This is a genomic window from Streptomyces sp. NPDC086777 (assembly GCF_040702065.1).
GTDB lineage: Bacteria > Actinomycetota > Actinomycetes > Streptomycetales > Streptomycetaceae > Streptomyces.
Map to the genome: position 1 here is coordinate 1 of NZ_JBFBJI010000052.1, position 57671 is coordinate 57671.

The 57671-nt window shown below is 71.8% G+C and carries 50 protein-coding genes and 1 pseudogene (1 of these 51 running past the window's edge); 30 read left to right on the forward strand and 21 right to left on the reverse strand.

Annotation, left to right across the window (positions count from 1 at the left end):
* The first annotated feature begins 232 nt into the window (after positions 1-232).
* From AB0472_RS41215 to AB0472_RS41230, 4 genes are all read left to right on the forward strand, one after another.
* Complete coding sequence (locus AB0472_RS41215; protein ID WP_366364498.1) at positions 233-1378, forward strand: trypsin-like peptidase domain-containing protein; 1146 nt, start codon at positions 233-235, stop codon at positions 1376-1378.
* 30 nt (positions 1379-1408) lie between these two features.
* Positions 1409-1681, forward strand: a complete 273-nt coding sequence (locus tag AB0472_RS41220) for a hypothetical protein (protein WP_366364499.1) — start codon at positions 1409-1411, stop codon at positions 1679-1681.
* A gap of 103 nt (positions 1682-1784) precedes the next feature.
* Complete coding sequence (locus AB0472_RS41225) at positions 1785-2519, forward strand: response regulator transcription factor (RefSeq protein ID WP_366364500.1); 735 nt, start codon at positions 1785-1787, stop codon at positions 2517-2519.
* Entirely contained in the window at positions 2516-3979 is a 1464-nt protein-coding gene (locus tag AB0472_RS41230) for a HAMP domain-containing sensor histidine kinase (RefSeq protein WP_366364501.1), read from the forward strand. The genes AB0472_RS41225 and AB0472_RS41230 overlap by 4 nt, the downstream gene beginning before the upstream one ends.
* Positions 3980-4295: 316 nt before the next feature.
* Here the strand turns inward: AB0472_RS41230 and AB0472_RS41235 are convergent.
* Positions 4296-4433, reverse strand: a pseudogene (locus AB0472_RS41235) (DUF397 domain-containing protein); the annotation flags it as partial.
* A gap of 318 nt (positions 4434-4751) precedes the next feature.
* Between AB0472_RS41235 and AB0472_RS41240 the strand changes: the two are divergent.
* Together AB0472_RS41240 and AB0472_RS41245 are read left to right on the forward strand one after the other, a co-directional pair.
* Positions 4752-5495 carry a PH domain-containing protein gene (locus AB0472_RS41240; protein ID WP_366364502.1) on the forward strand — a complete coding sequence of 248 codons (744 nt, stop codon included), beginning with the start codon at positions 4752-4754 and terminating at the stop codon, positions 5493-5495.
* 55 nt (positions 5496-5550) lie between these two features.
* Positions 5551-6297 (forward strand): response regulator transcription factor, encoded by a 747-nt coding sequence (locus tag AB0472_RS41245; RefSeq protein ID WP_366364503.1) that lies wholly within the window; start codon positions 5551-5553, stop codon positions 6295-6297.
* Here AB0472_RS41245 and AB0472_RS41250 read toward each other — a convergent pair.
* Positions 6287-8077 (reverse strand): ABC transporter ATP-binding protein, encoded by a 1791-nt coding sequence (locus AB0472_RS41250; protein ID WP_366364504.1) that lies wholly within the window; start codon positions 8075-8077, stop codon positions 6287-6289. The genes AB0472_RS41245 and AB0472_RS41250 overlap by 11 nt on opposite strands.
* 825 nt (positions 8078-8902) lie before the next feature.
* Positions 8903-10708 carry a bifunctional metallophosphatase/5'-nucleotidase gene (locus AB0472_RS41255; protein WP_366364505.1) on the reverse strand — a complete coding sequence of 602 codons (1806 nt, stop codon included), beginning with the start codon at positions 10706-10708 and terminating at the stop codon, positions 8903-8905.
* A gap of 169 nt (positions 10709-10877) precedes the next feature.
* Here AB0472_RS41255 and mshD point away from each other — a divergent pair, with 169 nt between their 5' ends.
* Positions 10878-11807 (forward strand): mycothiol synthase, encoded by a 930-nt coding sequence (mshD, locus tag AB0472_RS41260; protein ID WP_366364506.1) that lies wholly within the window; start codon positions 10878-10880, stop codon positions 11805-11807.
* An 18-nt stretch (positions 11808-11825) separates the two neighbouring features.
* On the opposite strand, the gene AB0472_RS41265 is transcribed toward mshD, so the two are convergent.
* The 5 genes from AB0472_RS41265 to AB0472_RS41285 form a co-directional block, all read right to left on the reverse strand.
* Entirely contained in the window at positions 11826-12041 is a 216-nt protein-coding gene (locus AB0472_RS41265) for a hypothetical protein (protein WP_366364507.1), read from the reverse strand.
* 105 nt (positions 12042-12146) lie between these two features.
* Positions 12147-13694 (reverse strand): ABC transporter permease, encoded by a 1548-nt coding sequence (locus tag AB0472_RS41270; RefSeq protein ID WP_366364508.1) that lies wholly within the window; start codon positions 13692-13694, stop codon positions 12147-12149.
* On the reverse strand, positions 13691-14551 hold the full coding sequence (locus AB0472_RS41275; RefSeq protein ID WP_366364509.1) for an ABC transporter ATP-binding protein: 861 nt from the start codon (positions 14549-14551) through the stop codon (positions 13691-13693). Before AB0472_RS41275 ends, AB0472_RS41270 begins: the two co-directional genes overlap by 4 nt.
* A gap of 16 nt (positions 14552-14567) precedes the next feature.
* Positions 14568-15377, reverse strand: coding sequence for a zf-HC2 domain-containing protein (locus AB0472_RS41280; RefSeq protein ID WP_366364510.1), 810 nt, complete (start codon positions 15375-15377; stop codon positions 14568-14570).
* Complete coding sequence (locus AB0472_RS41285; RefSeq protein ID WP_366364511.1) at positions 15374-15934, reverse strand: RNA polymerase sigma factor; 561 nt, start codon at positions 15932-15934, stop codon at positions 15374-15376. The genes AB0472_RS41280 and AB0472_RS41285 overlap by 4 nt, the downstream gene beginning before the upstream one ends.
* A gap of 111 nt (positions 15935-16045) precedes the next feature.
* Between AB0472_RS41285 and AB0472_RS41290 the strand changes: the two genes are divergently transcribed.
* From AB0472_RS41290 to AB0472_RS41325, 8 genes are all read left to right on the forward strand, one after another.
* A complete protein-coding gene (locus AB0472_RS41290; protein ID WP_366364512.1) occupies positions 16046-16447 on the forward strand; it encodes a GntR family transcriptional regulator in 402 nt (133 codons plus the stop codon).
* Positions 16444-17322, forward strand: coding sequence for an ABC transporter ATP-binding protein (locus AB0472_RS41295; RefSeq protein WP_366364513.1), 879 nt, complete (start codon positions 16444-16446; stop codon positions 17320-17322). The genes AB0472_RS41290 and AB0472_RS41295 overlap by 4 nt, the downstream gene beginning before the upstream one ends.
* Positions 17319-18224: an ABC transporter permease gene (locus AB0472_RS41300; protein WP_366364514.1), complete on the forward strand. Its 906-nt coding sequence runs from the start codon at positions 17319-17321 to the stop codon at positions 18222-18224. The genes AB0472_RS41295 and AB0472_RS41300 overlap by 4 nt, the downstream gene beginning before the upstream one ends.
* Positions 18221-19030: a hypothetical protein gene (locus AB0472_RS41305; RefSeq protein WP_366364515.1), complete on the forward strand. Its 810-nt coding sequence runs from the start codon at positions 18221-18223 to the stop codon at positions 19028-19030. The genes AB0472_RS41300 and AB0472_RS41305 overlap by 4 nt, the downstream gene beginning before the upstream one ends.
* Positions 19031-19239: 209 nt before the next feature.
* Positions 19240-21651 (forward strand): RNA degradosome polyphosphate kinase, encoded by a 2412-nt coding sequence (locus AB0472_RS41310; RefSeq protein ID WP_366364516.1) that lies wholly within the window; start codon positions 19240-19242, stop codon positions 21649-21651.
* The gene (locus tag AB0472_RS41315; RefSeq protein ID WP_366364517.1) at positions 21632-22654 is read left to right on the forward strand and encodes a CHAD domain-containing protein; all 1023 of its coding nucleotides are present in this window, start codon (positions 21632-21634) and stop codon (positions 22652-22654) included. Before AB0472_RS41310 ends, AB0472_RS41315 begins: the two co-directional genes overlap by 20 nt.
* The gene (locus tag AB0472_RS41320) at positions 22651-23067 is read left to right on the forward strand and encodes an NUDIX hydrolase (RefSeq protein ID WP_366364518.1); all 417 of its coding nucleotides are present in this window, start codon (positions 22651-22653) and stop codon (positions 23065-23067) included. Before AB0472_RS41315 ends, AB0472_RS41320 begins: the two co-directional genes overlap by 4 nt.
* A 75-nt stretch (positions 23068-23142) precedes the next feature.
* Positions 23143-26043 carry a LuxR family transcriptional regulator gene (locus AB0472_RS41325; protein WP_366364519.1) on the forward strand — a complete coding sequence of 967 codons (2901 nt, stop codon included), beginning with the start codon at positions 23143-23145 and terminating at the stop codon, positions 26041-26043.
* A 6-nt stretch (positions 26044-26049) separates the two neighbouring features.
* On the opposite strand, the gene AB0472_RS41330 is transcribed toward AB0472_RS41325, so the two are convergent.
* Positions 26050-26508 (reverse strand): cupin domain-containing protein, encoded by a 459-nt coding sequence (locus tag AB0472_RS41330; protein WP_366364520.1) that lies wholly within the window; start codon positions 26506-26508, stop codon positions 26050-26052.
* Positions 26505-27509 carry an alpha/beta hydrolase gene (locus tag AB0472_RS41335; RefSeq protein ID WP_366364521.1) on the reverse strand — a complete coding sequence of 335 codons (1005 nt, stop codon included), beginning with the start codon at positions 27507-27509 and terminating at the stop codon, positions 26505-26507. Before AB0472_RS41335 ends, AB0472_RS41330 begins: the two co-directional genes overlap by 4 nt.
* 334 nt (positions 27510-27843) lie before the next feature.
* On the opposite strand from AB0472_RS41335, the gene AB0472_RS41340 reads away from it, so the two are divergent.
* From AB0472_RS41340 to AB0472_RS41350, 3 genes are all read left to right on the forward strand, one after another.
* Positions 27844-30654 (forward strand): AAA family ATPase, encoded by a 2811-nt coding sequence (locus AB0472_RS41340; RefSeq protein ID WP_366364522.1) that lies wholly within the window; start codon positions 27844-27846, stop codon positions 30652-30654.
* Between the two features lie 381 nt (positions 30655-31035).
* Positions 31036-31890 (forward strand): hypothetical protein, encoded by an 855-nt coding sequence (locus tag AB0472_RS41345; protein ID WP_366364523.1) that lies wholly within the window; start codon positions 31036-31038, stop codon positions 31888-31890.
* A gap of 104 nt (positions 31891-31994) precedes the next feature.
* A complete protein-coding gene (locus AB0472_RS41350) occupies positions 31995-32162 on the forward strand; it encodes a hypothetical protein (protein ID WP_366364524.1) in 168 nt (55 codons plus the stop codon).
* 36 nt (positions 32163-32198) lie between these two features.
* On the opposite strand, the gene AB0472_RS41355 is transcribed toward AB0472_RS41350, so the two are convergent.
* A complete protein-coding gene (locus AB0472_RS41355; protein WP_366364525.1) occupies positions 32199-32537 on the reverse strand; it encodes a metal-sensitive transcriptional regulator in 339 nt (112 codons plus the stop codon).
* 197 nt (positions 32538-32734) lie between these two features.
* On the opposite strand from AB0472_RS41355, the gene AB0472_RS41360 reads away from it, so the two are divergent.
* Together AB0472_RS41360 and AB0472_RS41365 are read left to right on the forward strand one after the other, a co-directional pair.
* Positions 32735-33355, forward strand: a complete 621-nt coding sequence (locus tag AB0472_RS41360) for a DUF47 family protein (protein WP_366364526.1) — start codon at positions 32735-32737, stop codon at positions 33353-33355.
* A 7-nt stretch (positions 33356-33362) separates the two neighbouring features.
* Entirely contained in the window at positions 33363-34361 is a 999-nt protein-coding gene (locus AB0472_RS41365) for an inorganic phosphate transporter (protein ID WP_366364527.1), read from the forward strand.
* 445 nt (positions 34362-34806) lie between these two features.
* Here the strand turns inward: AB0472_RS41365 and pstB are convergent, their stop codons facing one another.
* The 4 genes from pstB to pstS all read right to left on the reverse strand — a co-directional run bounded on the left by pstB (position 34807) and on the right by pstS (position 38968).
* Positions 34807-35583 (reverse strand): phosphate ABC transporter ATP-binding protein PstB, encoded by a 777-nt coding sequence (gene pstB / locus AB0472_RS41370; RefSeq protein ID WP_366364528.1) that lies wholly within the window; start codon positions 35581-35583, stop codon positions 34807-34809.
* A 41-nt stretch (positions 35584-35624) separates the two neighbouring features.
* Positions 35625-36683 (reverse strand): phosphate ABC transporter permease PstA, encoded by a 1059-nt coding sequence (pstA, locus tag AB0472_RS41375; RefSeq protein ID WP_366364529.1) that lies wholly within the window; start codon positions 36681-36683, stop codon positions 35625-35627.
* Positions 36680-37690 carry a phosphate ABC transporter permease subunit PstC gene (pstC, locus tag AB0472_RS41380; RefSeq protein ID WP_366364530.1) on the reverse strand — a complete coding sequence of 337 codons (1011 nt, stop codon included), beginning with the start codon at positions 37688-37690 and terminating at the stop codon, positions 36680-36682. Before pstC ends, pstA begins: the two co-directional genes overlap by 4 nt.
* A 144-nt stretch (positions 37691-37834) precedes the next feature.
* Positions 37835-38968 (reverse strand): phosphate ABC transporter substrate-binding protein PstS, encoded by a 1134-nt coding sequence (gene pstS, locus AB0472_RS41385; protein WP_366364531.1) that lies wholly within the window; start codon positions 38966-38968, stop codon positions 37835-37837.
* A 365-nt stretch (positions 38969-39333) separates the two neighbouring features.
* Here pstS and AB0472_RS41390 point away from each other — a divergent pair, with 365 nt between their 5' ends.
* Entirely contained in the window at positions 39334-40896 is a 1563-nt protein-coding gene (locus tag AB0472_RS41390) for an FAD-binding oxidoreductase (protein WP_366364532.1), read from the forward strand.
* 345 nt (positions 40897-41241) lie between these two features.
* Here the strand turns inward: AB0472_RS41390 and AB0472_RS41395 are convergent, their stop codons facing one another.
* The 5 genes from AB0472_RS41395 to AB0472_RS41415 form a co-directional block, all read right to left on the reverse strand.
* A complete protein-coding gene (locus AB0472_RS41395) occupies positions 41242-41934 on the reverse strand; it encodes a phosphatase PAP2 family protein (protein ID WP_366364533.1) in 693 nt (230 codons plus the stop codon).
* 193 nt (positions 41935-42127) lie between these two features.
* A complete protein-coding gene (locus AB0472_RS41400; protein ID WP_366364547.1) occupies positions 42128-43147 on the reverse strand; it encodes a bifunctional lytic transglycosylase/C40 family peptidase in 1020 nt (339 codons plus the stop codon).
* Between the two features lie 86 nt (positions 43148-43233).
* Positions 43234-44007, reverse strand: coding sequence for a trypsin-like peptidase domain-containing protein (locus AB0472_RS41405; protein WP_366364534.1), 774 nt, complete (start codon positions 44005-44007; stop codon positions 43234-43236).
* 100 nt (positions 44008-44107) lie between these two features.
* Positions 44108-44875, reverse strand: coding sequence for an SDR family oxidoreductase (locus AB0472_RS41410; RefSeq protein ID WP_366364535.1), 768 nt, complete (start codon positions 44873-44875; stop codon positions 44108-44110).
* Positions 44876-44998: 123 nt separating this feature from the next.
* Complete coding sequence (locus AB0472_RS41415) at positions 44999-45907, reverse strand: oxidoreductase (protein ID WP_366364536.1); 909 nt, start codon at positions 45905-45907, stop codon at positions 44999-45001.
* A gap of 126 nt (positions 45908-46033) precedes the next feature.
* Here AB0472_RS41415 and AB0472_RS41420 point away from each other — a divergent pair, with 126 nt between their 5' ends.
* From AB0472_RS41420 to AB0472_RS41460, 9 genes are all read left to right on the forward strand, one after another.
* Positions 46034-46636: a TetR/AcrR family transcriptional regulator gene (locus AB0472_RS41420; RefSeq protein WP_366364537.1), complete on the forward strand. Its 603-nt coding sequence runs from the start codon at positions 46034-46036 to the stop codon at positions 46634-46636.
* Between the two features lie 296 nt (positions 46637-46932).
* Positions 46933-48294, forward strand: a complete 1362-nt coding sequence (locus AB0472_RS41425) for a S53 family peptidase (protein WP_366364538.1) — start codon at positions 46933-46935, stop codon at positions 48292-48294.
* A 426-nt stretch (positions 48295-48720) separates the two neighbouring features.
* Entirely contained in the window at positions 48721-50028 is a 1308-nt protein-coding gene (locus AB0472_RS41430) for a S53 family peptidase (protein WP_366364539.1), read from the forward strand.
* A 364-nt stretch (positions 50029-50392) separates the two neighbouring features.
* Positions 50393-50701, forward strand: a complete 309-nt coding sequence (locus AB0472_RS41435) for a hypothetical protein (RefSeq protein ID WP_089101683.1) — start codon at positions 50393-50395, stop codon at positions 50699-50701.
* A gap of 140 nt (positions 50702-50841) precedes the next feature.
* The gene (locus AB0472_RS41440) at positions 50842-51675 is read left to right on the forward strand and encodes a hypothetical protein (RefSeq protein ID WP_366364540.1); all 834 of its coding nucleotides are present in this window, start codon (positions 50842-50844) and stop codon (positions 51673-51675) included.
* The gene (locus tag AB0472_RS41445; RefSeq protein WP_366364541.1) at positions 51665-53005 is read left to right on the forward strand and encodes a hypothetical protein; all 1341 of its coding nucleotides are present in this window, start codon (positions 51665-51667) and stop codon (positions 53003-53005) included. The genes AB0472_RS41440 and AB0472_RS41445 overlap by 11 nt, the downstream gene beginning before the upstream one ends.
* Complete coding sequence (locus tag AB0472_RS41450; RefSeq protein WP_366364542.1) at positions 53002-54561, forward strand: SCO6880 family protein; 1560 nt, start codon at positions 53002-53004, stop codon at positions 54559-54561. The genes AB0472_RS41445 and AB0472_RS41450 overlap by 4 nt, the downstream gene beginning before the upstream one ends.
* A 14-nt stretch (positions 54562-54575) precedes the next feature.
* Positions 54576-55994 (forward strand): ATP-binding protein, encoded by a 1419-nt coding sequence (locus AB0472_RS41455; protein WP_366364543.1) that lies wholly within the window; start codon positions 54576-54578, stop codon positions 55992-55994.
* Between the two features lie 11 nt (positions 55995-56005).
* Positions 56006-57508 carry a type VI secretion protein gene (locus AB0472_RS41460; protein WP_366364544.1) on the forward strand — a complete coding sequence of 501 codons (1503 nt, stop codon included), beginning with the start codon at positions 56006-56008 and terminating at the stop codon, positions 57506-57508.
* Here AB0472_RS41460 and AB0472_RS41465 read toward each other — a convergent pair.
* A protein-coding gene (locus AB0472_RS41465; RefSeq protein ID WP_366364545.1) for a GNAT family N-acetyltransferase crosses the window boundary here: on the reverse strand, positions 57505-57671 show its end. Its footprint extends 400 nt past the window's final position; the window shows 167 of its 567 coding nt (coding positions 401-567); its start codon lies beyond the right edge, outside the window; the stop codon is at positions 57505-57507. The genes AB0472_RS41460 and AB0472_RS41465 overlap by 4 nt on opposite strands.

A 57671-nucleotide genomic window follows, 5' to 3' on the forward strand; every position in this document is an offset into this window, starting at 1 on the left:
CGTGTCCGCTCGCGCTGTCCCCCGCGCCCCTGAAGGGGCGCGGGCGCGGGGAACTGCGCGACCAGCCCCCACCGGCCCGCACCCGGAAATCCACCGCAACAACTTCATGAACGGCGTCTGAGAGCCCCGGCCGACCTGCGAGAAGGTTCCTTATATCGGGCAAACGAGCTTCTCGCGGCGTTCTCAGCGGGCACTCAGGAGGCTCTCATGGTCGCGGGACAAGCTACTTGTCATGACCGAGAGCCTCCGCCGCAGCGGCGAGTACGAGAACCCGCAGGGTCCCCAGGGTGACGCCTACCAGGGCGCGTACCCCCAGCAGCAGCACGCCTCCTCCCCCGTCAACCCGGAGTGGCCGCCCCCGCCCACCCACCAGCCGACGGTCGACGGCGGCCAGGGCGGCTACGGCGGCGGTACGGCCGTACTCCCCACCGTCGGCCCGGACGCGGAGCACTCGGCGGGGCACCCGGCGGAGCACGGCACGCACTCGGCACCCAGGAAGCGGCCCCGGGGTCCGATAGCCCTCCTCGCGGCGGTCGCGATCGTCGCGGCGGCCGTGGGCGGCGGCACGGCGTACGCCTTCCAGGAGCTCACCGGCAAGAGCGACGTCGTCTCCAGCAGCACCACCACCAGCGTGGTGCCCTCCAGCAAGAAGGGCGACGTCGCCACGATCGCCGCCAGGGTCAGCCCGAGCGTCGTCGAGGTCAACGCGACCCTCAGCAACGGCACCTCCACCGGCTCCGGCGTCGTCATCACCAGCAACGGCGAGATCATCACCAACAACCACGTGATCTCCGGCGCCCAGTCCGTCAAGGTCTCCACCAGCAACGGCAAGTCGTACACCGCCGAGGTCGTCGGCACCGACAGCTCCAAGGACCTCGCCCTCCTCAAGCTCCAGGGCGCCTCCGGTCTCAGCCCCGCCGTCCTCGGCAACTCCGACGGAGTCCAGGTCGGCGACACGGTCGTGGCGATCGGCTCGCCCGAGGGCCTGACCGGCACCGTCACCAGCGGCATCGTCTCCGCGCTCGACCGGGACGTCACCGTCTCCACCGACGAAGGCCAGCAGCAGGAGCAGCAGGGCGGCGGCAGCGGCCAGTGGCCGTTCTCCTTCGGCGGCCAGCAGTTCAACGGCGACACCGGGTCGTCCACCACGACCTACAAGGCGATCCAGACCGACGCGTCCCTGAACCCGGGCAACTCCGGCGGCGCGCTGATCGACGCCAGCGGCGACATCGTCGGCATCAACTCCGCGATGTACTCCGCGAGTTCCGACTCCTCGTCGTCCTCCTCCAGCGCGGGCAGTGTCGGCCTCGGCTTCGCCATCCCGATCAACACCGTCAAGTCCGACCTGGCCAAGCTGCGGTCGGGCTCCACCAGCTGAACCACCGTCACCAGAGCAAGGGAGCACGTCATGATCGAGCAGGTTTCGCACACGATGTCCGCCGACAGCCCGGCCGGTGTCAGCCTCGCCCTTGCCGTGGCGTACGAGCTCCACGCACCGACGGAGGCCGTGGTGGCCCCGACCCCGGCCCCCCGCTCCCCGGAGGGCGTGCTGGCGCCGACCCCGACCCCGCGCGCCCCGGAGGTCGTGCCCGCCCCGCAGCTGATGGGCCTGCGGACCTCGGCGGCCCGGCCGCACCAGCGCAAGGTGCCGCTGAGCCGCATGACCCTGGTACGCGGCTAGGGGCGTACCACCCCACCAGCGTGCATACCCGACAGCCGAGAAACATGCGAGGCTGAGAGGCGTCCCGGACCACGACCCACCGCACCCCGAGGAAACGCGAGCGATGAGCCCCGCCGATGGCGACCGTGAACCCCAGCGCATCCTGATCGTCGACGACGAGCCGGCCGTACGCGAAGCCCTCCAGCGCAGCCTCGCCTTCGAGGGGTACGAGACCGAGGTCGCGGTCGACGGCGCGGACGCGCTGGAGAAGGCGACCGCCTACCAGCCGGACCTGATCGTCCTCGACATCCAGATGCCGCGCATGGACGGCATGACGGCCGCCCGCCGCATCCGCGGGGCCGGCGACACCACCCCGATCCTGATGCTGACGGCCCGCGACACGGTCGGCGACCGCGTCACCGGCCTCGACGCCGGGGCCGACGACTACCTGGTCAAGCCGTTCGAGCTCGACGAACTCTTCGCCCGCATCCGTGCGCTGCTGCGCCGCAGCTCCTACGCGGCCTCGCTCTCCGAAGGCGTCCAGGAGGACGAGGCGCTCACCTTCGGCGACCTGCGCATGGACCTCGCGACCCGCGAGGTCACCCGGTCCGGCCGCCAGGTCGAGCTGACCCGCACGGAGTTCACGCTCCTGGAGATGTTCATGGCCCACCCGCGCCAGGTCCTCACCCGCGAGCAGATCCTCAAGGCCGTCTGGGGCTTCGACTTCGAGCCCTCGTCCAACTCCCTCGACGTCTACGTCATGTACCTGCGCCGCAAGACCGAGGCCGGCGGCGAGCCCCGCCTCGTCCACACCGTGCGCGGCGTCGGGTACGTCCTGCGCCAGGGCGGCGCCGAGTGAAGAGGCTCACCGCCCGCTTCCGCACCCTCCCGATCCGCGCCCGGCTGTCGATGCTGGTCGCGGCAGCGGTGGCGTTCGCGGTGGCGGCGGTCTCGGTGACGTGCTGGTTCATCGTGCAGAGGCAGCTGTACAACCAGGTGGACAACGACCTCCAGAAGGTTTCGGGCATGCGAGGTCCGCAGCTCGGTGACATCGCGGACGCCCTCAAGAACTGCCGGCAGACCACGCAGGGCACGCAGGGCACGCTCACCGGGCTCCGGAACACCTACTCCCAAGCGATCAAGGCCGACGGCACCCCCTGCGTCACGCAGAACTCCGCGGGCACCGTCAAGGTGACCCAGGCCGACAAGGACGTCATCGAGAAGGCCGGCAGCGGCAAGGGCCTTCTGCGCAACGGTGTCGACACGAAGGGCAACGCCGTGCGGGTGCTGACCCTCCCGGCGCCGTTCGTGGTCACGGACACGAACACCGGAGCAAGCTCCGGAACCGCCCTGATGGTGGCCGTCCCGCTGAAAGGCACCCAGGACACCCTCAAGGACCTCGCCCTGATCCTCCTCCTGGTCTCCGGCATCGGAGTCGTCGGCGCCGGCGCCGCGGGCCTCGCGGTCGCCCGGGCCGGGCTGCGTCCCGTCGACAAGCTGACGGAGGCCGTCGAGCACGTGGCCCGTACCGAGGACCTGAGCGTCCGCATCCCCGTCGAGGAAGAGTCGGACGACGAGATCGCGCGCCTGTCCCGCTCCTTCAACAGCATGACCAGCTCCCTGGCCAGCTCCCGCGAACTGCAGCAGCAGCTCATCGCGGACGCCGGCCACGAACTCCGCACCCCCCTCACCTCGCTCCGCACGAACATCGAGCTCCTCACCCGCAGCGAGGAGACCGGCCGCCCGATCCCCCCGGCGGACCGCAAGGCGCTGCTCTCCTCGGTGAAGGCGCAGATGACGGAGCTGGCGTCACTGATCGGCGACCTCCAGGAGCTGTCCCGCTCGGAGGGGCAGCGCGGTGAGCGCGTGCAGATCGTGGCCCTTCAGGACACGGTCGAGGCGGCCCTGCGCCGCGCCCGCCTGCGCGGTCCGGAGCTGACGATCTCGGCGGACGTCCAGCCGTGGTTCGTCCGCGCGGAGCCCTCCGCGCTGGAGCGGGCGATCGTCAACATCCTCGACAACGCGGTGAAGTTCAGCCCCGAAGGCGGCAAGATCGACGTCGCCCTGGACCGCGGCGTGCTCACCGTCCGCGACCACGGCCCCGGCATCCCCGAGGAAGAACTCCCCCACGTCTTCGACCGGTTCTGGCGTTCGCCGAGCGCGCGGGCCCTGCCGGGCTCCGGTCTCGGCCTCTCCATCGTGGCCCGCACGGTCCAGCAGGCCGGCGGCGACGTCACCCTGGCCCGCGCCAACGGCGGCGGCACGGTGGCGACGGTACGCCTGCCGGGCGCGCCTACGGCTCCGCCTGAGACGCCGTAGACCGCTCGGCTCCCACCCAGAAGACCAGTTCCACCATGATCTGCGGGTCTGCCGCGCGCGGTACGAAGGTGTAGGTCAGCCAACCGTTTCCATCATCGAAGTAGATGATGCGGGGGCCTTTGGGGTGGCTGGACCGTGCTGGTTCGACCCACATGCCGTCGGGCAGTGCGGCGGCGCCGCGGACATCAGCCCCTCGGGCATATGCCAACCGAAGGTGCGCCGACCGGCTTCCTCCTTGACCCCGCCCACGAACACGGACCGGGGACACAGCCGAGAAGACGAGAGGACGGGCGGCCGGGCGGACGGGCGGCCGGGCGGCCGGGATCTTGCTGTCCCGGACGGGGACTGTGCCTGGGTGGCCGTCTGCGGCCTCGACGCAGTTGTTGGCTCCCCCGTCGCTGTAGCTCGACTTGCACCCCACCGCGGTGCTGAGGCCGGGGGTGCGGGTCCTGATCCGCGCTCCTCCAGAAGGCCCCTGATGAACGCGAGCGAGTCCGGCGGGGACAGTGCCAGGTCACGGAGCCGATCGTAGGACAGTCGCTCGCGCAGGACTTCGTCCGGATCTTCGAACAACCAGCCCACAAGCAACGCGATCACGGTAGGTAAGGCGATGCCGGTGGACCTGGCGAGATGACGTCAGATCACCCGTTCGAGCGAAGGCGGAACGGTCCGCCGACGGCCGGCCCGAACCGCTTCCCGAGGCCACGGACGGCCGCCTTATCCTCTCTCCAGTCGCGCACCCGTTCGGTGCGCCTGGGGAGGGGCACGGATCGTGGACGAGGGTGGAGTCGAACGGGAGTACCGAAGGCGCCGGAAGCCGCACCTGGCGTACCTCCTCCTGCCGATGCTGCTGATGATGAACGCGTTCATCCAGACCAGCCGGGTCTCCCACGACGACGACAGGGGCGGAAGCGGGTTCTGGTGGGGGCCGCCGGCCGTCGCACTGCTGCTGGCCATGACGGTCGTCCGGATCGCACTGGAGTACTTCCGGGCGTACACCAGGGTCACGGCCGCCGGGATCACCGCACAGGGGCCGGTGCGTGCGCGGAGCTGGGCCTGGTCGGAGGTGTACGACATCCGGGTCGAGCAGGCACAGCGCGGTTCCGGGCGGACGGCCCCGCAGTGGCTCACCTACCTGTACGACATCCGGGGCCGCCGTTTCCTGCTGTGGCATCTCAACGACTGGCAGGTCGACGACCCCTACGCCGAGGTCGCGGAGCTGTGCCTGGCCGCCGCCCCGCTGCGCAGTCTCACGTGGGAGCGCCGTCCGGACGTCGAGGAGCTGATCCTGCGGGGGGCGGCACGGCGGAAGGCCGTGACGTGGGGGCTGTACGGCTGGTTGGCGGTCTTCTGCCTCATGCTCGTGGTCGACATCTGGCGGGCCGCCGTGGGGGGCCCGGACCACCCCTTCTTGCTCATGGTGTGCGTCCCCCTGGCCTCGGGAGTCGCCCTGGCCGCCGTACTCGACCGGTACTGGAGCATCCGGCCGCCGCGCTCCCCGGCCCGGCAGCCGTAGCCCACCCACATCCCGCCCCCAGCCCCGTCACAGCCCCTCGTCACACTTTTGCCAGATGGCTGAGATGGCTGAGATGGCTCAGACGGCGAGGAAGATCCTGCTGGCCGACGACGACGCGGCCGTGCGCGACGGGATCGGGCGGCTGCTCAGGTCCGAGGGGTATGAGACGGTGCTCGCCGACGACGGCAGAGTGGCCCTCGATCTCCTCGGGACTCCGGAGAGCGAGCCGGACCTGGTGCTGATGGACGTCGAGATGCCGGGGCTCGACGGGCTGGCGGCGACCCGGCGGATCCGGGCGTCCGGGTCCACCGTGCCGATCCTCATGATCACCGGGCGGAATGCCGTGGGGGACCGCATCGTCGCCCTCGACAACGGCGCCGACGGGTATCTGGCCAAGCCGTTCGCCGCCGAGGAACTCCTCGCCCGGGTGCGGGCGTTGCTGCGGCGCGGTTCGCGGCGGGAGACGGGGACGGAGGCGGGCGGCGGGGACCGCCGGTCCCTCGGGTTCGAGGATGTCTCGATGGATCTGCGGAGCAGGACCGTGCACCGCAGGGAGCGGGCCATCGACCTGACCAGGACCGAGTACGCGCTGCTGGAGTTCCTGCTGCGGCATCCGGGGCGGGTGCTCGGCCGGGAGCGGATCCTGCGGGAGGTGTGGGGCTTCGAGTTCGCGCCCGCCTCCAACACGCTCGACGTCTACGTCATGTACCTGCGACGGAAACTGGAGAGCCGCGGCGAACCGCGGCTCATCCACACCGTGCGCGGACTGGGGTACACGCTCAGGAACGGTGCTACCACCTGAGGATCATCGTCTCGTCGGGGGCCGACGCCGCCGGTTCCGCCGTGACGGCCTCCGGGAGCGGGTGGGCCAGGGCGGCGTAGGCGCCGTCGCGGGCGAGGAGTTCGGCGTGGGTGCCCGCCTCCACCAGCCGGCCGCGGTCGACGACCAGGATGCGGTCGGCGTCGGGGGCGAGGGTGAGGTCGTGCGTGATCATGATGGTCGTACGGCCCGCCATGAGCTTGCGCAGGGGGGCGACGACCTGGCGGGCGGCGATCGCGTCCAGGCCCGCCGTCGGCTCGTCGAGGACGAGGACCGGAGCGGCGCGGAGCATCGCGCGGGCGATGGCGATGCGCTGCAGCTGGCCACCGGAGAGGGCCGCCGTGCCGGGGGCGATGTGGGTGTCGTAGCCCTCGGGGAGGGCGGCGACGAAGTCGTGGGCGGCGGCGTCCCGGGCCGCCTGTTCGATCTCGGAGTCCGTCGCGCCGGGGCGGCCGCACTCGATGTTCTCGCGAACCGTGCCGTTGAGGATCAGCGTCTGCTGCGGCAGCAGGGCGACGTTCTCGCGGAGGAACTCCAGGGGTACGTCGGTGAGCGGCACGCCGTCCAGGCAGATCACGCCGGCCGAGGGGTCGTAGAAGCGGGTGAGGAGCTTGGCGAGGGTGGACTTGCCGGCGCCGCTCCTGCCGGTGACCAGGACCAGCTCGCCGGGGTTCGCCGTGAGGCCGACGTCGCGCAGGCAGGCCCAGGGGGACTCCGGGTAGCGGAAGGAGACGTTGTGGAAGCTGACCCAGCCGCGGACGGGCCAGGGGCCGACGGGCCGGGCGGGGTCGGTGACCGCGGGCTCGGCGTCCAGGATCTCGCCGATGCGTTCGGCGCCCGCGGTGGCCGCGGTGAGGGTGAGGCCGAGCTGGCCGAGGTTGCGGATCGGCGGGTAGAGGTAGCCGAGGAAGGCCGCGAAGGCGAGGAGTTCGCCGAGGGTCATACGGCCGGCGGAGATCTCCCAGACGCCCAGGCCGATCACGGCGACCACGCAGAGGGTCTCGACGACCTCGACGAACTGCGCGTACATCTCGCCGAGCCGGGCGCCGCGCACGCTGGCCCGCATCCAGGCGCGGGCCTCGGCGTCCAGGCGCTTCTCCTCGTCCCGGCGGCGGTTGTACGCCTGGGTGAGGACGACGTTGCCGAGGGACTCCTCGACCACGGAGGTGATCGCGCCGTCGGCGACCCGCTCGTCCTGGGAGGCCGCCCTGATCCGGCCGGAGAAGCGGCGGGCGGCGAGCAGGAACAGGGGCGCGAGGACGAAGGTGGCCAGGGCCAGGTCCCAGCGGAGCCAGCAGGCGGCGGCCGCGTAGAAGACCGCGGAGAACGCGGCGGCGACGGTGCCGACGACCCCGGACACGACCATCTGCTCGATGGCCTCCACGTCACCGGTGAGGCGTTCCACCAGGTCGCCCTGGCGGTGCCGCTGGAAGAAGTGCGGGGGCAGGTCCTGGACGTGCCGGAAGACCTTGGCGCGCAGGCGCAGGACGAATCTCTCGGCGGTCCAGGTGGCCAGGGAGTTGCCGAGGTAGCCGACGAGCGCGCCGAGCGCCGCGACGCCGAGCCAGGCGCCGGCCGGGCCCCAGAAGGCGGCGAGCGAACCGGCCTGCAGGGCGTTGTCGGTCAGGTCGGCGAAGAGCAGGATCGCGGCGGTCTCGGCGAGCGCGGACACCACGACGCACGCGATGATCAGCCACAGCCACTTGCGGTCACCGCGGGTCAGCGGCCAGAAACGGCGGAAGGCCGCGCGGGCTTCTCTCATGGTCGGCAACTCCCTTCAGGGATCTCGGGTTTCAGGGGGCGGACATGGCCGAGGCGGGGCCACCGGGCGACCACGCGCAACCGGTGACCCCGCCTCACAGCGCGTCTCAGTGCCTGTCGCCGACCGGACGCTTCGGCTCCGGCTTCTTCGGGGCGGGCTTCTTCGGGGCCGGGGCCGGCGTGCGGTGCTTCCCGACGGGGACGATCTTGTGGAAGCTCATGGTGTTCTCCCTCTCCGTGGTGACTTCTGTCGTGGTTCTGCAACAGTTTTTCTACTGGTCCGCCGCAACAACCTGTGAATTGATTTGAATTACTTCTGTAAATGCTTTGTCAGCGCGCTTCGCCGACCGGGCGACGCTTCGGCTCCGGCTTCTTCGGCGCGGGCTTCTTCGGGGCCGGAGCGGGCTTGCGGTGCTTCTTGACAGGGACGATCCTGTGGAAGCTCATGGAAATTCCCTCCTCTGGGCGGGTGAGTCAGCGGTTGCCCACGGGGCGCTTGGGCTGCGGCTTCTTGCAGTGCTTCTTCTTCGGAACCGGCTTCGGGGCGGGCTTCTCGGCCGTCTTCACCGGGACGATCTTGTGGAAGCTCATGCTCTTCTCCTTCGTTCCGTCGTCCGCGCCGTTCGCTTTCGACATGGAAAACATTACGCGGTCCACGAGCCCGAAAAAGCCATTTCCAGTGAGACCTCGGTGAATTACGACTGAGATGAATTTTCAGAAGCAACCGGGAACCGCGCAGTGCCTCACACAGGTTTTATCCAGCAGAAAGGGCCCGGTACGCACGGGGGTGCGTACCGGGCCCTGGTCGGGGCGAGGCGGGTGGCCGCTACTGGACGATCGTGATCCGGTCCGCCGCCGGCGGCGCGAGCGGGCTCGCGGCCGAGGAGTGGGCCGTCAGGTACTCCGCGAGGGCGGAGAGGTCGTCGGTGCCCACCAGGTCGCCGGTGCCCTGGCCGAGGGTGGTGAAGCCGTCGCCGCCGCCCGCCAGGAAGGAGTTGGTGGCGACGCGGTAGGTGGCGGCCGGGTCGACGGCCGTGCCGTTCAGCTTCACGGAATCGGTGACGACCCGGTCCGCGCCCGTCTTCGTCAGGTCCAGCGTGTAGGTGAGCCCCGCGGACGGCAGCAGGATCTTCGGGGCGGCCGCGTTCGCACCGCTCACCTGCTCCTTGAGTACCTGGACGAGCTGTGCGCCGGTGAAGTCCTGGAGGTTCACGGTGTTGGCGAACGGCTGGACCGTGAAGCCCTCGGCGTACGTCACGACGCCGTCGCCCTCGCTCCCCTTGGCCGCGTACGTCAGACCGGCCCGTACCCCGCCCGGGTTCATCAGGGCGAGGTCGGTCTCCGGATCCAGCTCCTTGCCGTACGCGAACTGGGCGTCGGCGATCAGGTCGCCCATCGGGGACTCGGTGCCGGTGTTGTTGACGTCGGCGGAGATGTAGCCGATGGCGCGGTTGCCGATCGGGGCGGCGAGGGTGTTCCACCTGCTGATCAGCTCGGTCATGTCGGGCGCCTTGGCGACGTCCCGGGTGACCACGTGGTTCGCGGACCGCACGGCCGTACGCGCGATGTCGCCGGTACGGCGGTCGTAGGTCAGCGTGGTGTCGGTGTAGAGGCGGCCGAAGGAGGCGGCCGAGGTGACCATGCGGGGGTTGCCGGCCGGGTCGTCGATCGTGCAGACGTACGCGGTGTGGGTGTGGCCGGTGACCAGCGCGTCCACGGCCGGGGTCACGTTCTTCGCGATGTCGACGATCGGGCCGGAGACGCCGCTGCCCGCGCCCGCGGAGTCGCAGTCGTAGTTGTAGTCGGACGAGGCCGGGAAGCCGCCCTCGTGGACCAGCGCCACGATCGACTGGACGCCCTGGCGCTGGAGCACCTTGGCGTACTTGTTGATGGTCTCGACCTCGTCCTTGAAGGTCAGGCCCTTCACGCCGTCGGCGGAGACGATGCCGGGCGTGCCCTCCAGGGTGACCCCGATGAAGCCGATCCTGACGTCCTTCTTCTGCCAGACCCAGTAGGGCTTGAGGATCGGCTCGTCCGTCTTCTCGTCGAGGACGTTGGCCGCCAGGTAGGGGAAGTCGGCGCCCTTGAACTTCTTGCCGGTGTAGCAGCCGTCGGTGGGGTGGCAGCCGCCGTTCTGCAGGCGGGCCAGTTCCTTCGCGCCCTCGTCGAACTCGTGGTTGCCGACCGTCGTGACGTCCAGGTCGAGCTTGTTGAGCGCCTCGATGGTCGGCTCGTCGTGGAAGAGGCCGGAGACGAGCGGGGAGGCGCCCACCATGTCGCCGCCCGCGGCGGTGACGGAGTACTCCTTGCCCTTGCGGGCCTGCCGCAGGTGGGTCGCGAGGTACTCGACACCACCGGCGTCGACCGTCCTGGTCGTCCCGTCGGCCTGGGTCTCGGTGACCCGGCCGGAGGAGCCGGACGGGGGCTCCAGGTTGCCGTGCAGGTCGTTGAAGGAGAGCAGCTGGACGTCCTGGTAGCGGCCGGGGCCGTGGTGCCCGTGCCCCTTGCCGGAGTGCGCGTCGGCGGGCAGCGCGCCCGCCAGGGCTGCGACGGTGGCGAGCCCGGCGGCCGCCGCGAGCAGCGCGCAGGTACGGCGCCCGGACGGTCTGGACGGTCTGGACTTCGCGTGCATGGGACCCCCCTGTGGGTCTGCTGAGAAGTGGCCCGGTCCGGCGCAGCCTAGGGTCAACGCGCGTAGCGCAACAGGGGGTTCATGGTTACATCTTGGTTGCCGGTTGCCCTGCCTTTTACCTTTCTCCGGTGCCCCCACTTTGCCGATCCGGACCCGTACCCTCGTACGCATGACCAGCGACGACACCGCACGGCCGCCCATGTACTCCCGCTCCATCGACACCTACTCCGCGCTCACCCCGGACCAGGCCGAGGCCGTACGGGAACTGCTGGCGGCGGCCGCCGGGGCCGACGGCCAGCAGCCGGTGTCCGAGCAGGGCCGCCTCCAGCTGAGCGGCGGCGCCCGGGAGGGCGTCTCCCATCTGCTCCTCTCCGTCGGCGACGAACTCGTGGGCTACGCCCAGCTGGAGGACACCGACCCGGTGGAGGCGCCGGCCGCGGAGCTGGTCGTCCACCCGGCCTACCGGGGCCACGGCCATGGCCGCGCGCTGGGCTCCGCCCTGCTGGCCGCGTCCGGCAAGCGGCTGCGGATCTGGGCGCACGGCGGCCACTCGGCGGCCCGCCACCTCGCGCAGGTCCTCGGCCTCACCCTGTTCCGCGAACTGCGCCAGATGCGCCGGCCGTTGACGGACCTGGACCTGCCGGACCCGAAGCTGCCCGAGGGCGTCACCGTCCGCGCCTTCGTCCCCGGCCGGGACGACGCGGCCTGGCTCGCCGTCAACGCCGCCGCCTTCGCCCACCACCCGGAACAGGGCTCGCTCACCCAGCGCGACCTCGACGACCGCAAGGCCCAGCCCTGGTTCGACCCGGCCGGCTTCTTCCTCGCGGAGCGCGGCGGCGAACTCCTCGGCTTCCACTGGACGAAGGTCCACGACGCGGAGCGCCTCGGCGAGGTCTACGTCCTCGGTGTCTCCCCCACCGCCCAGGGCGGCGGCCTCGGCAAGTCCCTCACCACCATCGGGCTGCGCTACCTGGCGGAACGGGGGCTGCCGACGGCGATGCTGTACGTCGACGCCGACAACACGGCGGCGGTCGCGGTCTACGAACGGCTGGGCTTCGTGACCCACGAGACGGACCTGATGTACCGGACGGAGACGTGACGACGGCCTGAGGGCCCCTCACCGGCCGGGTGGCCGCCTGCGGTTGATCAGGTGGGCGGACCTGCCGAGCACGGCGACGGCGACCGCCGCGGCGAGCGCCTTGACGAGGGGCCCGGCACCGCCGGCCAGGGTGGCCGCGGCGAGGACGAGGACGACGGCGGCCGACAGCCAGGGCATCGCCCTCTCAGCCGGTCCTCCGTCACGGAAGGGGTTGTCCCGGAAGGGATTGTCCACGCCCGTCTCCTCATCCGCCCGGCACCGGCCGTCTGCCGTCTGCCGTCCGCCGTCTGCCGCCTGCCGCCTCCATCATGCCCCTGTCGGGCCGCCGGGCGGCCGGCGTCAGTCCTCCCGGCAGTCGTCCGGCCCCTTCGGTACCCGTACGCCGAGCAGGCGGGCCGCCTCGGCCGTCGTCGTGTGCGGTGAGACCAGTTGCTGCCAGTGGGACTTCACCCGGGCCGCCACCGTGTCGTGCGGCTCGCGGAACAGTTCCCGCACGACCTGCGTCTGCTGGGCCGAGACGGACATGCTGCCGCCGTCCGGGGTGAGGACCGAGGCCGAGCCCGCGAGGCTGTCGTCGATGCGGAGGTGGCGGAAGGTGTCCTCGGGGTCGGACGCGGTGGCCAGGGCCAGCCACATCGTGGTGACCGGGCGGGCGTCGCACATCTCGACGGACGCCAGCTCGTTGCCCGCGACCAGGACCCGGGCGACGCCGACCGCGAACTCGGGGACCCGGTTGCCGCCCCACTGGGTGCCGACGGTGACCGTCCCGGGGGTGGAGCTGGTCGGGAGGGTGGCGTCCGTGGTCAGGTCGGTGATCTCCTGGATGCGCTGACGGACGGTGAGGCGGGCCGTGGCCTGCTCGCCGCCCGCCTCGGCCTGGACGCGACGGACGACCGAGGCCCAGTCGACGGTCCAGCCCTTCCAGTCCGGGTACGCGCAGTACCGGGAGCCGCCCCGCTCGACGCACGTCTGGAACTTCGCGGGGTGGTCCGCCTCGGCCTTCCGCTCGGCCTGCAGGCCCGGGGGGTCCCCCGGCGTCTGCCCGGCCACACCGACCACCACCGCCGCCAGCGCCACGGCCGTCGCGGCCTTCAGGAGCCGCGCCCTGCCGCCGGCCACCAGCATCGCCGCGCACGCCGCCAGCACCGTGAGACCCAGCAGATACAGCGCGTGCCAGGCCGCCGGGCGGCCCAGCAGTTCGCCGGGGACCGGGGTGCCGCCGTTCTGCAGCACCGCCGGCCACAGCCAGTCCACGCCGTGCGTGCCCGAGCCGGCGGGCAGCAGGCTGGTGACGAGCCCGATCACGAGCAGGAAGAGCAGCGGGGCCGCCGGGTGGGGCAGGACCCGGGCCAGCAGTACGCCGACCGCACCGGCGAGCAGGACGGTCAGCGGGGCGACCGCCAGTTCGAAGACCGAGCCGTGGCCGACCGCGCCCGGCCGCAGCGACGCCCAGGCGAACTGGACGTCGACCACCGCGGCCACGCCGACCGCGAAGGGCACGACGGACAGGGCGTGGGCGAGCGTACGGCGGGCGGGCGCCATCGCCAGCACCCCGACCTGCTCCGCCAGGCCGCGCCGCCGGTCGAGCAGTACCGCCCGGTGCACGCACACCAGCAGGGCCACCGCGAACAGCTCGGGGCCGCCCTGGGTGGCGCGGTCCACGTCGTGCAGGACGGGATACGCGTCCATGCCCTCGTCCCGGCCGAACAGGCCGTACCCGACGTAGGCGAGGTACAGCAGGCCGAAGAAGACCAGCGGTATCTGGAGGAGGAGCTGGCGGGCCTCGAACACGGCCAGGGCGACGACGGACGCGGACGCGGTGCCCGGCTCCTCGTGCTCGCGCCCGGCGGCTGTCGGCTCCGGCTCCGTTCCGAGTACGGCCGTCATGCCGCCACCCCGGTGGTCTCGTCGTCGAGGACCAGCAGGTAGCCGTCCTCCAGGGTCGGTTCGAGCAGCTCGGCACCGGTGGGCGGGTCGCCGACGTTGCGGAAGGCGCCGGTGCCGGTGCGCCAGCCCGCCCGTGCGCCCGGAGCGCGTTCCGTGCTGCTCCACACGCGTCCGGCCGCGCGGGCCGTCAGTCCGGCCGGCGTGCCGTCGAACCGGACCCGGCCGCCGGCCAGCACGATCACCCGGTTGCAGAGCATCGCCACGTCCTCGGTCTGGTGGGTGGAGAGCAGCACCGTGCGGCCCTCGCCCGCCTCCGCGATCAGCTCGCGGAACCGTATGCGCTGTTCGGGGTCGAGCCCGACCGTCGGCTCGTCCAGGACCAGGAACCGGGGGCCGCCGACGAGCGCGGCGGCCAGCGCGACCCGCTGCCGCATCCCCCCGGAGAGCCGCTTGATCCGCCTGCCGCGTACGTCGGCCAGGCCGACCAGGTCCAGGACGCGCCGGACCTCGCGGTGGCGGCCGCCGCGGTCGGTGAGCTCCTTGAGGATGGCGACGTAGTCGACGAACTCGAAGGCCGTGAAGTCCGGGTGGAAGCCGGGGGTCTGCGGGAGGTAGCCGAGCGTGCGGCGGACCGCGAGCCGGCCGGCCGGGGTGGCCGGGTCCGCGCCGTGCACCGTGAAGGCGCCGCCGTCGGGCGGCACGGCGGTGGCGAGGACCTTCAACAGGGTGGTCTTCCCGGCGCCGTTGGGCCCGAGCAGGCCCGTGACGCCGTCCGTCAGGGACAGGGTGACGCCGTCGAGCGCCGGGGTGCCGCCGTAGCGCACGGTGAGGCCGGCGGCGGAGACAGTGGTGTTCAACTCAGGACTCCAGCGGTCAGTAGGGCTTGGCGTCGAAGCGGTCCCGCACCTGGTGGAGCAGGAGCGTCGCCAGCGCGGCGAGCGCGGCGGCCACCGACTGCCCGGCCGTGGTGAAGGCGACCGGCGTGTGCGCCGGGTGCGTCGCCGCCACCGCCATCAGGGCGGTCCACGCCCCGCCGACCAGGCCGGGCCCGAGCAGCGGACCCAGCCGGACGGAGAGGGCGAGGCCGGCCGCGGTGAGCGCGAGGGCGGGCAGCAGCCAGCCGAAGGCGAGCAGGCCGTAGCCGGGCAGGGCCAGCGCGGCCAGGCAGTTGAGGCCGAGCGAGGCGGTCAGCGCGGCCACGGTGCGGATCATCAGCAGCCGGAAGCCGTGCGTCGGGGCGACCACGGCGATCTCGTACGTCGGGTCGAGGACCGGTCCGTACGACAGGGCGACCGCGGCGAGCGGGAGCAGCGGGGCGAGGGCCAGGAACAGGGCCGGGGCGTCCACCGCGTGGACCACCGCGACCGTCGCCGCCAGCACGAACACCACCGAGGCCAGCCAGGAGCGGCGCAGCACCGGGGTCGCGGTGAGCAGCTGCGCGGTGTGGTCGGCGACCCCGAGGCGGACCAGGAGCCGCCGGCCCGGTCCCGGGCTCGGCGCGTCCAGTTCGGCGTCCAGGCGGTCCCAGCCGGCGTCGAGCGCGACCGGGTCCGACACGGACGCCAGTACCGCCCTGCACACGGCGCAGGAGCCGACGTGGGTGTCGGCCGACCACAGCAGCGGCGGCGCCAGCTCGCCGTGGGCGTAGGCCCGCAGATCCTCTTCAGACACGTGCCAGGTCATGCCAGCTCCTCCCGCAGCTGCTTGCGCGCCCGCATCGCGCGGGTCTTGACCGTCCCCGGCGGGATGCCGAGCAGGACCGCGGCCTCCCGGGTGGTCAGTCCGTCGATCACCGTCGCCTGGAGCACCGCCCGCAGTTCGGGCGAGAGCCGGACCAGGGCCCCGGCGAGGTCCCCGTGCTCCACCCCCGCGAGCACGCGTTCCTCCGCCGAGGCCTCGTCCCGGTGGCGCAGCCGGGCCAGCGCCTGCCGCAGCCGGCCGCGGGCGCCGTCGCCGCGCAGCGCGTCGACCAGCCGCCGCGACCCGATCCGCCACAGCCACCCGGCGGCGTCGGCGTGCACACCGTTCTCGGTGGTCTCGCGGTACCGGGCGGTCCCCCGCCACACCGCGAGGAACGTCTCCTGCACCACGTCGTCGACGACCGCCGGGTCCGCGCACCGGCCGCGCAGCCGCGCGGTCAGCCACGGCGCGTACCGCCGGTACAGCTCCTCGAAGGCGCGCCGGTCCGAGTCCGCGGCTATGGCCCGCAGCAGCTCACCGTCGCTTCTCGTTCCGCTCACGTCTCCTCATCGCACGAGCCCCGTCGATCGGTTCACCGATCCCGGGTTGACTTTCCGGCAGCGCTTCCACCACCCTTTCACTACTCAATTAGTGAAAGGGTGGTTGTACGAGTGGTCGAGTACCGCATCGACCGGCGCTCCGGCGTCGCCACCTACGTCCAGATCGTCCAGCAGACCAAGCAGGCCCTGCGCCTGGGTCACCTGCAGCCGGGAGACAAGCTGCCCGCCGCCCGCGAGGTGGTCGAAGCCACCGCGATCAATCCCAACACCGTCCTCAAGGCCTACCGGGAGCTGGAGCGCGAGGGCCTGGTCGAGGCCCGGCGCGGCCTCGGCACCTTCGTGAAGCGCTCGCTCGGGTCCGCCCCGGCCGCCGAGTCCCCCCTGCACGGGGAGCTGGCGGACTGGGCGGAACGGGCCCGTGCGGCCGGCCTGGACCGCGAGGACGTGGCCGCACTCTTCACCGCCGTACTCGCGACCCACTTCGAGAAGCACCTCCAAGGAGAGAGTTCATGACCGACACCGCGATAGCGGCGTCCGCGCTCGGCAAACGGTTCGGCCGGCGCGGGGGCTGGGCGCTGCGCGACTGCACCTTCCTGCTCCCCGCCGGGCGGGTCTGCGCCGTCGTCGGCCCCAACGGGGCGGGCAAGTCCACGCTCCTCGCCCTCGCCGCCGGTCTGCTCGGCGCCACCGAGGGCGGGCTGACCGTCCTCGGCACCACCCCGGACCGGGCGCGCACCCGGGTCGGCTACGTCGCCCAGGACAAGCCGCTCTACCCGCAGCTCACGATCGCCGAGACGCTGGAGATGGGCGCCGACCTCAACCCCGAACGCTGGGACGCGGCGGCCGCCCACGAGGTCGTGGCCGCCGGCGACCTGGACCCGAAGTCCCGGGTCCGCGCCCTCTCCGGCGGCCAGCGCACCCGGGTCGCGCTCGCCCTCGCCCTCGGCAAGCGGCCCGAACTGCTGCTCCTCGACGAGCCGATGGCCGACCTCGACCCGCTCGCCCGGCACGAGCTGATGGGCGTGCTGATGGTCCAGGCCGCCCAGCACGGCACCACCATCGCGATGTCCTCGCACGTGGTCGCCGAACTGGAGGACTCCTGCGACCACCTGCTGCTGATCGGCGGCGGCCGGGTCCGGCTGGCCGGCGAGATCGACGACCTGCTGGCCGCCCACGCCCGGGTCGCCGCCGAGGCCGACGCCGACCTCGCCCCGCACACCGTCGTGGACTCCCGGACCACCGGCCGGCAGCTCAGCGCCCTGGTGCGCCCGGCGGGCCCGCTGCCCGCCCACTGGCGCGCCGCCACCCCCTCCCTGGAGGAGCTGGTCCTCGCCCATCTCCGCAACCCCGAGGCCCCGGCCCTGACCGCGGTGGAGGCCACCGTATGACCACCCTGACCGCACCCGCGCCGGCCCCTCGGGTCCACCTCGCCCGCTGGCTGCTGCGCCTGCACCGCCCCGCGCTGTACGTCTGGGCGGGCCTGGTCCTCGCCCTCACCGTCCTGCTCCTCCTGCTGCACGGCCCGCTGACCGACGCCGCGGCCGACGCCTGGCGCCGGTACGACGCCTGCACGGACTGGCGGCGGTGCAGGTACGACCAGCACGCGATCCTGCGCTACAAGGACTGGTACAACTACGCCACCCTGACGGCGGCCGCGGTGCCCTTCCTGGTGGCCGCGTGGGCCGGTGGCGTCTTCGGCAGGGAACTGGAGTCCGGCACCGCCCGGCTGGCCTGGACCCAGTCCAGCACCCCGGTGCGCTGGCTGGCCTTCCGGCTCGCGGTACCGGCCGCGGCCGTCGCCGCCGGGACCGGGCTGCTGGTCTGGCTGCACCACCTGGCCTGGGCCGCGGGCAACGGCCGTATCGACAACACCAAGGAGTGGTACGACGTGTGGACCTTCCACACCAACGGCCCCTCCCTCGTCGCCCTGGCCCTGTGCGGCCTGGCCGCGGGCGCGCTGACCGGGCTGCTGTCCCGCCGCACCCTGCCCGCCCTGGGCCTCGGCCTGCTCGTCACCGGCGCGGTCTGGACCGCCGTCCAGCTGCTCCTGCCCCGTCTGTGGCCGACGAGCACCAGCGCCGGAGCGGCCTTCGAAGCCCTCCCCGACAGCTCGTGGACGGTGTGGGAGAGCCCGAACGGTACCGTCCCCGCCGGCGACTACCACCCCGCCTCGCACTACTGGCCGCTCCAGCTGACCAGCACCGCCCTGCTCCTCGCCGTGACGGCCCTGCTGGCCCTGGGCTGCTTCCTGGCGCTGCGCCGCCTGACCGGAAGGACGACCGCCCGATGACCGCGCTGCCCGCCACGCCCGCGCCCGCGCCCGGCCCCGCGTCCGCGCCCGGCCCCGCTTCCGCCCACCGCTCCGTGCGCCGGCTGCACCGCCCCGCCCTGCTCGTCTGGGCCGGGTTCGTGCTGCTCGTGACCGGCTGGCTGCTCTGGGTGCACTTCGCCGAGGTGCCGGCCGAGCGGGCCTGCCGGGGCTTCCACTACTCCGCCCGGGGCGACCTCCCCGGCTGCGGGTACTCCGCGTTCACGGACGCCAACAACGTCTTCAACTTCCTCGGTGAGGCCCTCACCTACGCCTGCGTCGCCGTCGCCGCCTGGGCGGGCGGGGCGCTGATCGGGCGGGAGCTGGAGTCGGGCACCGCCCGGTTCGCCTGGACCCAGTCCGTGTCCCCGGCCCGCTGGCTGGCCGGCCGGCTCACCGGGGCGGCCCTGCCGCTGGCCGCCGGGGGCGGGCTGCTCGCCCTGGTCTTCGGCTGGGTGTGGGGCTCCGACGAGGGCGACCTGGTCACGAACTGGACCTACGACCGCGTCTTCATCCCGCACGGCCCGCTGCTGCCGGCCCTGCTCCTGCTCGGCCTCGCCGTCGGCGCCCTCGCCGGGACCGCGCTCGGCCGCACCCTCCCGGCGCTCGGCGCGGCCGCCGCCGTGACCCTGGTGACCAGGCTGTACCTGCGCGAGGCCTGGTTGCCGCTGCACGGCCCGCTGAACGGCTTCTGGGCCGTGCAGCTCAGCGCCACCGCGATGGTGCTCGCCCTGACCGCCGCGGCCACGGCCGGCGCGTTCCTCCTCTTGCGCCGCCGGGCCCGCTGAGGGACCGTCGGACCCACACGTCCCCCGTACGGGTGAAGGGCGCGCGAGGCCGGTCGGGAGGTCCGGTGGGAAGGTCGTACAGGATCGTCGCTTTCGTGATCCCCAAGGCCTTCCGAGGCTGATCACAGACGCCCGCGAGCCGCCCTCCGCTATCCCATACGCCATGTCTTCGTAACCATTGGTTCAGACGGACTTGCGACGCTCAGCCAATGAAGCCCGCCGTGCCAGAACCTTCGCCGCCCCCCGAGGGGTTCGCGGGAAACGGGGTCGTCCAGCTCCCACCCGCGCGTTCCGACGCGCCCGGCACGGTCCGGGCGCGGAAGAATGGGGTCATGAGTCAGCAGAACGCCCAGGCAGCCGAGGCCCACCCGTCGCCCACCACCACCCTTGGCGGAGACCCTGCGGGTCGCGGAGGCATTGCACACACCCAGCCCTCCGTGGGCTCCATAGCCGCACACCGCCCGCACACCGTGGCCGCCGTGGTCTCGGACCTGGAACCCGACATCGACGCCGACCTCGACACGTACGAGGAGTCGCAGGTCGACGGGGTCCAGCTGCCCCAGGGGCGCTTCCTCGACCGGGAGCGCAGCTGGCTCGCGTTCAACGAGCGGGTCCTCGAACTGGCCGAGGACCCGAACACGCCCCTGCTGGAGCGGGCGAACTTCCTGGCGATCTTCGCCAGCAACCTGGACGAGTTCTTCATGGTCCGGGTGGCGGGCCTGAAGCGCCGGATCGCCACCGGGGTGGCCACCCGCTCCGCCTCCGGGCTGCAGCCCCGCGAGGTGCTGGAGATGATCTGGGCCCGCTCCCGCGAGCTGATGGCCCGGCACTCCGCCTGCTACCACGAGGACGTCGCCCCCGCGCTCGCCGAGGAGGGCATCCACCTGGTCCGCTGGGCCGAGCTGACCGAGAAGGAACAGGCCCGGCTCTTCACGCTCTTCCGGCACCAGATCTTCCCCGTGCTGACCCCGCTGGCGGTCGACCCGGCGCACCCCTTCCCGTACATCTCGGGCCTCTCCCTGAACCTGGCCGTGGTCGTCCGCAACCCGGTCAGCGGTCACAAGCACTTCGCCCGCGTGAAGGTGCCGCCGTCGCTGTCCCGCTTCCTGGAGAGCTCCCCCGGCCGCTACGTCCCGATCGAGGACGTCATCGCCGCCCACCTGGAGGAGCTGTTCCCTGGCATGGAGGTCGTGGAGCACCACGCCTTCCGGCTCACGAGGAACGAGGACCTGGAGGTCGAGGAGGACGACGCCGAGAACCTTCTCCAGGCCCTGGAGAAGGAGCTCATGCGGCGCCGCTTCGGGCCGCCGGTGCGCCTGGAGGTCGAGGAGTCCATCGGCCGCGAGGTGCTCGACCTGCTGGTGCGCGAGCTGAAGATCTCCGAGGCCGAGGTCTACCCGCTGCCGGGACCGCTCGACCTCACCGGCCTGTTCCGCATCGCGAGCCTGGACCGGCCCGAGCTGAAGTACCGCAAGTTCATCGCGGGCACCCACCGCGACCTCGCCGAGGTCGAGTCGGCGTCCGCGCCCGACATCTTCGCGGCCCTGCGCGAGCGGGACGTGCTGCTGCACCACCCGTACGACAGCTTCTCCACCTCCGTGCAGGCCTTCGTCGAGCAGGCCGCCGAGGACCCGGACGTCCTCGCGATCAAGCAGACCCTGTACCGGACCTCCGGCGACTCCCCGATCGTCAACGCGCTCATCGATGCCGCCGAGGCCGGCAAGCAGGTCCTCGTCCTGGTCGAGATCAAGGCCCGCTTCGACGAGCACGCCAACATCAAGTGGGCGCGCAAGCTGGAGGAGGCCGGCTGCCACGTCGTCTACGGCCTGGTCGGCCTGAAGACGCACTGCAAGCTGTCCCTGGTGGTCCGCCAGGAGGGCGAGACGCTCCGCCGCTACAGCCACGTGGGCACCGGCAACTACCACCCGAAGACGGCGAGACTGTACGAGGACCTCGGGCTGCTCACCGCCGACCCGCAGGTCGGCGCGGACCTGTCGGACCTGTTCAACCGGCTCTCCGGCTACTCCCGCCGGGAGACCTACCGCCGCCTGCTGGTGGCCCCCAAGTCGCTGCGCGACGGACTGATCGCGCGCATCGAGAAGGAAATACAGCACCACCGGGCCGGCCGCCCCGCGTTCATCCGCATCAAGGTCAACTCGATGGTGGACGAGGCGATCATCGACGCCCTGTACCGCGCGTCCATGGCCGGCGTGCCGGTCGACGTCTGGGTGCGCGGCATCTGCGCGATCCGCCCGGGTGTCGCGGGCCTGTCGGAGACCGTCCGGGTCCGCTCGATCCTCGGCCGCTTCCTGGAGCACTCCCGGGTCTTCGCCTTCGGCAACGGCGGCGAGCCCGAGGTGTGGATAGGCAGCGCCGACATGATGCACCGCAACCTCGACCGCCGGATAGAGGCGCTGGTCCGGGTCGTCGACCCGGCTCACCGGGCCGCGCTCAACCGGTTCCTCGAATCGGGCATGTCCGACTCCACCTCCTCCTGGCACCTGGGCCCGGACGGCGAATGGACCCGGCACGCGACCGACGCGGACGGCCAGCCCCTGCGCAACATCCAGGAGATGCTCATAGACGCCCGGAGGCGCCGGCGTGGCACAGCAACACCTTGAACCGACGGACCCGACGGCCCGGGTGACGACCGCAGACGCCCTCGCGGGCTACCTGCGCGCCCAGGCCACGGAGTTCCTCCGCGCGCTGCGCCTGCACCGGGAGACCGGGACGGCGAGCGCGACGCAGGAGTCCGTCGACGCGGCCCGCGCCCTGCGCCGCTCGGCCCGGCGCATCAGCGGCAGCCTGCACACCTTCCGACCACTCCTGGAGGCCAACTGGTCCGAGGAGATCCGCCCCGAACTCGCCTGGCTGTCGGGCACACTGGGCCTTGAGCACGCCTACGAGGCCCGGCTGGAGCGCCTGTTGCTGGCGCTGCACCGCCTCTCCGGCTCGACGAGCCTGCCGAACCAGGCCACTTCGGAGGCGGTGGCCGAGCGCGGCAGCCTCACGGTGGGCGCGGCCAAGGCGGGCGCCCTCCTCGACCGCCAGCTCACCCTCGCCCGCACCCGGGCCCACTCCACGGCTCTCCAGGCGCTCGGCTCCTCCCGCTTCCACGCGGTCGCCGACAAGGTCGCGGTGCTGGCCAGCGAGGTCCCGCTGACGGCCGCGGCGCCCACGACCGACCTGCGCCCGCAGGCGGCCGCGGCCGAGGAACGGCTCACCGACGCCATCGCGGCGCTCCCGCTGGTCACCGCCGGCCACCCCTACAACGCGGAGGCCCTGGTCCACGGCCTGTCCCCGGACCCGGCCCCACACCCCCAGGACGGGCCCTGGCACCAGGTCCGGCTCCTGCTGCGCCTGCACCGCTACGCCCGCGAGGTGCTGTGCGGCGTGGACGCGCCGGTGGACGTACGGCTGCTCGCGGCCGGCCAGGCCCTGAACCGGCACCGGGACGCCTCCGAAGCCGCGGCCGCGGCCGCCGCGGCGGCCCGCACCCCCCGCATCGCCCCCGCGACGGCCTACGCCCTCGGTGTCCTCCACGCCGACCAGCGGCACGAGGTGGAGGCGGCCAGGTTCGCGTTCCAGCAGGCGTGGCAGAAGCAGCGGGTGGAGGCCGTGTGACCGACACCCCGGTGCTGGCGGCGGGCTGCGTCCTGTGGCGCCGCTCGCCGGTCGACGGCGGCCTGGAGGTCTGCCTCGTACACCGCCCCAAGTACGACGACTGGTCGCACCCGAAGGGCAAGCTCAAGCGCGGCGAGGACGCGGTCACGGGCGCGTTGCGCGAGGTGGCGGAGGAGACCGGCTACGCGGCCGCCCTCGGCGGCGAACTCTCCACCGCCCACTACTACGCCAACGGCCGCCCCAAGAAAGTCCGTTACTGGGCCGGCGAGGCGGGCGAGGGTCACTTCACCCCGAACCACGAGGTGGACCGCGTCCTGTGGCTCCGCCCGGCACAGGCCCGGCAGCGCCTGACCCAGCCCCGCGACGCCGAGCTGGTGGACGAACTGCTGGCCTCGCTGCACAACACCCCTTAGGGACGCCGGCGAACCAGGGTCCGACTGGGGTCCGGCCCTGGGGAGTCGAGCGGCGGCCGGTGCTTGGCTTGGGGCATGACCGAACACCTGCCCGTACCCGCTCGGGCGCTGCGCCGGGTTCCGTTCATCGGCCGGCACCAGGAACTGCGGCTGCTGTCCGGTCATGTGACGGGTGCTCGGGCCCAGGACGGCCCGGGCGACGCGGTACTGCTGGCCGGTGAGCCGGGCATCGGCAAGACCCGGCTGCTGGACCGGCTGGCCGGGAGCTGTCCGGAACACCGGGTCGTCGGGATCGCCGGGGTCCGCTCGGAGGCGCGGCTCGGCTTCGCGGCCCTGCACCGCCTGCTCCGCCCCTTCCTGGGCGGCCTGGACATGCTGCCGCCGCCCCAGCGCGAGGCGCTCGGGGCCGCGTTCGGCCGGGCGACCGGGGCCGCCGCCGACCGCTACCTGGTCGGTCTGGCGACCCTCACGCTGCTCACCGGCACGGCCTCGGCCCGCCCGTTGCTGGCGCTGGTCGACGACGTGCAGTGGCTGGACCGCGAATCCGCCGAGGTGCTGGCCTTCGTCGGCCGGTGCCTGCACGGGGACGCCGTCGCCCTGGTGCTCGCCGGCCGCGCCGAACCCGACGGGCCGGGTCCGTTCGACGGGATTCCCGTCCTGTCCCTGGCCGGGCTGCCCCCGGCCGACGCCCGTGACCTGCTCGCGGCGAACGGCGCCGGACGGCTCGACCCGGCGGTGGCCGACCGGATCGCCGCCGAGACCGGCGGCAACCCGCTGGCACTGCTCCTGCTCACCCGCACGCTGACCGCCGAGCAGCTCTCCGACACCGCGCCGCTGCCGGTGGCGCTGCCGGTCCCCGGCCCGCTCCGCACGCACTTTCTGCGCCCGGTCCGCGCCCTGCCGGCCGAGACCCGGACGCTGCTGCTGGTCATGGCGTCGGCCGCACCGCAGGAGTCGGCGGAGCGCTGGCGGGCGGCAGGGTATCTCGGCATACCCGCGCACGCCGCGGACGCGGCGACGGCCGCGGGCGTCCTCACCCGTGAACATGTGACCGGGTTCCGGCACCCGGTGGTCCGGTCGGCCGTCTACTGGGGTGCCGAGGCGGCGGACCGCCGGCTCGTGCACGCGGCGCTCGCCGCGGTGACCGACCCGGTGCGTGCCCCGGACCGCCGCTCCTGGCACCGCGCCGAGGCGACGGTCGGACTCGACGCGGAGGTCGCCGGGGAACTCGAGGCGGCCGCACGGCACGCACGGGCCGGCGGCGGCCCCGCCGCACAGGCGGCGTTCCTCTTCCGCGCGGCCGAACTGTCCCCCACCGACCGGGCTCCGCGGTTCCTCGCCGCCGCCCGCGCCCACCTCGCGCTCGGGAACCCAGCGTCCGCCCGGGCCGCCCTGGACCGGGCCGAGACCGAACTGGGCCCCGGGGACGCCCTCCTGCACGCCCGCGTCCGGCAGACGAGGACGCGGGTGGACCTGTATTCCGCCCGGCTGACGGGCGTACCGGCACGCCTTCTGGACGCGGCCCGCTCCGTCGCCGAGTCCGACGCCCCGCTGGCCCGCCGGCTGCTGCTGGAGGGCCTCACGGCAGCGGTGGTGGGCCATGGCAGCACCGGCGCCACCGGCGCCGTCACGACGTACGAGTTCGCGGGCGCGGTGCTGGCGTCCCCGGCCATGCGATCGGCGGCCTCCGCCCCCGCCGATCTCCTGCTCAGGGGGCTGGCCGCCCGGCTCCACGACGACTACCCGTCGGCGGTGCCACTGCTGCGGCGGGCGCTCCAGACGCTCGGGAGCGAGGAGTGCGGAAGCCAGGCGCTCGGAGGCAAGGCGCAAGGGAGCGAGGAGTTCGGGGGCCAGACGCTCGGGAGCGAGGAGTTCGGAGGCCAGGAGGAGCCGGACGGGGACGGTGTTCCGCTGGCGGTGCTCGCCCTGTTCGCGGCCGAGGACCTGTGGGACGACGCGGGCGGGCGGGAGGCCTGCGCCCGGCTGGCGGACCACGGCCGGGACACCGGCGCGCTCGGCGCCCTCCAGACCGCTCTCATGGTCCAGGCCCTGTGGGACGTACGGGCAGGCCGGTTCGGCGTGGCCCTTGCCGGTTTCGAGGAGGCCGCGGAGCTGGCCACCGCCACGGACCTGCCCCCGCACGGGCCCGCCCAGCGGATCGAGCTGCTGGCCTGGAGCGGTCGGGAGGCCGAGACGCGGGCGGCCGCGGCCGAGATCGCGGAGGTCTGGGTACGGCAGCACGGCAACGACGACTTCGGCGACCGGGCCCGGGCCTGCCTCGCGGTCCTGGAGACCAGCCTCGGACGCTATCCGCAGGCGCTGGCCTGCGCGCGCGTGGCGCTGGAGAAGGACCGCCCGGGCACGGGGACCCGGGTACTCCACGAGGTGGTCGAGGCCGGCGTGCGCAGCGGCGACCACCGCGCCGCGAAGCAGGCCCTGGCCCGCCTGGAGGAGCGCGCGGCGGTGAGCGGCACTCCCTGGGCGCGGGGCCTGCTGGCCCGCTGCCGGGCGCTGATGGCCGACGACGACCACGCGGAGGCGTACTACGCCGAGTCCGTGGAACTGCTGGGCCGTACCGGGATCGTCACCGAGACGGCCCGGTCCCATCTGCTGTTCGGCGAGTGGCTGCGGCAGCGCAGACGGCGCGGCCACGCCCGGGACCACCTGCGCACGGCCCACCGGATGTTCGCCGGCATGGGAGCCGTGGCCTTCGCCGAGCGGGCCCGCGCCGAGCTCGCGGCCACCGGGGAGCAGGCCCCCACCGGCACCGCGCCGGCCGACCGCGCGCTGACGCCCCGGGAACGGGAGGTGGCCCGTCTCGCGGCCGGCGGGGTGATGAACGCCGACATCGCGGTCCGGCTGTTCATCAGCGTCTCGACCGTCGAGTACCACCTCAGCAAGGTCTTCCGGAAGCTCGGCGTCACCTCACGGCGTCATCTGCCGTCCGTGCTGGACGCCGAGGCCCGGCCGACCTGAGCGGTGCTATTCGGTGGGCGGCGGTCCCGCGACCCGTACCCGGTACGCCTCCGCCGAGGCGATGATCGCGCCGACGTCGAAGGCGGCCGGGGCCTCGTCGACGCTCGACACCGGCGTGCCGTTGGCCACGAACCAGTCCTCGACGCTGGCCGGCGAGAAGACGGTGGCCAGCCGGGCGGACTTGCTGCGCACGAGGTAGCTGTGCGCGACACCGCGCGGGCCGTGCGCGGCCTGGCCGGGTTCGAGGTCGAACTTCTGGTCGCCGACGAAGAAGGTCACCTTCCCGTCCAGGACGATCCAGACCTCCTCTTCGTCGTCGTGCACGTGCAGCGGGGGTGCGTGGCCCGCGGAGTCGGTGAACTCCATGACGCTGATCGATCCGCCGGTGGCCCGGCTGGGCACGAGCACGCGGACCTGCCCGCCGAGGAACCAGAACGGTTCCCCGGCCGTGTGCGGTGCGGTCATGACGGTCCCTTCAGGAAGGTGAGCAGGATGCGGGTCATCTCCGCCGGGCGCTCCTCGTAGAGCCAGTGGCCGGAGCCGGGGACGACGACCCCGGTGACGTGGGTCGCGTACTTCTTGACCTGCTTGGGCACGGAGTCGCCGAGGCTGCCCTCGGCCCCGACCGCGAGCACCGGCATGGTGAGCTTCTTCTTCTGGTTGACGGCGTCGTTCTCGATGTCCTGCGGGAGCGTCCGGAACCAGGCGAGGCTCGCCGCCAGATGGGCCGGGTCCTTCAGGTGGCCGGCGAAGACGGCGACGTCGTCGGGGGTGACCGCGCCCTTGCGGACCTCCAGGTCGTCGATGAACCGGTCCGTCCACACCTCCTCGCGGCCCTGGATGAGGTCTTCGGGCAGGCCGTTGCCGAGGGCGAAGAACCCGAAGTGCCAGGCGCCGGGGCCGTCCGCCGTCAGGGACGGGAAGGTGTAGATGCCCGGGTCCGGGATCGGGGCCTCGCTGAGCACGAGCTTCTTGACGTCGGCGGGGTGCGCGGCGGCGTACGAGTACGCGACCATCGTGCCGATGTCGTGCCCGACGAGCCGGATGTCCCTGTCGTGGCCGATCTTGGCGAGCAGGCCGTGGATGTCCGCGGCCATGGTCTTCTTGTCGTAGCCGCTCGCCGGGGCGTCGCTGCGGCCGGCGCCGGGCAGGTCGGGGGCGATGACCGTGTAGTGCTCGGCGAGCGCGGGCATGACGTGCCGCCACTCGTACCAGGTCTGCGGGTAGCCGTGCAGGAGGACGAGGGTCGGGCCGTGGCCGCCGATCACGTAGTTGAGGCCGAGCGCACCGACCTGCGTCCGGTGCTGGGTGAAGCCGGCCGGCAGGACCTCCTGCACGGCGGCGGCCCGGCCGGCGGGTACGGCGGCCGCGTACGGCGTGGCGCCGGCGGCGGTCAGGCCGAGCGCCGCCACCGCTGCCAGCACGGTCAGGGCTCTCGGGGCGGAGACGGCGGACAGGTGTCGCACGGGGAACTCCAGGGAGGGGAGAGGATCCGGGAAGCTCTGTCGGGGACTCGGGGACTCGGGGACTCGGGGACTCGGGGGCCCGCGGGCTCAAGGACGGACCCGGGGAACGGTGCGGACTTGCCACGGCTCAGGACACCATTCGGCCCGTGCCGTTCGAATCGGGGTGGAGCCACAGTCCCGGGGGACCGCCGGCCGCTGGGGTCGGGGCGGCTCGCCACCTCCGCGCGGGCGCTGAACTGCACGCCTCCGCAGATGACTTGACGATCCCCGTGCCCCGAGCGGCCATCTCCCGGCGATATCCTGCGGGTTGCGGCAGGCCGGTCCTCGGAGGTTCGTGTTGGAGCGCGCTGGTTCGGAAGGGCTGTTCGTGGGCCGCCTCGGCGAGTCGGCCCGGTTGGCGGAGTGCGCCGACCGGGTGCGGACAGGGGAGTCGTGGCTCGCGGTGGTCGAGGGAGAGGCCGGGATCGGCAAGAGCGCCCTGCTGCGCCGGTTCACCGCCACGCTGGACGACCACACCGTCCTGTGGGCCACCGCCGACGCCTCGGAGACGGGCTTCTCGGGCGGGGTCATCGGCCAGCTCACCCGGCGGGTGGACCGCGAACTGCTCGCGCAGTTCCCGCTGCTGGCCGGGGAGCCGCCGGCCGGCGCGACCCCGCACGCGGTCGGCGGGCAGCTGCTGCTCCTGCTGGGGGCGCTCCAGGAGTCCGGGCGACCGGTCGCCGTGGTGGTGGACGACCTGCAGTGGGCGGACCGGCTGTCGATCCAGGCCCTGGGCTTCGTGCTGCGGCGCCTGTGGGCGGACCGGGTCCTGACCGTGGTGGCCACCCGTCCGGACGCGGAGGCCGCGGCGGAGCCCCTGGACCGGCTGCTGCGGTCGCTGGACCGGACGGTCAAGCTGGAGCTGCGCGGCCTCGGCGACGGCGAGGTGGCCCAGCTGGCCCAGGGGCTGGTGGAGGGCCGGCTGGCGAAGGGGCTGATCGAGCGGCTGTACACCTACACCCGGGGACACCCGCTGTACGTCCGCATGGTGCTGGCCGAGGTGCCCGCCGCGGCACTGCACGACGGCGTGCTGGAGCGCTGGCCGGTGCCGCCCTCGCTGCGGGTCGGGATCCGGGCCCAGCTCAACCGTCTCCCGAAGGGCTCGCGCGACCTGCTCGCGGCACTGGCGGTGCTGGACGCGCGGGTGCCGCTGGCGATCGCCGGCCGGCTGGCCGGGGTCGCCGATCCGGTCCGCGCCCTCGGCCCCGCGCTGACGTCGGGGCTCGCGCAGTGGTGGCCGATGGAACACCAGAGCCCCGTCGCCCTGGTGCACGCCCTGCACCGCGACGCCGTGTACGAGACGCTCACCCCCGAACGGCGCCGGGCCCTGCACGCCGGCGCGGCCACCGTCGTCAGCACGGCCGCGGGCTGGGCACACCGGGTCGCCGCGGCCGGCGGCCCCGACGCCCGGCTCGCCGACGAGCTGGAGGAGTCCGGCATGCGGGAGGCGGCCAACGGGCGCAACGCCCTGGCCGCCACCCGGCTGCTGTGGGCCGCGTCGCTGTCGGACCACCGTGACGAGCACGAGCGACGGCTCCTGACCGCCTGCGCCCAGTCGCTGCTCACCATGCTGCCCGGCTGGTCCGCGAAGCTGCGGCCCGAGGTCGAGGAGTGCGCTCCGGGTCCGCTGCGCAGTTGTGTGCTGGGTGTGATGGACATGATGGCCGGCCAGTTCGCGACCGCCGAGGCGCACCTCGGACAGGCCTGGCAGGACGCGTTGGCGCAGCCTGCGGCCGACTGGGTCGCCGTGCTGGCGGGCACCTTCCTCGCCAACATCACCCTGTGGCACGGCCGCGGCGCCCAGACGGTGGAGGTCGCCCGCCGGACCCTCGCGATCGGCGACCTGGACCCGGCCACCACGGACTTCACCCGGGCCGCCCTGGCCACCGGACGGCTCTGGCACCGGGGTCCCCGCGCCGCCCTCGACGACCTCACACACCTGCCGGACGACGGCTCCGCGGTCCCCGACCACAGCCTCGACACCCTCGCCACCCGGGGAGTCCTGCGGCTCTTCCTCGGCGAACTCGCCCCCGCGCGGGCCGATCTGCAGACCGCGGCGGCGCGCGACCGGCAGGGCGCCGGGGCCAAGATGGGCCCGCTCACGCTCGCCCTGCTGTCCGTCGTCCACTACCTGGCGGGCGACTGGAACGAGAGCGAGTCGGTCGCGGACCGGGCGCTCGCGGTGGCCGCGACCCACGACCAGCTGCTCGGCGACGCGGCGGCCCGCTTCTCGGCGGTCTGCGTGCTGGCGGGCCGGGGCGAGTGGGACGCCGCCCAGGACCACGTCGACAACCTCGCCCGCCTCGCGAAGACCCTCGGCGCGTCCACCGAGATCGTCTACTGGTCGCTCGCCGGGGCCACGGCGGCGCAGGCCCGCGCCGACCACCCGGCGATGCTGCGCGCGCTCACGCCGCTGCTCGACGGCACCCCGGATTCCCCGCGCGGTACGGTCCGGCTCCGGTACCGGCCGTTCGGGCTCTGGCAGCAGTCGCTGCTCGTCGAGGCCCTGGCCGGCTGCGGACGGCCGGACGCCGCCGCGGCCGCGCTGGACGGGATGCGGCAGGCGTTCGACGGCACCGGCTACCTCCGGGTGGTGGTGGCCAGACTCGCCGGCCTCGTCGCCGAGGCCCACGGCCGCCCGCACGACGCCCTGGAGATCTACGAGCAGGCGGTCGCCGCCGTCGCCACGGTGACGGACCCCGCCGACGCGCCCCCGCTCCACCGCGCCCTGCTGGAACAGGACTACGGCAGACTCCTGTTGGCCACCAGGACCGCCTCACGGCGCACGGCCGCGATGTGGCTGCACACGGCGCACGGCCGGTTCAGCACGCTGCGGGCCGTCCCGTTCGTCCGGCGCTGCGCCGACCGGCTCGCGGCCGGCGGGCTCACCGCGCCCCCGCAGGCGCCCAGCCGGCTGCTGACCCTGACCGAACGCGAACTGTCCGTGGCGTACGTGGTGGCCGGCGGCCGGACCAACCAGGAGGCGGCCGCCGAGCTCTACGTCAGCCAGAAGACCGTCGAGTACCACCTGTCGCACATCTACGCCAAGCTCGGCATCTCGTCCCGGCGTCAACTCGGTGCGGCGCTGCGGGCCTTGGAGAGCTGAGCGCTTGGCCGGGGGGCGGCCGCCGTCCGTCGGCCGCCGCGCCGTCGTGGCTGGTCGCGCAGTTCCTCGCGCCCCTGGCGGGCACGCCTCACGCCTGGGCCCTGTGTCCCTCGCCGTCCGTCCGGGCGAGGCTTCTCGCCCGTCGTGCCGGTCCCCGCCATCCGCATGTGCAGCGGGCGAAGCAGAACCGCCCCTGTTCGACCATGCTCGTGTGGTGTTCCTCTCCCTGCAAGGTCCGCCCGGAACCCTCCTCCTGCGCCACGCGGACAACGTTACCCACGCTCGGTAAAGCACTGGTATGCGTGACGGCCCCACCGACCCCTCGTTAAGCGGAACGACGCGGGACCCGTGACGGACGTACCGGCTGGGGGTAGGCAGGCAATGGATCGGCGGCAGCACTGGCGCGCTGGGAAGACGGCCGTCACCGTAGGGCTCGTGGTCGGCCTCGGCGCCTGCGCCACCGGCTGCGGCGGCGCCACGGCCGAGGGCGTCGGCGGCGCCCCCGGCGACAGCCCGGTTCCCCTCCTGAAGCGCGCGGCGGACACCCTGCGGGCCACCCGCACGTCCCGGGCCACGACCTCGATGGAGATGGCCACCGGCGGCACCCGGGTCACCATCCGCGGCAAGGGCGTCTACGACTACGGCCGGCAGCTCGGCCGGCTCACGGTCGTCCTCCCGCAGGACCCCGCCGGCGCCTCCGAGCACCGTCCGATCACCGAACTCCTCGCCCCGGGCGCGCTGTTCATGAAGAACCGGGGTGCCGGGGTGCCCGCCGACAAATGGGTCCGCGTGGACACCGCGAGCCTCTCCGACGGCAACCTGGTCACCGGCGGCGCGACCGACCCGTTCGCGGCGGCCGAGCTGCTGCGCGGCACCCGCACCGCGACGTACGTGGGAGAGACCCAGCTCGCCGGGACCACGGTCCGGCACTACCGGGGCACCGCCGACCTCGCGGCCGCCGCCCGCTCGGCGTCGGCCGGGAACCGGGCCGCCCTGGCCGCCGCGGCGAAAGGGTTCGCCACCCCCGAGGTCCCGTTCGACGTGTACCTCGACGACCAGGGCCGGATCCGGAAACTGCGGCAGCGGTTCAGCTTCGTCAACGACAGCGGCAAGGGCACCGTGGCGGTCGCCTCGACGACCCTGCTGTACGGTTTCGGCACCCCTGTCGACGTGAAGCTGCCACGCTCCGGGGACATCTACGCGGGCCGGATCGCCGAAAACCAGCCGACGCACTAGTCAGGGAACGGCTCCGTACAACCTGTGAACTAGCCCGTCCGTGCCATGCGCGTTGTGTAGACCGCTGCCTACTCTAGAGAGTCGGTGACGGCAGAGAAGAGGTGATGCACGTGGCTCCGGTCGGCGGTACGGCAGTTCAGGACCACGTGGCCCTCGCCGAGATCGAGCTGTGCGGGGAGCTGATCATCGCGGCGTCGGCCGCCGAGGACCGGCTCAGCCTGGAGAGTATCGACGAGGTGCTGCGCGTGGCCGAGGAGCGCGAGGCCGACTGATTCAGGCCAGCAGCCGCTCGGGCCCGTCGGCTCCGCTCAGGTCCGCAGCAGGCGGGCGATGGCCTGGGTGGCCTCCTCGACCTTCGCGTCGATCTCCGACCCGCCCTTGACGGCCGCGTCGGCGACGCAGTGCCGCAGGTGCTCCTCCAGGAGTTGCAGGGCGAACGCCTGCAGCGCCTTGGTGGAGGCGGAGACCTGGGTGAGTATGTCGATGCAGTAGGTGTCCTCGTCGACCATGCGTTGCAGGCCCCGGATCTGGCCCTCGATCCGGCGCAGCCGTTTGAGGTGCTCGTCCTTCTGCTTGTGGTAACCGTGCGTGGTGGAAGGTGCTCCGCTTCCGGAGGGCGTCGTGGCGCCGGCCTCGGTGGTCGTCATCGCGTCCTCCGCATCGTCGATTCATATACCCCTGGCGGGTATATGGTAACGAACTTTGCTGGGTATAGGGCCCTCGGGACGCCCCCTTCATGATCACCGAGCCCGATGGGCGAAACTGGAGGGCGGCCCATTAGCCGTGGCCGGATGATGCGCTTAGCATCAGCCTGACCGAAACCCATGCATAACGAGGACCCCAAGTGCGCTTTCGTCTGACCCCCAGGGAGACGAGCTTCTACGACATGTTCGCCGCGTCCGCGGACAACATCGTCACGGGCTCGAAACTCCTGATGGAACTGCTCGGGGCGGACCCGTCCGCCCGGGCCGAGATCGCAGAGCGTATGCGGGCAGCGGAACACGCGGGTGACGACGCCACGCACGCGATCTTCCATCAACTGAACTCCTCGTTCATCACGCCCTTCGACCGCGAGGACATCTACAACCTCGCGTCGTCCCTCGACGACATCATGGACTTCATGGAGGAGGCCGTCGACCTGGTCGTCCTCTACAACGTCGAGGAACTGCCGAAGGGTGTCGAGCAGCAGATCGAGGTGCTGGCCCGGGCCGCCGACCTGACGGCCGAGGCCATGCCCCACCTGCGCACGCTGGACAACCTCACCGAGTACTGGATCGAGGTGAACCGCCTGGAGAACCAGGCGGACCAGATCCACCGCAAGCTTCTCGCCCACCTCTTCAACGGCAAGTACGAGGCGATCGAGGTGCTGAAGCTCAAGCAGATCGTGGACGTCCTGGAAGAGGCGGCGGACGCGTTCGAGCACGTGGCGAACACGGTGGAGACCATCGCCGTCAAGGAGTCCTGAGCCGTCGATGGACACCCTCGCGCTCGTCGTGACCATCCTGGTCGCGCTCTTCTTCACGTACACGAACGGTTTCCACGACTCGGCGAACGCCATCGCGACCTCGGTCTCCACCAGGGCGCTGACGCCCCGCGCGGCCCTCGCCATGGCGGCCGTCATGAACCTCGCGGGCGCCTTCCTGGGCTCCGGGGTCGCCAAGACGGTCAGCGAAGGCCTGATCGAGACCCCCAAGGGCGCCACCGGCATGGGCATCCTCTTCGCGGCTCTGATCGGCGCGATCACCTGGAACCTCGTGACGTGGTACTTCGGCCTGCCCTCGTCCTCCTCCCACGCGCTGTTCGGCGGCCTGGTGGGGGCGGCGCTGGCCGGCGGTACGACCGTCCTGTGGAACGGCGTCGTGGACAAGGTCATCATCCCGATGTTCCTGTCCCCCGTCGTCGGCCTGATCCTCGGCTACCTGGTCATGACGGCCATCATGTGGCTGTTCCGCCGCTCCAACCCGCACAAGGCGAAGCGGGGCTTCCGGATCGCCCAGACCGTGTCCGCGGCCGGCATGGCCCTCGGCCACGGCCTCCAGGACGCCCAGAAGACGATGGGCGTCGTCGTCATGGCACTGGTGATTTCCGGCCACGAGACGTACGGCGACCCGATCCCGGCCTGGGTCAAGATCGTCTGTGCCGTGATGCTCTCCCTCGGCACCTACGCGGGCGGCTGGCGCATCATGCGCACCCTCGGCCGCAAGATCATCGAACTCGATCCGCCGCAGGGCTTCGCCGCCGAGGCCACCGGTGCGTCGATCATGTTCACCACCGCGTTCCTCTTCAAGGCCCCCATCTCCACGACCCACGTCATCACCTCGGCCATCATGGGCGTCGGCGCGACCAAGCGCGTGAACGCGGTCCGCTGGGGCGTCGCCAAGAACATCGTCCTGGGCTGGTTCATCACCATGCCGGCAGCGGCCCTGGTAGCAGCAGCGTCCTACGGCATCGTGCACCTGACCCTCCTGTAATCCCCCCTGCCCGCCCACCTCGGTCCGCCGAAAAGCAAGGGGGAGGCGCGAGAGAGCGGGCGCCCCGAAAGGGGCACGAGAAAACGCACCCGCACAACGCCCCGAAAGGGGCGCGAGGAACTGCGCGACCAGCCACAACGCCCCCGCGGCCGCCGTACGACAGCACCACCCACCCCCGAACAGCGACGGCACAACGGGCACAGCCCTCCAAGACACGACCCCCACAACGCCCCGAAAGGGGCGCGAGGAACTGCGCGACCAGCCACGACGCGGCCCGCGGCCGCCGTACGACAGCGCCAGCCATCACCGCTCTCGGCTCTCTCGAGTCAGCCGAGGCGGGTGGGCGCGGAAAACGCAGGTGGGCCCGCCCCCGGGAGCCAGGGGCGGGCCCTTTGCATCCTCGCGGTGGCACCGCCATGCAGCACCGCGAGGGGTCAGTTCCGGCTCAGCCGAACCGCCCGGAGATGTAGTCCTCCGTGGCCTGGACCGACGGGTTGGAGAAGATCCGCTCCGTGTCGTCGATCTCGATCAGCTTGCCCGGCTGGCCGACAGCGGCCAGGTTGAAGAACGCCGTACGGTCCGAGACCCGCGCCGCCTGCTGCATGTTGTGCGTCACGATGACGATCGTGAAGCGCTCCTTCAGCTCCCCGATCAGGTCCTCGATGGCGAGGGTGGAGATCGGGTCGAGGGCGGAGCAGGGCTCGTCCATGAGCAGCACCTTCGGCTCGACCGCGATCGCGCGGGCGATGCACAGACGCTGCTGCTGACCACCGGAGAGCCCGGAGCCCGGCTTGTTCAGGCGGTCCTTCACCTCGTTCCAGAGGTTCGCGCCCTTGAGCGACTTCTCGACGACGTCGCCGAGCTCGCTCTTCTTGAAGTTGCCGTTCAGCCGCAGCCCCGCGGCCACGTTGTCGAAGATCGACATCGTGGGGAAGGGGTTGGGGCGCTGGAACACCATGCCGACCTCACGGCGCACCGCCACCGGGTCGATGCTGGCGCCGTAGAGGTTCTCGTCGTCGAGGAGGACCTTGCCCTCGACGCGCCCGCCGGGGGTGACCTCGTGCATCCGGTTCAGCGTGCGCAGGAACGTCGACTTGCCGCAGCCGGAGGGGCCGATGAACGCCGTGACCGTGCGCGGCTCGATGTTCATCGAGATGTCTTCGATGGCCTTGTGGGAGCCGTAGTAGGCGGTGAGCCCGCTTACGTCGATTCGCTTGGACATTACTTCTTCACTTCCAGACAGTCGGTCGCTGTGAGGCCGCGTCAGCGACCGGTCTTGGGAGCCTTCCAGCGGGCGATGCCGCGGGCCACCAGGTTCAGGATCATCACGAAGGCGATCAGCGTGAGCGAGGCCGCCCAGGCACGGTCGTAGGCCGCGTTGGCACCGGCGCTGTTCGCGTACTGCTGGTAGATGAACAGCGGCAGCGACGACTGCGCACCCTCGAAGGGGTTGTTGTTGATGAACGGGTTGCCGAACACCAGCAGCAGCACCGGCGCCGTCTCACCCGCGATACGGGCGATGGCCAGCATGACACCGGTCGTGATACCGCCGATGGAGGTCGGCAGGACCACCTTCAGGATGGTGCGCCACTTGGGCACGCCGAGCGCCAGAGACGCCTCGCGCAGCTCGTTCGGGACGAGCTTGAGCATCTCCTCGGTGGAGCGCACGACCACCGGCATCATCAGGATGGCCAGGGCCAGCGATCCGGCGAAGCCGAAGGGCTGCATGTCGAAGATCAGCATGAGGCTGAGGATGAACAGACCCGCGACGATCGACGGGATACCGGTCATCACGTCCACGAAGAAGGTCACGGCCTTCGCGAGCCGGCCGCGCCCGTACTCCACGAGGTAGACCGCCGTGAGGATGCCGATCGGGGCGCCGATCAGGGTGGCGAGGCCGACCTGCTCCAGCGAGCCGATGATGGCCGCGTAGGCGCCACCGCCCGGCTGGGAGTCGGCGACGACCCCCATGGAGTGGGAGAGGAAGTAGGGGTCCAGGACCTTCACACCGCGGGAGACGGTCACCCAGATCAGGGAGACCAGCGGGACCACGGCGACGACGAAGGCGACCCAGACCAGGGAGGTCGCGACCCGGTCCTTGGCCTGTCGCCGGCCCTCGACGCGGGCGGCGATGACATAGGTGCCGAGGACGTACAGGAGGCCGGCGATCAGACCCCACTGGACCTTGCTGTCCAGGCCTCCGACGAGGCCGATGAGCACGCCGAGGACGATGGACCCGCCGACGATGGCGTAGGGGGACCACTTGGGGAGGCTGGCACCGCGCAGGGTGCTCGCGCGCCTGTCGACTGCTGCGGTGCTCATGCGTTGGCCCCCGAGTACTCTGCGCGGCGCTGGATGATGATGCGGGCCGCGCCGTTGACCAGCAGGGTGATGACGAAGAGGACCAGACCGGAGGCGATGAGCGCGTCACGGCCGTCCGAGGTCGCCTCACCGAACTTGCTGGCGATGTTCTGGGCGAAGGTGCCGCCGCCCGGGTTGAGCAGGCTGGCGTGGATGTCGAAGTCCGGGGAGATCACGGTGGCGACGGCCATCGTCTCGCCGAGCGCGCGGCCGAGGCCGAGCATCGAGGCGGAGATCACGCCGGAGCGCCCGAAGGGCAGCACCGACATGCGGATGACCTCCCAGCGGGTGGCGCCGAGGGCCAGGGCGGCCTCTTCGTGCATCTGCGGGACCTGACGGAAGACCTCGCGGCTCACGTTGGTGATGATCGGCAGGATCATGATCGCGAGCAGGATCGAGACGGTCAGGATCGAGCGCGGGGCGCCACCGTCCCAGGAGAAGATCCCGGTCCAGCCGAAGTAGTCGTTCAGCCAGCCGAACAGACCGGTCATGTGCGGTACGAGGATCAGCGCGCCCCACAGGCCGTACACGATGGACGGCACGGCGGCGAGCAGGTCGATCACGAACGCGACGGGGCCGGCCAGGCGGCGCGGCGCGTAGTGCGTGATGAACAGCGCGATCGCGACCGCGACCGGGACCGCGATGGCCATGGCGATGATCGAGGAGACGATCGTGCCGAAGGCGAGGACCGCGATGCCGAAGCTCGGCGGGATGAGGTTGGTGTTCCACTCGAAGGTGGTGAGGAAGTTGCTGTGGTCGCGGTTGATCGCGAGGGCGGCCCGGTAGGCGAGGAAGACCGCGATCGCGGCCATGATCACCAGGAGCAGGACGCCGGAACCGCGGGAGAGACCGAGGAAGACTCGGTCACCGACCCGGGTGGCGCCGCGTGCGTTGCGCTTCTGCTGGGCCGCGGAGTGCTGTGGGGGCGTCGGGGGAGATGCGTCTGCTGTCTGCGTCGATATGTCCATCGGGTTCTCCGGTCTGCGGAGTCGCCCTGTGGGGCGGCTCGGAGGAGCCGCGCGCCCCACACGTAGGGGCGAACAGCTCCGGGCGGCGGTGCACCGGACGGTGCGGCCGGGTTCCTTCCGGAACTCGGCCGCACTCTCGGATCTTTAGCTCAGGCCCTCGATGGTGGTGCGGACCTTGGCGATGATGTCGTCGGGGACGGGGGCGTAGTCGATCGTGGAGAGGACCTTCTGGCCGTCCTCGGAGGCGATGTAGCGCAGGAACGCCTTGGTCGCCGGGAGGGTGTCGGCCTTGTTGCCCTTGTCGCAGACGATCTCGTAGGTGACCAGGGTCATCGGGTACGCGCCCTCGGCCTTGGTCTTGTAGTCGAGCTGCAGCGCCAGGTCCTGGCCGGTGCCGACGACCTTGGCGGCCGCGATGTCGGCGGTGGCGGACTCGGTGGACGGGGCGACCGGCTTGCTGGCACCCGTGTCGATCGAGACGGCCTTGACGCCGTCCGAGACGTAGGAGAGCTCGAAGTAGCCGATGGCGCCGGCGGTCTGCTTGACCTGCTGGGCCACGCCCGCGGACTGCGGAGCGGACTGGCCGCCCTTGGCCTGCCAGGCCTTGCCGCCGGAGTACTTCCAGTTGGACGGGGTGGCGGCGATCAGGTACTTGGTGAAGTTGTCCGTCGTACCCGACTCGTCCGAGCGGTGGAACGCCTGGATCTTCAGGTCGGGCAGCGTGGCGGAGGGGTTCAGCTTCTTGATCGCCGCGTCGTTCCACTTGGTGATCTTGCTGTCGAAGATCTTGGCGATCGTCGGCGCGTCCAGAACCAGGTTGTCGACACCCGGGACGTTGTAGCCGAGGGCGATCGGGCCGCCGACCATCGGGAGGTCGATGCCCTGGCCGCCGGAGCAGACCTTCTTGGAGGCGGTGACCTCGTCGGGCTTCAGGGCGGAGTCGGAACCGGCGAAGGCGACCTGGCCCTGCGTGAAGGCGGTCACACCGGCGCCGGAGCCGGAGCCCTTGTAGTTGATCTGCACACCGCAGGCCTGCGAGAAGTTCTTGACCCAGGCGTCGATGGCGTTCTTCTGCGCGGAGGAGCCGTCGGCGAGCAGCTGGCCCTTGGCGTCGTCACACTTGATGGAGCTGGCGTTGGCAGAGGCCGAAGACGTGCTCGAACCGCTGCTGCTGCCACCGTTGTCGTCCGAGCCGCACGCCGTCAGGGCCAGGGCGCCGGAGACAGCGACAGCACCGAGAGACAGGGCGCGCAGCCGGTTCTTGCGCTGAAGCTTCACTTTCGGGGGTTCCTTCCAGAGGCGCCACCTTCGGCGGCGTGCGAAGTAGGTGGTGTGTGAGGGCCTCCTGACTGGGCATTTACGACCGCTCACCGCACCCGGTACGGCCGAAATTAGGCAGAACAGGTGAAGCGTCCGATGGCCATAGGTGAACGGAGGGTGAACCCCTGCCGTCAACCCGGTTAGGTCACGGAACGCTTACGGTGAGGGCACGCGCCGGTTCCAACGGGCGGGTTACGCGAACATTTCTTCGCCGTTCGCCATCGCAGTCGTTACGACGTCACAGTGTTCGTTGCTCCGCCACGGGAACCCGTGTGCGACGGACGCCGTCTCGTCCCACGACAGCCGAAGCGAAAGGCACGGGCATGGAACGGCGTACCTTCATATCGGGCGGGGCGGCCGCCCTCGCGGCGACCGCACTGACGGGGTGCAGCTCCGGCAGCGCCACCGCGACCCACACGACCGGAGCGCCACTCGCGACCACATCCTCTCGTACGGCACTGAAGACCACCAGCGCAGCGGCCGCGGCCAACTGGACGGCCCTCGCCCACGCCCTGGACGGCACCCTGGTCCGCCCCGGCGACGCCTCCTGGACCACCGCCCACCAGCTCTACAACACCCGCTTCGACGGCCTGAAGCCGACGGCGGTCGCCTACGTGGCCCACGCCGACGACATCCGCACCACCCTGTCGTACGCCAAGGCGCACGCCCTGAAGGTCTCGATCCGCAACGGCGGCCACTCCTACGCGGGCTACTCCTCCGGCGACGGCCGTCTCGTCCTCGACGTCTCCAAGCTGAACCGCATCCGCGTCAGCGGCGGTACGGCGGTCGTCGGCGCCGGTTCCAAGCTGATCGACGTGTACCGGGCCCTCGCGGCCAAGGGCGTGACCATACCGGCGGGCTCCTGCCCCACGGTCGGCGTCTCCGGCCTGGTGCTCGGCGGCGGCCACGGGGTCGCGTCCCGCGCGTACGGCCTGACCTGCGACAGCCTCACCCGGGCGACGCTGATCACGGCGGACGGCACGCAGGTCGTGGCCGACGCGACGACGAACAAGGACCTCTTCTGGGCGCTGCGCGGCGCCGGCAACGGCAACTTCGGCGTCGTCACGGAACTGCAGTTCCGGACCCACCCGACCCCGCAGGGGGTGACGGCGTACCTGACCTGGCCGTGGGCGAAGGCGGCGCAGGTGTTCAAGGCCTGGCAGGAGTGGGGCCCCTCCCAGCCGGACGAGATCTGGTCCTCCCTCCACCTGGAGAACTCGGGCAGCGGCCCCCGCGTCTCGGTCGCCTGCTTCTCGATGGGCACGTACGGCGAACTCCAGAACGCGGTGGACGCCCTCGCCCACAAGGCCGGCGCCAACGCCTCCTCCGTGTCCCTGCGCCGCCACGGCTACGAGGAGGCGATGGAGATCTACGCCGGCTGCTCCTCCTTCGCCACCGAGCCCCAGTGCCACCTGCCCGGCTCGACCCCCGGCCGCTCCCCCCAGGGCAAGCTCGGCCGCGAGACGTACACGGCCCGTTCCGACTTCTTCGACCGCTCGCTGTCCGCGGCCGGTATCCAGACGGCCCTGCGGCAGATCTCCGCCGTGCGGGGCGGCGCGGGCAGCATCGCGTTCACCGCGCTGGGCGGAGCGGTGAACAGGGTCGCGCCGACGGCGACGGCGTTCGTGCACCGCCGGTCGCGGATGCTGGCTCAGTACATCGTGTCGTGGGGCGCCGGGTCCTCAGGCAGCACGGGGCAGTCCTGGCTGAACGCGGCGCACACCGCCATGAAGCCGTACGCCTCCGGCGCGGCCTACCAGAACTACACGGACCCGACGCTCTCGGACTGGAAGAAGGCGTACTACGGCGACGCCGTGACGAAGCTGGGCAAGGTGAAGAAGCAGTACGACCCGGCGAGGTTCTTCTCCTCGCCGCAGGGGTTGTAGGGGCGCCGTCCTCGTCCGCGGGTGCGTGGGGGCTGATCGCGCAGTTCCTCCCCCAGCCTCCGGCCGGGGGGACCCCCAGCGCCCCTCACGGGGCGCTCCAGCCGCGCCGACCGCACGGCTGCCGCCACTCAGTCACGAGCACAGCATCGCAGCCACCCCGCGCGGGCAGCACTGTCGCTACTCGGCTGCGGGCAGCGTTGCGGCTACGGGTACACCCGACACTCCGCAGCTGCGGGCAGGCCTGCCGCGAGGCGGCACGGGTGGGCGCCGGGGGTCCCCCGGCCGAAGGCTGGGGGAGGCACCCTGCCGGCGCCGGTAAGCGACACCTCCCGGCCCCAGCCCCGCCTACGCCGCCAGGTCACGCTCCTCGGCCTCCACCGACGCCCGGGTCCCCGGCACCAGCCCCACCCGCGCCGACCGGCCCCGCACGATCCACCCCACCCGCGGCGACCCCTCCACCGCCTTCATCACCGGCGTCAGCAAAACCGTCGCCAGCGGAGACAGCAGAAGGACGACCGCCGTACCCAGCGCGAACCCCCCGACCACGTCCGTCGGGTAGTGGACCCCCATGTACACCCGGCAGAAGCCCTCCGCCAGTGCCAGTCCTATCCCCGCCACCCCGAACCGCCGGTTGGCGACGAACAGGCCGACGCCCAGCGCCATGGTGATCGTCGCGTGGTCGCTCACGAAGGAGTAGTCGGTCTTGCCGGAGACGAGGACGTCGATGCCCTGGTGGGTGAGGAACGGCCGGGGCCGCTCGACGAAGCCGCGGATGGGAACGTTCACGAGCACGGCGATCGCGGCGGCGAGCGGTGCCCACACCAGCGCGGCCATGGTGGACGGCACGTCCTCGTCCCTCCGGCGCCGCACGGACCACCAGCACCACACCACCAGCAGCACCATCGCGACCAGCAGCCCGTACTCCCCGACGAACTCCATGGCCCGGTCGAACCAGTGCGGCGCGTCCTTGGCCAGGCCGTTGATGTCGTAGAGCAGGTCGACGTCAGGGTTCGACCCGGATTCGGCGATTACAGCCATCGCGCTGCGGCCCCTTCGTCGTCGTTCCGGGACGCACCTGATGTGCGTCGCTCGCTGCCACCCCCGTGGTCGGCTACGTCAACAGGAACGCACGGCCCACACCACTACGTTCCAGGTTCCACCGAATGATCACGCAGACGTTATCGAAGAGAAACACAAACCCCCAGCTCAGGGGGTGGGTTATACGCTCCGTTCACACCGTGGTGGGGAGTGCTTTCGCGCCATCCTCGGTGACCCGGGTGGCCCCGAAGTAGTCGGCCGAGTCGATGGGGTCGAAACGGATCACGGCCCCGGTGTACGGCGCGTCGATCATGTATCCGCCGCCGACGTAGATCCCCACGTGGTGGATGGCGCGGGAGTTCGAGAGGTCGGTGGAGAAGAAGACGAGGTCGCCGGGGAGCAGCTCGTTCCGGGAGGGATGCGGTCCCGCGTTGTACTGGTCGTTGGCGACCCGGGGCAGCGTGATCCCGACACTGGCGTACGCCGCCTTGGTCAGCCCGGAGCAGTCGAAGCGGCCGTTGTCCGCCGCGGTGCCGTTGCCGCCCCAGAGGTAGGGGGTGCCGAGCTTGTTCTGGGCGTAGTTGATGGCCCCGGCGGCCTGCTTGGTCGGGGAGAGCCGGCTGACCGGCGCGGCGAAGCTCTCCTCCAGGGTGGTGATGGTCCTGACGTAGTTCTGGGTCTCCTTGTACGGCGGCACACCCTTGTACTTGATGACCGCGTACGCCCCCGCGTTGTAGGCGGCGAGCATGTTCTCGGAGATGTTGCCGGGCACGTCCTTGACGTACGAGGCGAGTTCGCAGTCGTAGGAGGCGGCCGACGGAATCGCGTCGTTCGGGTCCCAGACGTCGCGGACCCCGTCCCCGTTCCCGTCGATGCCGTGGGTGGCCCAGGTCCCCGGGATGAACTGAGCTATCCCCTGCGCGGCCGCCGCGCTCTGCGCCCTCGGGTTGAACCCGCTCTCCTGGTAGAGCTGTGCGGCGAGCAGGGCGGGGTTGATGGCGGAGCAGAGGTTGCCCCACTTCTGCACGAGGGTGGAGTACGCGGCCGGCACGGCTCCCTTGGCCAGGGTCTTGCCGGCGCCGCCGACCCCGTTGAGGAGGTTCCCGGCGACGACGTACACGCCGACGACGAGCAGCATGACGAAGCTCACGCCGAGCGCCGTCGCCGCGCCACCGATCACCCATACTTTCCGCACGCCCCAACCCTCCCCCATGTCAGGGCTGTTCAACGCCATTTCGGCCGAGAGTGGCGCTATTTCACAGGAAGACGGCGCACATGACGCGCCCTCAGCCGGCCGGCTCAGTCACCCGTGGCGTCCTTGTACAGCTCACCAGCCTCCCGGCCGAGCACCACGCTGTAGGAGACGTCGGGGGTCGACCCGCCCTGCTCGTGGCCGCCGAGGACCCCGACCACCTCGTGGTCCCCGTTCACCCAGGGGCTCCCACTGGTGCCGCCGGTGAACTCGGGGCAGTCGATGCGCTGTTGGGTCGCGCTGTGCGGGACGGGCCTGTTGGTGCAGCTGACCGGCACCTCGCGGGAGTCGGGGTACCCGGTGACGGTGACGGCGGTGGCGCCGGTGGCCACCCCGGCGGCGAACCGGTTGCTCCCGGTCACGTCCTCGACCCGCTTCCCGTCCCGCTCCGCCACGACGGCGAAGGCGACGTCACTGTCCTCGCTCTGCCCGTGGGCCCACCCGTCGGGCAGGTACCGCGTCCCGAGCTTCCACACCCCGTAGGGCGCCTGCCCGTCCCGGTACCCGGGCACGAAGACCAGCTCGGTGGCGTCCCCCACCCCGTCGATGCAGTGCGCGGCGGTGACGATCAGGTCGCGCTGCGGGCTGTGCACGACGGAGGCGGTGCAGAAGTGGTTTCCGGACAGGCTCCCGGTCTTGTCCGCGCCGAACAGCGCCCCGACCCGCGCGCTCGCCGGCGAGGCCCCGACCACCGCGGTCACCCCGAACGGACCCGCCGCCTCGTCGGCGGCCGCGACGGAGGCCGAGGTGGCGGCCAGCACGACGACGGCGCAGAGCGCGACGCGTCGCGAGGTGGCGGAGATGCGTGAGGTGCGCTTCATCGCGCCCACTGTCTCCCAGAAAGGTGAGAAACGGTTCCCGACTTCGCTGAGATTTTCCTGGGAACCGCCCTTGCGGCCGGTTCCGGTCCGCCGGGCGGCCTCAGAACGTCGTCGTCATCCCGCCGTCGACCGCGATCGTCTGCCCCGTGATGAACGACGCCGCGTCGCTCGCCAGGAAGACGACGATGCCCGCGATCTCGGCCGGGCGGCCCCAGCGGCCCAGTGCGGTGCGGGTGCGGAGCCATCTGTTCCAGTCCGGGTCCTCGGACAGCTCCGCGTTGACGTCGGTGGCGAAGGTGCCGGGGGCCACCGAGTTGACCGTGGTGCCGCTGGGGCCCAGGTCGGCGGCGAGGGCCCGGGTCAGGCCGTCGAGGCCCGCCTTCGCCGTGGCGTAGGCGACGTCGCCGATGCGGCCGAGCTGGCCGACGACGGACGAGACGTTGATGATGCGGCCCGGGGTGCCCCGCTCGGCCAGGCCCCGGGCCACCGTCTGGCTCAGCGCGTACGCCGACGTCAGGTGGACGTCGAGCAGTGCGGACAACTCCTCCGGCGCCATCTCCTCGACGCCCCTGCGGTCCCGGTGGCCCACGTTGTTGACAAGGATGTCGATCGCGCCGAGGGCGGTCACCGCCTCCTCGGCCGCCTCACGGTCGGTGACGTCGAAGGGGGCGCCCGTGACGTCCAGGCCGTGGTCCTCGCGCAGGCCCGCGGCCACCTCCGCCAGCGTCACCGCGTCCCGGCCGTTGAGGACCACCCGCGCACCGGCGCCCGCCAGCCCCCGCGCCATCTCCAGGCCCAGTCCCCGCACCGAGCCGGTCACCAGGGCCGTCCGCCCGCCCAGCGAGAAGTCCACGGCGCCGCCGCTCATCCGGCCACCTCCCGGAGAACCGTCGTACCCGTTGTATCCGTCGTGTCCGCTCACCGTATCCGGGTGCCGTGACGGGCCGGCCGGGCGTCCATGAAGTGGGCGGTCACCTGGCCGGACCGGCGTTCAGGCGGCCTGGACGCCGAGCGGCCACCGTACGCCCGTCAGCTCCTCCGACAGCGTCCACAGCCTGCGGGCGGCCGCCGGGTCGCTCGCCGCCGCGCTGCGGGCGACCAGGGCCGGCGCTCCCCGCATCTCGCCGAGGCCGTCCGGGCCGACGTAGCTCGCGCCCGGCAGGTCCTGGGTCGCCGCGTACAGCGTGGGGAGGGTGCCCGCGCGGTCGTCCTGGGCGAAGAGGCGGTTGCCGAGCAGCATGCCCAGGCGGGCCACCGGGTTGGCGGTGTGGCTCTGCAGGTTGGTGGCCGCGTAGCCGGGGTGGGCGGCGAGGGCGCGGACCCGGGAACCGGCCTCCGTGAGCCGGCGCTGGAGTTCCAGCACGAACAACAGGTTGGCCAGCTTGGACTGGGCGTAGGCGCGGGTCGGGCTGTAGGCGCCCTCCAGGTTCACGTTCTCGAAGCGGATCGCTCCGTCGCCGCCCCGGTGCAGGCCCGAGGAGACGGTGACCACGCGGTCCGTGACGTACGGCAGCAGCAGGTTCGTCAGCGCGAAGTGACCCAGATGGTTCGTGCCGAACTGCATCTCGAAGCCGTCCTTGGTGCGCAGCTCCGGGAGCATCATCACGCCCGCGTTGTTGACCAGGAGGTCCAGCGGCCGGTCCCAGCCGGCGGCGAACTCGCGCACCGAGGACAGGTCGGCCAGGTCGAGGCGGCGGACCTCGGTGCTGCCGTTCACCCGGGCCGCGGCCGCCCGCCCGCGCTCCGGGTCCCGTACCGCCAGCACCACATGTGCACCGGCCCGGGCCAGCGCGTCCGCGGCCGTGAAGCCGAGACCGCTGTTGGCACCGGTGACCACGGCCGTGCGGCCGGAGAGGGCGGGCAGGTCGGAAGCGTTCCATTTGCGATTCTTCTCAGCCATGCCCGTCAATGTAGGCGTCGACAACAATGCTGTCAACGACAACAAAGGTGACACCGACAACAAAGATGGCATCGACAACAAAGCTGACGCCGCCTACAAAGCTGGCAGCGACTACATCGGGTTACGATGGCCCCCATGCCGCCGAGCCGCCCCTACCACCACGGAGACCTGCGCGCCGCCCTGCTCACGAGCGCCGAGCGCACCCTGCGCGAGAAGGGCACCGCCGCACTGTCCCTGCGCGAGCTGGCCCGCGACACCGGGGTGAGCCACGCCGCCCCCGGCCGGCACTTCAAGGACAAGCAGGCCCTGCTGGACGCGCTCGCGCTCAGCGGGTACGAGCGGCTGAACCGGACCCTGGCCGCGGCGGACCTCCCGGACGCCGCCCTCGAACCGCGCATGACCGCCCTCGCCCGCGCCTACGTCGGCTTCGCCGTCGGCAACCCCGAGCTGCTGGCGCTGATGTACTCGCGCAAGCACGCCCCGGACGCCGGCACCGACCTGGCCACCGCCGCCGAGCTCTCGCTGGGCTCCTTCGTCGTGCTGGTGGCCGACGCCCAGCGGCGCGGCGAGATCGTCCAGGGCGACCCGGAGACCATCACCCTCACGGCCGCGGCCTGCATCCACGGCCTGGCCGCGCTGGCCACCGACGGCACCCTCGCGCCGGACGCGGTCCTGGCCGGCCTGGACCAGCACGTCCACCTCGTCCTGCACGGCCTCAAACCCCGCTGATACCGGCCGGCTCAAGGGCTTCCGGGGGGCTCGGTACGCCCCGATCAACGCGCATTGAGCCCCACCCCCGCGAGGGTTCGGGTCAACCGAACCCCAACTTCCGGCCATCCGGGCCCCAATGATCAGTAAGCCCTTCCCGCGCTTCAGTAACGCGGAAGTCAGGATTCCGAAACCCACCTTGTTGTCGCGTACTCAACAAGGGGATGGTTCGTCGCGGGCCGCCGCCCCCACCGGCAACCACACCGGTGGTCCCCCACCCGCAGGCCTCTGTCCGACCTCTCCCAGGAGGCTGTACGTTGCGTACGCCCACCCCCAACTCCCCCCACATACGCGGTAGATGGCACCAGTTCGGTTCGGCAGCCGCCGCCACCGCCGCACTCCTCGTGGCCGGCTTCGGCACCGCGGCCCACGCCGACGCGGCCACCGCGACCCACAAGGTCAGCGCCAGGGCCATCGCCGCCCAGGTCGCCAAGGCCCACGTCCGGTACGAGAAGGCCGGCTGCGGCGCCACGCCGAAGACGGGCTACGCCGCCTGCAACGCGCTGCGGGTCACCGGCGGCACCACCGCCTTCATGGAGAAGCAGGCCGCCCTCAGGGGCGTCACGCCGAAGACCGTCAAGCCGAACGCCGCCTCCGACTCCCCCACCGGATACGGCCCGAGCGACATCCAGTCCGCCTACGGCCTGACGGACGCCGCCGCCTCCGACGGCTCGGGCGAGACGGTCGCCATCGTCGACGCGTACGACGACCCGAACGCCGAGGAAGACCTCGCGACCTACCGCTCGTACTACGGCCTGTCGGACTGCACGACCGACAACGGCTGCTTCAAGAAGGTCTCCCAGACCGGCTCCGCCACCTCCCTGCCCTCCGCCGACAGCGGCTGGGCCGGCGAGGAGTCGCTCGACCTCGACATGGTCAGCGCGACCTGCCCGAACTGCAACATCCTGCTCGTCGAGGCGAAGTCGGCCTCCGACGCCAACCTGGGCACCGCGGTGAACGAGGCCGTCAAGCTGGGCGCGAAGTTCGTGTCGAACAGCTACGGCGGCTCCGAGTCGTCCTCGGACACCTCCTACGACACCTCGTACTACAAGCACGCGGGCGTCGCCATCACCGCGAGCGCCGGTGACGAGGGCTACGGCGCCGAGTACCCGGCCGCCTCCCGCTACGTGACCGCCGTCGGCGGCACCGCCCTGAAGACCTCCTCCAACAGCCGCGGCTGGACCGAGTCGGTCTGGAAGACGTCCAGCACCGAGGGCACCGGGTCCGGCTGCTCCGCCTACGACGCCAAGCCCACCTGGCAGACGGACACGAGCTGCTCCAAGCGCATGATCGCCGACGTCTCCGCGGTCGCCGACCCGGCCACCGGCGTCTCGGTCTACGACTCCTACGGCTCCGACGGCACCGGCTGGAACACCTACGGCGGCACCAGCGCCTCCTCGCCGCTGATCGCCTCGGTCTACGCCCTGGCCGGCACCCCGGGCAGCAGCGACTACCCGGCCGAGTACCCGTACGCCGCGGCCGGCACCTCCGCCCTCAACGACGTGACGAGCGGCAACAACGGCACCTGCTCCACCTCGTACTTCTGCACCGCGAAGTCGGGCTACGACGGCCCGACCGGCTGGGGCACCCCCGAGGGGACCGACGCCTTCACCGGCTGAGCCCCGCGCCGATTGACCTCCCCGTCGGGTCACGGGGAGCCGCCACCGTGAGGGGGACGTGGGGTCCCCTCGGCGGCAGGGAAAGAGAGACGGGCCACGGCATCCGGCCGTGGCCCGTCTTTCACGTGGCCGCCGGCTCCGGTTTATTGCCCCTTTACAACTCCCGTGCATCTGCTGTGAGTTACGTCAAGCCCCTGTCACCCGCGATCCAACGGGCCGTCATCGAAGGGTCACGCGAAGGCCTCGTTCGGCAATGCGGAAGTCAGGATTCCAGCAGCCTCTTGTTGTCGCGTACTCAACAAAGGATTCTCTTCGCGGGCCGCCGCCCTCGCCGCCGAACCCCCATACCGACGGCAGAAGCACCAGACCGCACCCGCACCGCCCCTGTTCCAACCCCCAAGTACCGGAACTCAGGAGGCTGCACGCATGCGTCCCACTCCCCCCGCCAGACCGTCCACCCGCGGTGTCCGGCGCCGGATCGGCACCGCCGCAGCGGCCACGGCCGCGCTGCTGTTCGCCGGCTTCGGCACCGCCGTCCAGGCAGACGCGGCACCCTCGGCCCCGGCCAAGGTGACCTACACCGCGACCCCCTGTGCCACCCCCAAGCACCAGGGTGAACTCGCCTGCAACTCCTACCGCGTCACCGGCGGGCTCACCGCCTACCAGAAGCAGCAGGCCGCGAGGACCGGCATCACCCCCAAGGCCGCCGACGCGTCCACCCCCTCCGGCTACAGCCCGACCAACCTCCGGTCGGCCTACGGCCTCACCTCCGCGGCGGCCTCCAACGGCTCGGGCGAGACCATCGCGATCGTCGACGCGTACAACGACCCGAACGCCGAGTCCGACCTCGCGACCTACCGCTCGTACTACGGCCTGTCCGCCTGCACCACGGCCAACGGCTGCTTCAAGAAGGTCAGCCAGACCGGCTCCACCACCTCGCTGCCCTCCTCCGACGCCGGCTGGTCCGAGGAGATCTCCCTCGACCTCGACATGGCCTCCGCGATCTGCCCGAACTGCAACATCCTGCTCGTCGAGGCCACCAGCGCCACCATGGCCAACCTCGGCAAGGCGGTGAACGAGGCGGTCACCCTGGGCGCGAAGTTCGTCTCCAACAGCTACGGCGGCAGCGAGTCCTCCTCGGACACCTCCTACGACACCTCGTACTTCAACCACACCGGTGTCGCCATCACCGTCTCCGCCGGTGACGAGGGCTACGGCGCCGAGTACCCGGCCGCATCCCGCTACGTGACCGCCGTCGGCGGCACCAAGCTCTCCACCTCCTCCACCACCCGCGGCTGGACCGAGACCGTCTGGAAGACGTCCAGCACCGAGGGCACCGGCTCCGGCTGCTCCGCCTACGACGCCAAGCCCAGCTGGCAGACCGACACCAGCTGCACCAAGCGCATGATCTCCGACGTCTCCGCGGTGGCCGACCCGGCGACCGGCGTCTCCGTCTACGACTCCTACGGCGTCACCGCCGGCTGGTACACCTTCGGCGGCACCAGCGTCTCCGCGCCGATCATCGCCGGCGTCTACGCCCTCGCCGGCACCCCGGCCGGCGGCACCTACCCCGCCCAGTACCCGTACGACTACGCGGGCACCTCGTCCCTCAACGACGTGACGAGCGGCAGCAACGGCTCCTGCTCCGTCTCGTACTACTGCACCGCCGCCACCGGTTACGACGGCCCGACCGGCTGGGGCACCCCCGAGGGCATCGCCGCCTTCGCCAACTAGTACCGGCACACCGCCCCTGTCACGGGCGGACGGGCACAGGCGGGCACACGGGTCGCGGCAACCAGCCGCGGCCCGTTCGTCATGAGAACATCGGGACGGTGGTATTCACCCGACTGGCCGTCAAAAAACCTGCCAGGTCGTAAAAGGGCACAACGACGGAACTACACCACAGGTTCCGCCCAGGCCTCATTGCCCGGCGTGACCTGCCGTGATACACAGAGTGACCGGACGATCCCTTCGTACGAAACCCGCCAATCAATGACGTCAAGTCGACATACTCCGGCGGCGTTGTCGGCGAGAATGATGCGTGACCTCTGCACCCGGCAGGGGCGGACAGAACTACCCACCAGGGGCGGTGACTTACATGTTCCTTGCAGCCGACAAGGGTGACATCAACACCATCATCGGCGGAATCGCTCCGGACTGGGGCCCCTTCGGCAGCCTGGGCAACGAAGCGAAGACGATGATCCAGGTGGTCATGGCCGTCGCCATCCTGCTCTGCCTCGGCATCGCCGTCTGGGGTGCCGCCAAACAGCGCATCGGCGCCACGGCCCTCCGTGACACCTTCAGCGCCGAACAGGGCAAGGGCCTCATCATCGCCGGACTGACCGGAGTCTTCATCATCGGCTCACTCGGCACCCTGTTCACCATCGTGTACGGCATGGCCGTCTAGCCGCCTGGACCTCCGTATCCCCCGCTCCGAGGTTGCGTCTCCCTGATGTCGAGTCACCACACCGCGCCCGCGCGGGAACCAGCACGGCTACCGTCGTACTGCTACGCGTTCCGGTACGACGTGGAGGGGGAGTACCCGGCATGAGCCTCGGAGACGAGCCCGGTTACCCGGAGACCGGCCACACCCGCACCCGGCTGCCCGAGGGCGACCCGTACGGCGGCGCCTCCCGGCGCGGCGGCCGGTCCTCCTCCCGGAGCCTGGTCACGGTCGTCGGCGTGGTCGTCCTCCTCATCGCGGCGATCGCCTTCGCGAACAGAGGCGGCAACGACGGCGCCTCGGACACCAACTCCGGCCGCAGCACCGGCAACGGCGGCGGACCGGCCGCCTCCTCGACGGCGGCCAGCGGGACCAAGCCGGTGGAGACCAGAAGCAGCGGGATCCCGACGGGATACGCGCACACCCAGCAGGGCGCGCAGAGCGCGGCGGCCAACTACGCGACGGCGCTCGGCTCCGACGGCATGTTCATCACGGCCACCCGGCACGCGATCGTGCAGACCGTCGCCGACCCCGGCGTCATGAACAGCATGCTGTCCGGCTTCGACGCCGACTACTCGGCCGACTTCCTGAAGAAGGCCGGCCTCAACACCGACGGCACCGCCCCCCAGGGCAGCACCTTCGTCAACCGCACGCTGCCCGCCGGCACCAAGGTCACGGCGTACAGCGACGCCGCCGCCACCGTCGAGGTCTGGTGCAACGGTCTGTTCGGCATGGCCGGCGAGAAGTCCACCAACCCGGTCACCAGCAACTGGTTCACCATCACCATGAAGCTGAACTGGAGCGACGGCGACTGGAAGGTCCTGGAGTCCAGCCAGACGACCGGTCCCACCCCGGTGACCGGAGACAACCCCGTCTCCGGGACCGACGAGATCAGCAAGGCGGTCCAGGAATTCGGAGGGTTCACCTATGCCCGCTAGCCAGCACCGCGTGCTCAAGCTGACCGGCCTGGTGGCCTCCCTGCAGGCCTCCGCCGTCCTTCTGGCCGCCCGCGCCGCCGCGGCCCCGTCGCCCTCGCCGACCCCCTCCGCCACGCCGAGCAGCAACAACTGCGCCGGAATCACCGGCCCGTCCCTGCAACTCTGCGAGAGCGGCTCGGGCGGCGGCAGCGGCGGCTCCACCACCGACCCCCTCACCTCCACCCTCGACCCCCTCACCTCCCTCGGGCAGGGCTGCGCCAAGGCCGCCTCCTGGACCATCGACAAGCTCAGCGGCGCCGTCAAGGAGACCGCGAACGTCGACTTCACCAACGAGAAGTTCCTCCAGCAGTACGCCGTCGTCTTCGCCGCGTCGACGATCCTCACCCTGCTCCTGTGGCTGCTGGCCGTGGCCAAGCGCGCGGTACGAGGCGTCCCCCTCTCCACCGCCATCTCCGAAGCCATCGGCTTCCTCTGGCTCACCGTCCTGGCCTCCGCCTTCACCCCCCTGATCCTCTACACGGTCGTCTCCGCCACCGACGGCGTCACCGACGTCCTCGCGAGGACCACCGGCGACCAGACCGACACGTTCTTCGGCACCTTCTCCGGCGCCCTCAGCAAGGGCACCGACATAGGGGGCGGCCCGATCATGCTGATCGTCGTCTCCCTCGTCAGCATCCTCGCCGCCGGCGTCCTCTGGCTGGAGCTCGTCATCAGGGCCGCCCTGCTCTACGTCGGCGCCCTCCTCGGCACCGTCGTCTACGCCGGGCTCGTCGACAAGAACCTCTGGGGCCACGTCCGCCGCTGGGCCGGCATCATGATCGCCGTCATCCTCGTCAAGCCGGTCATCGTGATAGTGCTCGGCCTCGCCGGCGCCCTGTCCTCCGAGGGCGGCCCGGACTCCTTCTCCGCGGTCGTCTCCGGCCTCGCCATCATCCTGCTCGCCATCTTCGCCAGCGCGATGATCTACCGCTTCGTGCCCGGCTTCGGCGACGAGATCGCGGCCGGCCGCAGCAACCGCATCATGTCCGGCGCCGAGGGCAAGGCCGCCGCCGTCATCAGCAGCCCCGCCAACCTGGTCGCCCAGGGCATCAGAACCCACAGCGCCCGCACCGACAACAACGGCGGCGGGGGCGGCGGTTCCGGCGCCTCCGGAGCCCGCCCGGCCAACCCCGCCTCGGGCGGCGTCGCCGCGCACAGCACCCGCACCCCGAACGGTGGTGGCGGCGGAACTGTCCCCTCCGCCGCACCCGCACCCCGGGCGCCCAGCCCGGCGAACACCCCGCACGCCAGCAACACCCGCAACAACAGCTCGGGAGGTGAAGGGCGTTGACGACAGAGTCCCACCTGTCCCATCCGATCACGCCCCGCCGTACGTATCTCATCGGCCGCGCCAGGCCGAACGCGATCATCGGCAGGAACCGTGAGTCCGGCGAAATCGTGCTCATCATCGCGGGCGCGTTCCTCGGCATGATGTGCGGGCTCCTCGTCCCGGTGCTCTCCCTGCGGATCGTCCTCCTGATGGGCTTCCCGCTGATCGCGCTGGCCGCGGTCTACGTGCCGTACAAGCGCCGCACCTTCTACAAGTGGTTCGAGATCAACCGCAGTTTCAAGCGGACGCTGCGCAACGGCACCGTCTACCGCTCCACCGCGTCCGAGGCCGGCACCCGCCTCGACGGCCGCGAGGTCGAGATCGGGCCGCCGCCCGGCATCGGCCGCATCAGCTGGCTCGCCGCGCCCTTCGGCCCCGACGAGATCGCCGTACTCCTGCACGCCGACCGCAAGACGGTGACCGCGGCCATCGAGATCGAGGGCCCCGGCGTCGGCCTGCGCGACTCCGAGGACCAGGAAGCCCTCGTCGACCGCTTCGGCACCCTGCTCAAGCACGTGGCCAACGGCGACGGCTTCGTCACCCGCCTCCAGATGCTCGCCCGCACCCTGCCGGCCGACCCCGACGCGCACGCCAAGGACGTCGCCCAGCGCGGCGACGACAAGGCCCCGGACTGGCTGTCCCGCTCCTACGACCAGCTCCAGTCCATGGTCTCCACCAGCAGCGAGCAGCACCGCGCCTACCTCGTCGCCTGCATGCACTACTCCCGCGAACTGGCCGCCGAGGCCCAGGCGATGGCCCGCGCGTCCCGCCCCCAGGCCGGCCGCAAACTGGACCGTGACGCCGGTCTCGCGGTCGTCATGGCCCGTGAACTGACGGACATCTGCTCCCGCCTCCAGGAGGCGGACATCCGCGTCCGCCAGCCCCTCGGCCAGGGCCGCCTCGCCTCGCTCATCCACTCCATGTACGACCCGGACCACCCCATCGACCACATCCAGGCGATGACCCAGCGCAACGCCTGGCCGGCCGAACTCGACGCCATGGAACCCACGTTCCTCCAGGCGAAGACCCGCGAGTCCAGCACCCGCGAACCCTGGTGCCACGCCACGGCCTGGGTGAAGGAGTGGCCGATGACCCCGGTCGGCGTCAACTTCCTGGCGCCCCTCCTGGTCCACACCCCGGACGTCATCCGCACCGTCGCCGTCACCATGGACCTCGAACCCACCGAGGTCGCCATCGAGCGCATGCTCACCGAGAAGACGAACGACGAGGCCGAAGCCTCCCGCGCCGCCAAGATGAACCGGACCGTCGACCCCCGCGACATCGCCGCCCACAACCGCCTCGACCAGCGCGGCGAGGACCTGGCCAGCGGCGCCGCCGGCGTCAACCTGGTCGGCTACATCACGGTCTCCTCCCGCACCCCGGAGGCCCTCAACCGCGACAAGCGCACGATAAGGGCGTCCGCCGGAAAGTCGTACCTGAAGCTGGAGTGGTGCGACCGCGAGCACCACCGCGCCTTCGTGAACACACTGCCCTTCGCCACCGGAATCCGAAGGTAGAGGCTGATGCGCTGATGAGGGACCCGCTGTCCGTCCTCACCGAAGCCTTCACGTCCTTCCTGTTCGGGAAGGTCGAGACGACCCGCTCCCCGGTCCGCACCTCCACCGGCCAGGCCCAGGCGGTCTACCTCCCCACGGCCGCCCCCGGCCTCGGCGACTCCGGCGTGATCATCGGCCGCGAGGTGTACTCCGGCAAGGGCTACATCTACGACCCGTTCCAGCTCTACGGCCAGCAACTCCCCGCCCCGCACTGGCTGGTCCTCGGCGAGTCCGGCAACGGCAAGTCGGCCCTGGAGAAGACCTACGTCCTGCGCCAGCTCCGCTTCCGCGACCGCCAGGTCGTCGTCCTGGACGCCCAGGGCGAGGACGGCGTCGGCGAGTGGAACCTCATCGCGGAAGAGCTGGGGATAACCCCCATCCGGCTGGACCCGATGGCGGCACTGGACCACGGCATCCGCCTCAACCCCCTGGACCCGGCGATCACGACGACGGGCCAGCTCGCGCTGCTGCGCACCATCATCGAGGTCGCGATGGGCCACGGCCTCGACGAACGCTCCGGCTTCGCCCTGAAGGTCGCCCACTCCTACGTCAACGAGTCGATCCTCGACCGCCAGCCCGTCCTGACGGACATCGTCGAGCAGCTACGGCACCCCGAGCCCGAGTCGGCCGAGGCGATGAACGTCGCCATAGACGACGTACGGGCCTGGGGCCTGGACGTCGCCCTGGTCCTGGACCGCCTGGTCGACGGCGACCTGCGCGGCATGTTCGACGGCCCGACCACGGTCGGCATCGACCTCGACGCCCCGCTGATCGTCTTCGACCTCTCCCACATCGACCGCAACTCCATCGCCATGCCCATCCTGATGGCGATCGTCGGCGTGTGGCTGGAGCACACCTGGATCCGCCCCGACCGCAAGAAGCGCATCTTCCTGGTCGAGGAGGCCTGGCACATCATCGCCAGCCCGTTCGTGGCCCAGCTGTTCCAGCGGCTGCTGAAGTTCGGCCGCCGGCTCGGCCTGTCCTTCGTGGCCGTCGTCCACCACCTCTCCGACGTCGTGGACGGCGCGGCCGCCAAGGAGGCGGCCGCGATCCTGAAGATGGCGTCGACAAGGACGGTCTACGCCCAGAAGGCGGACGAGGCCCGAGCGACCGGCCGCGTACTGGGCCTGCCCCGCTGGGCGGTCGAGATCATCCCGACCCTGACCCCCGGCATCGCCGTCTGGGACGTCAACGGCAACGTCCAGGTGGTCAAGCACCTGGTCACCGAGACGGAACGCCCGCTCGTCTTCACGGACCGCGCGATGACCGAGTCGTCCAGCGACACCCTGCTGTCCGCGGACGACGCCCTGGTCGCCGCCGAACTGGAGGCGGAACAGCGGGCCGCGGCCTTCGTGGAGCAGCACCTCGGCGACTCCGAATCGACGGTGGCGTAGGGAGGCCGTTCGTGAGACCGGATCCTCGGCAGGAGCGCGATCAGCAGGGCGGCGGGATCCCCGACGGCCTGCTGGTCGGCATACTCGGGTTCCTGCTCGGCATCACGATCCTGGTGTGGACGGCGACGGGACTGGCCGCCTGGTTCGCCCACGGCGGCTGGCCGTCGACCGTCGACCTCTCCCACACCCCGCTCGCCATGCGCCACCTCATCGGCTCCCCGCACGACATCGCGGGCGCCTGGCCGGACACACCGGCGGACCGGCTGGCCGGCTGGGGACTGTTCTGGGGCCTGTTCATCGGCCAGCTGATGGTCCTGATCGTCCTCACCGTGTTCGTACTGGGGACGATCGCCCGGTGGCGGGCCGGCAGGAGCAGACGGGCGGCGACGGCGAAGAACAGGGGCGCGACCCCGGTTCCGGAGCCCAGCACCGAACCGGAGAGGGCCCAGGAGGCCCATCAGGCGGCCTTCCAGGAGACTCTCCAGGCCCCGGCGGTCCCCGCAACCACCGCCCCCACCGCGGAGCCGGAGCACCCCCTGGAGCACCTCCGCCCAACTCCGGCCCCCGCCAACGGTGACCGGCCGGGCGCCTGGACCAGAATCCACGTCGCACCGCGGGAGAGCCGCCGGGTGACCGCGACCCAGGCGATCCAGGACGCGCTCGGCCCCGCCCTCGTCGTCACCTCGAACCCCGCTCTCTGGTCGGAGACGAAGGACGCCAGGGCCAAACTCGGCCCCGTCCTCCTCTACGACCCGAACCACCTCTGCGACACCCCCGCCCGCTTCCACTGGTCTCCCACGGCCCACTGCGAGGACAAGCCGACCGCGATCCAGCGCGCCCGCGCCCTCCTCGCCCCGGTCCGCCCCACCGCGAAGATCGACCAGACCGTCACGGACACCGCCGAGACCCTCCTGCGCAGTTATCTCCACGCCGCCGCCCTGGAGAGCCGTACGGTCCGCCACGTCCACCGCTGGGCGCAGGGCACCGGCGTCCAGGACGCCGTACGAACCCTCCGCACCCACCCGAAGGCCGCCCCCGGCGCCGCCGGCGAGCTGGAGGCCGCCCTCACCTCCCATCCCGAACGCCGGGACATCGCCCAGGAGTTGACGGCCAGGGCACTCGCCGCACTCTTCACGGTCAACATCCGCGAGGCCTGCACACCCAACCGAAACGATGCCCTCGCCCTGGATTCCTTCGTCGCCGAAGGGGGCACGCTTTATGTGGTCGGTGAATCCATCGAGGACCCCAGGACCAACCCCGGCGCGATGCCCCTCCTGACGGCCCTCGTCTCCAGCGTGGTCGAGCACGGCCGGCGCATGGCCGAACGGTCATCCTCCGGTCGGCTCGACCCACCACTGACCCTGGTCCTGGACGACGTGGCGGCCGTCGCCCCGCTGCCCCAGCTCCCGGACCTGCTGGCCGGCGGCACCGACCAGGGCCTGCCGGCCCTCGCGCTGCTCCGCTCCCACGAACAGGCCCGTTCCCGCTGGCCGCACCGGGAACTGCCGGTCTAGGCCGACCACTCCAGAACGAACTCGAACTCCCGCTTCCCCGCGTCCGCCTCCAGCTGCACGCTGACCCCGCTCGGCACGAACCCGGCCTTCCGGTAGGCCCCTTGGGCCCGCGGGTTGTCCTCGTGCACCAGCAGCCGGACCCGCTGCGCCCCACGCTCCCTCG

Excerpts from the sequence above, each read along its gene's own strand:
- AB0472_RS41305 (WP_366364515.1), top strand. The coding sequence starts at position 18,221 with ATGACCGCGCTGCCCGCCACGCCCGCGCCCGCGCCCGGCCCCGCGTCC.
- AB0472_RS41365 (WP_366364527.1), top strand. The coding sequence starts at position 33,363 with ATGGACACCCTCGCGCTCGTCGTGACCATCCTGGTCGCGCTCTTCTTC.
- AB0472_RS41395 (WP_366364533.1), bottom strand. The coding sequence starts at position 41,934 with ATGGCTGTAATCGCCGAATCCGGGTCGAACCCTGACGTCGACCTGCTC.
- AB0472_RS41300 (WP_366364514.1), top strand. The coding sequence starts at position 17,319 with ATGACCACCCTGACCGCACCCGCGCCGGCCCCTCGGGTCCACCTCGCC.
- AB0472_RS41255 (WP_366364505.1), bottom strand. The coding sequence starts at position 10,708 with ATGCACGCGAAGTCCAGACCGTCCAGACCGTCCGGGCGCCGTACCTGC.
- AB0472_RS41345 (WP_366364523.1), top strand. The coding sequence starts at position 31,036 with ATGGATCGGCGGCAGCACTGGCGCGCTGGGAAGACGGCCGTCACCGTA.
- AB0472_RS41215 (WP_366364498.1), top strand. The coding sequence starts at position 233 with ATGACCGAGAGCCTCCGCCGCAGCGGCGAGTACGAGAACCCGCAGGGT.
- AB0472_RS41250 (WP_366364504.1), bottom strand. The coding sequence starts at position 8,077 with ATGAGAGAAGCCCGCGCGGCCTTCCGCCGTTTCTGGCCGCTGACCCGC.
- AB0472_RS41410 (WP_366364535.1), bottom strand. The coding sequence starts at position 44,875 with ATGAGCGGCGGCGCCGTGGACTTCTCGCTGGGCGGGCGGACGGCCCTG.
- AB0472_RS41390 (WP_366364532.1), top strand. The coding sequence starts at position 39,334 with ATGGAACGGCGTACCTTCATATCGGGCGGGGCGGCCGCCCTCGCGGCG.
- AB0472_RS41280 (WP_366364510.1), bottom strand. The coding sequence starts at position 15,377 with ATGACCTGGCACGTGTCTGAAGAGGATCTGCGGGCCTACGCCCACGGC.
- AB0472_RS41325 (WP_366364519.1), top strand. The coding sequence starts at position 23,143 with ATGACCGAACACCTGCCCGTACCCGCTCGGGCGCTGCGCCGGGTTCCG.
- AB0472_RS41445 (WP_366364541.1), top strand. The coding sequence starts at position 51,665 with ATGCCCGCTAGCCAGCACCGCGTGCTCAAGCTGACCGGCCTGGTGGCC.
- AB0472_RS41225 (WP_366364500.1), top strand. The coding sequence starts at position 1,785 with ATGAGCCCCGCCGATGGCGACCGTGAACCCCAGCGCATCCTGATCGTC.
- AB0472_RS41245 (WP_366364503.1), top strand. The coding sequence starts at position 5,551 with ATGGCTGAGATGGCTGAGATGGCTCAGACGGCGAGGAAGATCCTGCTG.
- AB0472_RS41355 (WP_366364525.1), bottom strand. The coding sequence starts at position 32,537 with ATGACGACCACCGAGGCCGGCGCCACGACGCCCTCCGGAAGCGGAGCA.
- AB0472_RS41415 (WP_366364536.1), bottom strand. The coding sequence starts at position 45,907 with ATGGCTGAGAAGAATCGCAAATGGAACGCTTCCGACCTGCCCGCCCTC.
- pstA (WP_366364529.1), bottom strand. The coding sequence starts at position 36,683 with ATGAGCACCGCAGCAGTCGACAGGCGCGCGAGCACCCTGCGCGGTGCC.
- AB0472_RS41295 (WP_366364513.1), top strand. The coding sequence starts at position 16,444 with ATGACCGACACCGCGATAGCGGCGTCCGCGCTCGGCAAACGGTTCGGC.
- AB0472_RS41270 (WP_366364508.1), bottom strand. The coding sequence starts at position 13,694 with ATGACGGCCGTACTCGGAACGGAGCCGGAGCCGACAGCCGCCGGGCGC.
- AB0472_RS41440 (WP_366364540.1), top strand. The coding sequence starts at position 50,842 with ATGAGCCTCGGAGACGAGCCCGGTTACCCGGAGACCGGCCACACCCGC.
- AB0472_RS41310 (WP_366364516.1), top strand. The coding sequence starts at position 19,240 with ATGAAGCCCGCCGTGCCAGAACCTTCGCCGCCCCCCGAGGGGTTCGCG.
- AB0472_RS41455 (WP_366364543.1), top strand. The coding sequence starts at position 54,576 with ATGAGGGACCCGCTGTCCGTCCTCACCGAAGCCTTCACGTCCTTCCTG.
- AB0472_RS41400 (WP_366364547.1), bottom strand. The coding sequence starts at position 43,147 with ATGGGGGAGGGTTGGGGCGTGCGGAAAGTATGGGTGATCGGTGGCGCG.
- mshD (WP_366364506.1), top strand. The coding sequence starts at position 10,878 with ATGACCAGCGACGACACCGCACGGCCGCCCATGTACTCCCGCTCCATC.
- AB0472_RS41350 (WP_366364524.1), top strand. The coding sequence starts at position 31,995 with ATGCACGTGGCTCCGGTCGGCGGTACGGCAGTTCAGGACCACGTGGCC.
- pstB (WP_366364528.1), bottom strand. The coding sequence starts at position 35,583 with ATGTCCAAGCGAATCGACGTAAGCGGGCTCACCGCCTACTACGGCTCC.
- AB0472_RS41420 (WP_366364537.1), top strand. The coding sequence starts at position 46,034 with ATGGCCCCCATGCCGCCGAGCCGCCCCTACCACCACGGAGACCTGCGC.
- AB0472_RS41430 (WP_366364539.1), top strand. The coding sequence starts at position 48,721 with ATGCGTCCCACTCCCCCCGCCAGACCGTCCACCCGCGGTGTCCGGCGC.
- AB0472_RS41435 (WP_089101683.1), top strand. The coding sequence starts at position 50,393 with ATGTTCCTTGCAGCCGACAAGGGTGACATCAACACCATCATCGGCGGA.
- AB0472_RS41220 (WP_366364499.1), top strand. The coding sequence starts at position 1,409 with ATGATCGAGCAGGTTTCGCACACGATGTCCGCCGACAGCCCGGCCGGT.
- AB0472_RS41330 (WP_366364520.1), bottom strand. The coding sequence starts at position 26,508 with ATGACCGCACCGCACACGGCCGGGGAACCGTTCTGGTTCCTCGGCGGG.
- AB0472_RS41405 (WP_366364534.1), bottom strand. The coding sequence starts at position 44,007 with ATGAAGCGCACCTCACGCATCTCCGCCACCTCGCGACGCGTCGCGCTC.
- pstC (WP_366364530.1), bottom strand. The coding sequence starts at position 37,690 with ATGGACATATCGACGCAGACAGCAGACGCATCTCCCCCGACGCCCCCA.